Genomic DNA, 50,897 nt, shown 5'->3' with positions numbered 1-50,897 from the left:
GGCGGGAATGGATAATAATTATTTAGTTAAAATTTTAGACTCTGCCAGCTAACGCTCGAAAACTAAAACTGATTCCCCATCTAAATTGATTCACTTTTGAGAATTTAGAAGTTCTTAAAGCTCGATTTTAACTGCGTTAATTGCATCAGATTTAAGAGTTTTAAGAATGGTTTTCTCAGAGACTAGCTCATGCACAAATATGATTTTTTTCAACTTAATTTAGATGCGTTTACCCTGGGTGCGGCAATTGCTCAAATTGCTCCCGCTAATGCTGCGATTGTCGTCAAAGCTCGCGTCGCCGCTCCCGATATTGGTAAAATTGCGATCGGTCAAACATCTATCCTGGAGATTTCTGCCTATCCCTATCCCGACTACGGCGTACTAGAAGCGAAAGTTAGCGCGATCGCACCCGATGCCATTGCTGGTGAAAATAACAGTGCGCCTTACTATGAAGTGACTGTTATGGCCCAAAAAACTTATTTAGTCAAGCGCGATCGGGCGATTAGCTTATCGTCGGCTAACGAACAGTGCTGTCAGTATCATATTCAAGCAGGAATGGAAGTTACAGCCGACATTATTTCTCGACAAGAAACCGTACTTACATTTATTCTCAGAAAACCCAGGATGTTCGCCGATGTTTGACGAACTTTACATCACCCATTAGTATATTTGATTATCTAATTCGCCGCGACGTTCTTATGGCAAGTTATTTATGCCTTGACACTTTTTTTTGAGTTATTTTTTTATTTTTACAATAAAATATACAGACCTTAACATACAAAATAAAATTATGCAAGTCACTCGATTATGTGACTTGTAACTAATCGCTAGTGACTGTTATTAGTTAGTAATTACTTAAGAAAAGCAACTTAAATCAGGGACTCTCAAAAAATCTCAGAGTGCATTTCTACAGTTGTAGACCTCAACAACAGTGAAATGAGCGAGATACCCGCACCGCAAGGGTATCTACTTTCGCCATGTTCACCGTATATGCCAATGGAGATATTTCCCATGAATTCACAGAAACACAGGCGTCAGCGCGCAGTTATTTTGACATCTCAAGATTTTGATCGACTCCAAGCACCAAAAGCTGAGGCCGAAAGTTACGAAATTTTCTACCAAGATTGTATTATCAAAGTCGAGAGCGATCGGACAGACAAGCAGCCAGATAATTTCATTAAGGGATTAGTCAAGCAAATTTTGGATCGCGTAGGGGCGATAGTTGTGGAGATTGCAGGCGAAGTGCAATTCATGACTCAACGGGCAGAAGAACTTTTAAGCCAGTATTTTTTATACCACATTCCCTACTCATTGCCAGAATCCTTACAACATTGGTTCCAGGAGCAGATTGCGCGAATCGCATTCAACCACAATGTTCCCTCTCGCTGTTTGCCCTTGCACATTCAACAAGCAGGAAAACAGTTGATAGTCCGGCTGATTCCCGATCCCATCAAAGAGCAATATGTCTTGCTATTGGAGGAAGAAGAACTGCAATCTTTCTCTATTTCTGCTCTGGAATTGCTAGGACTCACCAAACGCGAGGCGGAGGTTTTATTCTGGATTGCCAAAGATAAAAGTAATGCAGGAATAGCTAAAGCGATCGGTTGCAGTGAAGGAACAGTGCGAAAACATCTGGAACATCTTTACGGGAAACTAAGCGTACAAACCCGGACGGCTGCTGTGATGGTTGCTCTGGAAAAGTTGGGGTTATTCAAAGCAGACTTTGTTGCAATATCTTCATAATTCTATACGCGGATCGTCGTATTGTTCCCCAAGTTTATTTGGAAGACTATTAGATCAAACGCTGTTATCCAGCGTTCGATCGCAGCTCAAAAAAAGAGCAAAAAATACGCAAACTCACGAGCGATTTTAGTTTGAGTCAAACCTACTTTATGTTTTAAGGAGATGACATGGATTCCATTAAATTGCAAGCAGCAATCGAGCTAGCCGGTGCCTCCTGGCAAGCTGGCGAAACGAGCATGACTCAGCTTTCAGATGCCGAAAAGCAACTGCGGCTCGGTTATACGCCTGGGCCTAACGAACCGTCCTTTGAAGAACAAGAGCAAATCGCCAAGATCAATCAGGAAGTCTTTAAGTCGGCACAGATTAAAGGCGAGACAGCAGGCTATCCCGCCAGCTTCGATATGCGGACAGGTGGATTTGTGACAGCAGTCAAAGATCAAGGTTCTTGCGGTTCTTGTGTTGCGTTTGGCACTGTGGCAACGATCGAAACCACCATTCGCCGCATTCGCAACAATCCGGCGCTGGCGATCGATTTATCCGAAGCTCACTTGTTCTACTGCTATGCCCGCGCCCTAGGACGTAACTGCGGGAACGGTTGGTGGGTGCCACCCTCAATGGATTCAGCGAAAACAGGACTCGCCATCGAAGCTTCTTACCCTTACACCGCAGCCGATCAAAATTGCAGCAACCTTGCCAGTAACTGGCAAAGTAGCGCCGTTAAAATTAGCGGGTGGCATGAGATTAAATCGATCGCAGATATGAAGGAATGGCTTTCCACTCGCGGCGCGTTGGTAGCTTGCTTCACTGTCTACACAGATTTCTTCGCTTACAAAAGTGGCATTTATCGCCAGGTTAGCGGCAAGGTTGAGGGTGGTCACTGTGTCTCGATCGTGGGTTACAACGACACCGAAGGCTATTGGATTGCCAAAAATAGCTGGGGACAGAACTTTGGTGAGAATGGCTTTTTCCGCATCGCTTACGGGCAGTGCGGGATTGACTCCAGTATGTTCGCGGTGGATGGCATCGTTGAAACCGGCTGGTTGTCAAATGTGAAAATTCTCGGACTCTGGACAAATAATGCCGATCGCAATGCTTATGTCTATGTCAGCGAAGGCATCGGCTGGAGAAAACTCTCTGATGCTAGCGATGAAACAAACCTCGATATGTTGATTCAGCTTGCTGCGTCTAAAGCGGCCGATCGTCCAGTCAGCCTCTATCAAGAAAACGCGATCATCAAAGAAATTTACGCCTGGTAAAAAACAGCGGACTTGAGACGATCGTCCAAAATCCCAAGTCCAACAATTAACGATTCGCTTCTAGAGATTAAGGAACGACCATGACTTATTCCAGCAATCCAGCCGGTTCACCTGATGAAGTTTGTCTGCCTTGTCAGGCGATCGCACAACCCTTCAACCCCAATACTAAGGAGATAAAAATGGAAGCCTACCCCACCCAAGAACCTCCCGTTCAAGCTGCGAAGCAAACCGCAAGTCAAGAAGAGCGTCCCACCTTCGATCCCCCCGCTCAAAATGCTGTTAGTCAAGGCAACACAGCTTGGCAAACTGATAAAAAGGTACTGGGACTGTGGACAAACAGCTCAACTCGTAACGCTTATATGTATGTGGATCAGATTGGTTGGCGGAAATTTGCCGATAATTCTGACTCTGCGATCGTTGCCTTCAACGTCATCGCAGCCCATGCTAAAGTGTTAGCTAAACCCGTCCAATACTATGAAGAAGCCGACAACAAAGTATCCACCCTTTACGTTTGGTAAAGCTTGATTGTCGCCGACTCTCCAAGTTTATGCCGGGCTGCACTCAAAGATTTTGCATTGAGTATGTTGGCGGTTGATGGTTGAATTTTAAGGTTTACCATCCAACCGTCAACCGCCCACCAGCAAATTGCGATTCTAGCGCGACTAAACTTGGCATGGCTGTTTCTTTTGTACATAAATTATGTTTTTATACCTAATCATTTCGACCTATTTAGTATCTTTTACTCCCTTTTCCCCTAACATTGCTTCACGGACTCGCACAACATTTCCTCCACGGCCGACCGCACACCCGAAACAGCAATATATACAGCCACCTTCATCACCTCCTACCTCACAATCTATGTCTGAATTAACTTTATCTCAAGCCGATAGTGGCACAGTTTTAAACCTCAAGCGCGGACAGACGCTCACACTTCGTTTAGACGAAAATTCAACAACAGGCTACCGCTGGTCTCTGTCCGCCTTAGATACAGAAGTTTTACAATTAAAAAGTGACGACATGAATCTGGGTAGTAATCTTGGGATGGGTGGTGGCGGGCAGCGCGTGTTCACCTTTCAAGCAAACAATCCCGGTCGAGTAAAATTACAACTAAAAAACTTGCGTGAGTGGGTTGGTGAGGAATCAACCATTGAGGAATTTCAAGCCACTGTTCAAGTCTCCGAATAGCAACACTTCTGACAGTTTCATTGCTTACGCATCTGGGGCTAAGCCGCAGCTAGTCGGGAGGTGAGTAGCATTTAGTCGGCTGGACCCGTTTGACTGAGTTTGCCCCCATGAAGCGCACCAAATCTCAAATATCCAGTTTTGCTAACTCCAAATAGCGAATGCCTTCCGGTGTCACCTCAAAGCGACAGGGCACAATCTCTACACCTGCATCGATCGCCTGTCTGAACAACTCTCCGTAAATGCGATCGGCACTATCCCCGGAGCAAAATCAGTACAATCTCCGCGATTAATAAAATCTTGTACCGCTTGATGAGAATTCCGGGTAAAAGAGGAGGATATTTGTCAATCAAGTCAGTCATGGGGCCTTGCTAAATAGACATAATTTTTGTAGGGCGGGTTCACCAACAATACCTGCCAATAATTGACAATATAAAAAACCCGCCCCACCCAACCGTAAATCACTTGTCGAGCAAAATTTAGGGTTTGAAACCAGCTTTCAGAGCGGAATGTTTTTAGGGTGGGGTGTAAACAGCCCTCCTAAAAAAATCACAGGCAACTGTAAAGTTGATTTTTTTCTAATAATTTAAAAACTAATTTTTCTTCGCAAACATATCAAGCATTTTTACAGAAAACTAAGCCTACAAAGCCGAACGACTGGTGTGATGATTGCTCGGTAAAAGTTGGAATTGTTCAAAGCATAATTTGTTGCAATATCTTCATAATCCTATACGCGGATCGTCGTATTGCTCTCAAACTCTATTTTGAGGAATATGAGATTAAACGCTATATGGAGTCTGTAAACTGTGCTAAACAAAAATCCACTACGGAGGTAAAAATGGAAACCAATAATGTAGATGCAACGGTCGATTTTGTCGATTTCGGTGTTCAGAAACAGGATTCGGCAGCTCGCGAAGGTCAATCTGATGCTAAACCAGGCATCGAAAATGAAACCTTGCTTCACACTCTACGCGGATCATCAATGTTCTCTGTGGAAAACAAAGAAGTTTTACCTCAAAAAAGCCAAGAAGATGCAACAGTCGATTTTGTGGATGTCAGTGCAATAAAACAAGATTCGGTAGCTCGCGAAGGTCAATCTGATGCTAAACCGGGCATCGAAAATCAAACATTCCTTCACACACTACGTGCATCATCAATGTTCTCTGTTGAAAACAAAGAAGTTTTACCTGAATGTACCCGTTCCAACACAGGGACATAGAACCGTATTCATTGGCAATTACTCATTGTACGAGGTGGAATATGCTCACAATTTGCAACAAATATACATCTGGTGTTTGGGTAGCTATTATGTACTATCGCCCCAACTGTCCAGATGGTGGAAATTGGGCAAAAAAAGGTTGGTGGCGGCTCAATCCTGGCGAATGCAAAGTGGTATATGGGGGTAGTTTGCGTAGTCTGAATCGCTACTACTGCTACTATGCTGAGGCTGATAACGGAGCAAATTGGTCAGGGCCTTACGTGAGGCCTGTCCCTCCACAAGCCTTTGACTGGTGTGAGTGGACAAGCAGCACTCAAGCAACTAATGTAGGCTTCCGGTTGCTTGATATTAACAGTTACGACAATTTCACGCTGAATTTGACAGCATAAATCTGAGTGGAGTTGTCAAGTTAAATTTTTATTCTAAATTTAACTTGACAACTTAATCTACATAGGAGCGGAATTAATCGACTGTTAACTCGAATTTACTCAATATTATTGCACGGGCTCCCATTTATGGGATTTTTTTTACTTGCTATAACAGAAAAGGAGCAACATCTCTTGATAAAAGTTGCGGTTATTCAAATGGAGTTTTGTTGCAATATCTTCATAATCCTATACGCGTATCGTCGTATTGCTCTTCAAGTTTATTTTGAGGACTATTAGATCAAAAGCTGTTATGCAGTTTTGAAACTCAGCTTAAATAACTCTCATGACCAAGGTTGTCTTCTCTAGCTATTGAACAACTTTAAGGTGGAGTTTGTTTGCTGAAAACTACTCAAGAAAGAGGTTAAGTATGTTACGGATTACTGCCGATATATTTTCTGGAAGACCCGCTCCCGAGTGGATTATTACAGACGAGGAAGAAGCTCGAACTACACTCAAAGAGATTGCTAACAATCGTAGCATTGTAGCCGAAGCAGCTTCTGCTGATGCTGGATTAGGGTTTCGCGGTTTCACCATTGAACCCCTATCTGACGAGCTTGCCCAAGACTTTGAACTACCCGCTAGTATGTATATGGCTGCAGGTGCGAGTGCCGCTAGCGATAAAGCAAACGAGATTGCTGAGCGTTTGATCGGCTTAATGAGCAGTGCAGAATCATCTCCAGAAGCATCGGCTTTCGGAGAAGAACTACCTTTAGATGAAATGTTGCAGAATTTTCTGCGACAACAACTGGAAACCAGCAGCAGACTTTCAGTATCTGATGTTGAAGACTTACCAAACATGGCGGTAGACACCTCAAGTGAAGTGGCTGCTACCTGCTTTTATGATACTTCGCCCTATAACCCCGGCTTCTGGAACAACAACCCCGTAATCCGGCAGAACAACAACTGCTATAACTATGCGAGCAACAAGCGGACAGATACTTTTGCCCAACCAGGAAAAGGATGCGGACATCAGTACACCGCAATTAATTGCGTAGAAGTTACCAAAGCTTCCCTGTGTGATGGATTGCACAAACGCTACGATTGTTTCCCCGCCTCACAAGCCCCTCGCTATTTAGTAGCACTGGTTATTGCCCCTGGTCCGGGCTTTGTTGATTTCCACTGGTATCGCAAAATGCGAGAAGGATTTTGGGGTCACAAACCGGGTTCGACAGCGGCTCGGAATACAGATAACAGTGGCGTAGTCATCACTAACCCAGCTACCTGTAACCGTGGGCCTTACACCATATTTTGTGGCTATTTTTACACTTGTAAGAGCCAAAAGATTAAATAGAATCTATAGCAATCCTTGCAGGAGTGATAAATTTTTTACCCCACCCCAACCCTCCCTTTACCAAGAGGAGGGAGTAAGAAATTTACAAATGATTTAGGATTGCTATATAGCACTGCGGAATGTGGGTTCCCCACACTGGAGAAGAAGACCATGCAACGGGCTTATTCATTCACAACATATCTAGAAAGGATAATTGGCTTGGGTTTTTTAATGTTTTTGGTGACTTTGCTTGGGTGTTCGGTCACAGCTTTAGGAGACAAAAAGATGCAAGTAGAAGTGGATATGTTTAGTGGCAGACCAAACCCACATTGGGAATTGACAGTGCAAGAATCTCAGCAGTTTACACAACGACTTCAATCATTGTCTACACATCAAGGAGAAGGAGCTGTTAATGAAGGATTGGGGTATCGTGGTTTGATTGTCCGAGAAAGTGGTGAAGAGGTAGAGGGCTATCGGGAAATTGTGATTTCTAATGGATTTATCGTGGCTAGAAGCAATGGTAAATCCCAAGAATTTACCGATAAAAACCGTACTTTAGAAAAATGGCTAATCCAGACAGGAGAAGGACGGTTAGATGACGAACTTTACCATCAAATTAGCAAATTAGCCGAGTAAACAGCACAGGAGTTACGCACAAAGTGTATCTGTAGGGCGCAGCACACCGCACCTTACCCGACGACAAACAATGTAAAAATTGCTCTTTGGCGTAAGTCATAAATAAGTCGAGTCAGTAGCAAAAAAAGTAGAAATTCAGGTCAGAAAAACTGTCATGGATTTCTAATAACTCTCAATAAGAGGTATTTATGTCTGAACAACCTAGTTTTCCCATCCCAGAAACTGCCCAAGCTGATGAAACAACAGGGCGTTACATTATTACTTTCCGCGATGATGCGGTGATAGAAGGGTTAGATCTTCTGAACGACCAAACTGGCATCAGAGGACTGGCAAATGCTGCCGATTTCCCGGACTCTGCTCTAGACTTGAGCCAAATTGAAGCAGCAGGGGGAGCGGTGTTTCCCACTCTCGGCGTGGCCGTCGTTTCGTTAGACGAAGGGGGTTTCAGCAGCATCATGACCTCTGCGGGAGAGGATTCGGCTATTCTGGCGATCGAACCGGAGCGCACTTTCTACGCCATTGGTGATGGGTTGTCGGCAGACTATTTGCGGGGTTATCGCGATGCGGTGAATAACCTGTACGACAAAGCCACTACTACAGAAGCAGCAGAAATCGAGAAACAAGAATGTTTTTCCGATGATAGCGACTCTACTTGGGGTTTGAAGGCAACGAAGGCGATCGACTCTCTGTTGACTGGTAGTGGAATGAAAGTTGCTGTGCTGGATACGGGGATGGATCTCCAACATCCCGACTTCGCAGGTCGATCGATTGTATCGCAGTCCTTCGTACCAGGGGAGGACGTACAAGATGGCAACAGTCATGGCACGCACTGCATCGGGACAGCCTGCGGGTTCAAGGATCTTAACGGCCGCAGGTACGGGATCGCTTACGAATCGACCATTTATGTCGGTAAAGTGTTGAGTAATGCCGGTAGTGGCGCTAGTGGCTGGATTCTGGCTGGGATGGAATGGGCGATCGCCAATGGGTGTCAAGTGATCTCGATGTCATTAGGAAACACCAATCCAAAGCCCTCTACGACCTACGAAACAGTCGGTCGTCGGGCACTGCAAAATGGGTGTCTGATCGTGGCGGCCGCCGGCAACCACGGACCAACCAAAACCGTTGGACAACCAGCGAATAGTCCCTCGATTATGGCTGTTGCAGCCGTTGATAACTGCGTCCAAGTGCCTGACTTCTCGGCTACCTCTGACCTCATTCAAGGAACTAAAGTCGATATCGCCGCTCCAGGAGTGAAAGTATACTCATCAGTGCCTATGAATAAAGGGCGTTATGCTGCTTACAATGGCACTAGCATGGCTACACCGCACGTGGCTGGGCTCGCGGCCTTGTATGCCGAATCGACTGGTAAACGAGGTGCTGAACTTTGGCAATTGCTGACTGCCTATGCTATGGCGCTACCGTTGCCAAATACTCGTGTTGGAAGCGGTTTAGTACAAGCTCCGTAATGCAGAATACCCAAGTCCCTGCAGCACTTTAAGCCTGCGGGGATCTAACAGAAGACAATTTACAATAGCGCAATGGATGTACTCCAAAGGATGCTAAATATGTCTGACGAACAAGTACAGCGCATCATAGTGGCTGTTGACGACCAAAACATATCGGTAATTCAATCGGTTGTCACTGCCTTAGAATCGGCGGGAATGAAAGTGGATGAGGTGCTGCCTGTGATTGGTATCGTTACTGGAGAAGTTGCTGAGTCGAAGCTAGAAGAACTAAAGAGCGTACCGGGCGTGGCTAGTGTTGAGATCGATCGAGAAATGCAGGCAATTTAAACTAATCATTTAGGGTTAGTAGATCTAGTTTTGCTAACCCCAAATAGCGAATCCCTTCCGGTGTCACATCAAAGCGACAGGGCAAAATCTCTACACCTTCACCGATCGCCTGTCTGAACAATTCTCCGTAAATGCGATCGGCACTATCCCCCGGAGCAAAATCAGTACAATCCCCGCGATTAATAAAATACAGCATTACAGCCCTCGAACCCTGCCGCACCACTTCTATCAATTCTCTCAAATGCTTCTGTCCCCTCTCCGTCACTGTATCGGGAAATAGAGCCAACTCCTCTTTTACCCAAGTTGTATTTTTCACTTCCAGAAAAATCGGTTTTTCCTCACCAGTTAGCCAAAAATCCACTCTACTTTTTTTATCAGTGCCGTAAACAACCTCCGGTTGAATTAAACTGTAATTGCCCAACTCTGGAAACAATTTCAATTCCAAAGCTAATTTAACTACTCGATTTGGCAGCCCAGTATTAACTCCCACCCAAGTTGGCACAGTGTCGCAAACTTTAATTAATTCCCAAGTATAAGCTAACTTGCGTTTAGGATTGTCGCTGGGAGATACTAGCACTGGATTGCCCGGAATGTAAACACCAGTCATCGGGCCAGTATTCGGACAGTGCGCGGTGATTATTTCTCCCGAATCTAGTTCTATTTCGGCAAAAAATCGCTTGTAACGTTTGATGAGAATTCCGGGTAAAAGAGGAGGATATTGGTAAATTAAGCCAGTCATTCGATTTTAGATTTTAGATTTTAGATTCTCGATTGTAGATTTTACCTATAACGGAATACCTGGCTCCGCACTTTTGAAAGAAGTCTGGGAGCTAACACAATCGATCGTAAGTTATGAACTATCTGCTTTTATCAACTCATTTATTTAATCATTTTTAAATGGTAGATTTTAGATTGTAGATTTTAGATTGACGCATCATAGCACGAAACGGCGGTTTGTAGTTAGGACGAATAGTCCCAATCGATTATTGAATTTCCGCAAGTCAGTAATAGCGATAAAATTGGTACAAGCGCAATTCCCCCTAGAAGTTTTATGAGTTCGTGATATGATTCTCCCGGTTCGCGATTAAAATAAGTGAATCCTTTTAGCATTAGCGTTTGTAACCATTTGTGTCCCAATTACAGAAGCCCTCTCGTTCCCTCGCAGGGATTGCCGGCATTGTCGCAGTCGCCACTCTAATTAGCAAAGTCTTTGGATTAGTGCGCCAAATTGCGATCGCCGCAGCCTTTGGAGTCGGTGTCGCCGTCGATGCCTACAACTACGCCTACGTCATCCCTGGTTTCTTATTTATTTTGCTCGGAGGGATTAACGGGCCATTTCACAGCGCCATCGTCAGTGTTTTAGCCCGCCGGGATAAAAAAGAAGCAGCACCCTTAGTCGAGACTATCACCACCTTAGTCGGGGGCTTGTTGCTGTTAGTGACGATCGCTTTAATTATTTTTGCCGATCCGCTGATCGATTTGGTGGCACCGGGATTAAATAGAACAGCAGAAGGTTTACAAATTAAAGCAATTGCCGTCCAGCAATTTCGGATTATGGCGCCGATGGCCTTACTTTCAGGCTTGATCGGCATTGGTTTCGGCACTCTCAATGCTGCCGATATGTACTGGTTGCCTTCGATTAGTCCTTTATTTTCCAGCGTTGCACTTGTCGGCGGTTTGGGGCTTCTCGCAATGCAACTCGGAGACAAAATTATTCAGCCAGAATCCGCACTAATTGGTGGCTTAGTGTTAGCTTGGGGAACGTTAGCGGGTGCAGTTTTGCAGTGGTTGGTGCAACTGGTGGCGCAGTGGCGCGCGGGGTTGGGAACATTGCGTTTGCGGTTTAATTTTAAACGGCCGGGAGTGCAAGAAGTCATCAAGGTTATGGTTCCTGCTACCTTATCATCAGGAATGCTGCAAATTAATGTCTATACAGACCTCTTTTTTGCATCCTACATCCCTCAAGCTGCCTCTGCGTTGGGTTACAGTGGCTTGTTAGTTATGACGCCTTTAGGCATCATTTCTAATGTAATTTTAGTGCCATTTCTACCGATATTTTCTCGCCTCACCGATCCGAGAGATTGGCCGGAATTAAAAGATCGAATTCGTCAATCTTTAGTTTTGACCGCCCTTACGATGCTGCCCCTGAGCGCTTTAATGGTAACGCTGGCTGGGCCTATCGTCCGCATTGTTTACGAACGCTATGCTTTTGATAGAGAGGCCTCGCTGTTTGTTACGCCGATATTGATGGCTTACAGTATTGGAATGTTTGTGTATTTGGGACGCGACGTTGTGGTACGGGTATTTTACGCTTTGGGAGACGGGGAAACCCCTTTTCGCATCAGTATTATCAATATCTTTTTAAACGCTCTTTTGGATTATTTGTTGGTTGGAGCCTTTGGGGCGCCCGGATTAGTTTTGGCGACGGTGGGAGTGAATCTTCTTTCGATGATTATGCTTTTGTACTGTTTAGATCAAAAGCTGGGTGGCCTGCCTTGGGGGCAGTGGAGTTTGCCTTTTCTGGGGTTAACTTCTGGCAGTTGTCTAACTGCTTTCGTTACCTTGGCTACTCTGCAAGCGTGTCAAAGAGTTTTGGGTACTGAAGGTTTGGTAATTCAATTAGTGCAGTTGAGTGTGGCAAGTTTTGTAGGGTTAGGAGTTTTTGCCCTGTTTGTCAGTCAGATGAAGTTGCCGGAAGTTGATATGTTTGTAGATCGCATTCGGGGGCGTTTTCGCAAATAAAATTGTCGGGGCGGGTTAAAGGCGAATACTAGACACAACGCCCACAATCTGCGTACAAAACCCGCCCTTTACTTTACATTTTTCGCTGAAATTCCTCAATAACATCCATCAATTGAACTTGACACTGCATCGGAATTAAATCTGCCAGTGGCACTTCCCGCTTGCCGCCGCCCAACTTGACTGGAATTCCTTGCAAAACTTGTCCAACTTTGTCAGCATCTAAATTACCATCTTCCAGCATGGAATAAAGTTGTTCGGCAACAACAGTATGCAGGTGAGCATCTCTCAGATACAAATGCCATTTGGCAATGTCAATGTAGACATTTTCGCCGATTTCGGCTGCTAAGGATTCGATCGCCTGTGTAGTATTAGCCATATCAAAAAAGCCGAAAGTTATTTGTTATCAATCAAAAGACTTAACAAATCGCCGCCAACTGCCTTCAGCCAGAATCTTTGGTGAGGGGCGAATAATCGGCGATCGCAAAATGGTAAATCGCGTGGGCCAAAACTACTAGAGCCCATCCACCCGTTACCGAAATTGCCCAAGGCCAATCAGCCTTTTGCAAATTGTGAACAAACCACAAACCTGAATTGGTAGCAGAAAAAAGACCGACGTGGATAGCAAAATTCATCCGGTCATCTAAGCGGCGGTACTCTGGATCATTGCGATCGGGTTTGCGGGGCCAACGAGGAGGCATAGTTTTTCACTTGATATTAGTAGTTCTGTGCCTATTTTAATCATAAGTGCAGCTTTTTGAATGCTGCATCCCTCTTTCGGTAGGAAACTTATGCCTCTACATTTTCATAGTCTCCAGACTTGCCGCCACTTTTACTCACCAAGCGAATTGACTCAATGGCGATCGACTTTTCCAATCCTTTCGCCATATCGTACAAAGTCAGCGCCGCCACCGAAACCGCCGTCAGCGCCTCCATTTCCACCCCTGTTTCCGCCTTAATTTTCACCGTCGCCCGAATTTGATACCCCGGCAACCCAGCATCCGGCATCACCTGCACCTCCACGCTACTCAGCGGCAGAGGGTGACACAGAGGAATCAAATGTGCAGTCTGTTTGGCCGCCATAATTCCAGCCAGCCTTGCAGTGCCCAACACATCACCTTTCGGCGCATTCCCCGCTTCAATCGCCGCAAAAGTCTCCGGCAACATCCGCACCCGGCCAGCAGCCACAGCTTGTCGCACAGTCGGCACCTTCGCTGAAACGTCCACCATTTGGGCTTCCCCGCTGTTGTCGAGGTGAGTTAGCTGTGCCACATCGGGCAATTCAGAAAAAGTTTGCGAAAGGTCTTGCATTATTTTGGTAATGGTGTTACTGTTAGATTCTGTGAGAAAAGAACTTAATCAATTTTAGATTAAATCTAAACTCAACAGGGGCTTGTAGCTTAGTTGGATAGAGTGCATGGCTACGAACCATGAGGTCGGGGGTTCGAATCCCTCCAAGCCCACTACTAAAAGTTATGAATTTTGAGTTTTTAGTTTTGAATTAATAAATTAATTCAATTCACGACTTAAAACTCATAACTTTTTTAATTTTGTGCGTTTACTAGACCTCTTGCAAAAATATCTAGGACCCTGCTCAAAGCCCATCCCACAAAAATCATTTTTTCGGGTGGGGTGGGCTTCTAGCCCGCCCCAAAAATTGATTAAAAGGACTTTGGCAATTCAACTCTACTGATTCAAAGCATAAATATCTTTGCCTCGACCGATCGCAAATTTCATCGAATTAGATAAGCCCTTGCTAGACTGAGTAATAAAAATCAGCAAAGCAAAGCCAGCGAGACCAGCCGCAAAACCAAACATATTTCTGTAGCCAACTTGTTCAGCAACAAAGCCTAAAGTCGGCCCCGCAACCGCAATTCCCAAATCAAATCCGCCAATACAAAGCGAAAACAAGCGGCCCCTTTCATAAGGTTCGCACCTGTCCGACATCAGCGTTACCATCATCGGCAAAACCGTACCACCCGCGCAACCTTCAATCAAAGCTGCTATTAAAAAAGCACTGCTGTTGTTAGCAAAATACAACAATAACATAGATACGGCATAACAGATTAAGCCACCAGAAATAAACAAGCCGCGACCGTATTTGTCCGAAGCCCGTCCCGTGAGCAACCGTATACCAAAACTGGCGATAGCCGCCGTCGAATAAAATAATCCTGGATTCAAATTAGTCTTAGTTTCTTGGATAAACAAAGGCATAAAAGTGCTCAAAGTTCCAAATACTAAACCAACCACCAATAACACTAAAGCCGGAATCCGCACTCTAGGATTCCAGAGCATTTGCCAGTATTTTTGGCTGTTTTTATCCTCAGATAGCGAGTCCGATTTTGTTAAATCTGCAAAATTAGGTTCCGCAACTTTGCAGGTAAAAAATACAGCCATTGCAGCGAAAGCCGCCGACATCGCAAACAAAGGAGTATAACCAACCCAAGCTTGTACAAATCCACCAATAGCAGGCCCAACTGCTAAACCAATAGGATTAACCAAGCTCATGTAACCGATTAATTCGCCCCGCTTTCCTGGCGGCGATAAATCTGTTACCAAAGCGCTGTAAGCTGTAGTAAAAGCGGCGATACTAATGCCGTGAAAAATGCGAATAAGTAACAGTAAGGGGATAGATTGAGCTAACAGGTAGCCAAAAGGGGCGATCGCAGCGACTGTCGCGCCTAGCAGCAAAACTTGTTTTCGCCCCCTGCTGTCGGCTATTTTACCCAACGGTGGCCTCGATAGCAAAAGTCCGATCGCAAATGCACCCATCACAAAGCCAATTTGCTGTTTTGTGCCGCCCACAAATTGAACGTACAGCGGCAAAGTTGGCAGCAGCGAAGCCAAACTTGACCAGAATAGCAGCCCTGCGGTGAATAAAGTCAGCAAGCTGCGTCTGGGTTGGGGATCGATGTCCCTAAAAATATTCAAGATGCTAATTCCCTTTAAATCTTCTGAGTGCGCTCAAGCTGAGGTCGAGTGTATATATATCATTGTGTTACAATTTCTTAATATTGGCAACAAAAAAACTTGATATTCTACTCACCCTCAACAGTCAGCATTCTTACCAATCAACCTCAGCCCTTTCCTCCACCACCCGTTCATAAACCCACTCGGTTTCTATCGCCAACTTAGGCCAACTAAACCGGCGTTCCAAATCCTGATAAGCATTGTCAACCAACCACTGCGCGTAACCCGGATTTTTCAGCACCTCCAAAATTCCCCAGGCCAAAGAATCCCGATTGTTTGCCTCAGTAACAACGCCCGTTTTAGTGTGCTGCACCACCTCTGGAAGTCCGCCCGCATCCGAAACCACCACAGGCACTCTTGCAGCAAAGCTTTCTAAGGCAACAATCCCAAAAGGTTCGTAAAGACTGGGAAAAACCGCGCAGTCAGCCACCGTCTGAAATTTGTCAAGATGTTCCTCAAACATGAACCCAGTAAAATAACACTTATTCCAAATTCCTAAATGCCAAGCTAAATGTTTGAGATGGTCTGTATTGCCACCACCAACAATTACAATTTTTGCTTTACCCCCCATTTCCCAAATTACTTTAGGTGCCGCCTGCAAAAATACATTAATGCCTTTTTCATAGCTAATTCTTCCTACATAATAGACAATTTTCTCATCATCAGCAGCAAACCTGCGGCGGAAATCCATCGCATCAAATTCGTGCCACCTGGGCTTTTTATCTGGTCTAATTCCGTTGTAAATTACCTCTATTTTGTTCCACGGAGTGGATAGTACCCGTTCGGCTTCCCGCCGCATATAATCGCTGCAAACAATTACCCGCCAAGCGTTGTAAGCGAGGTCGTTCTCCTTGGTGTTAATGTAGCGCTGCCCCTCATTGTGGATGCCATTGAAACGCCCGTATTCGGTGGCGTGGATGGTGGCAATTAGCGGTACTTTAAAGGTATGCTTGAGGGCGATCGCCGCATCTCCCACCAACCAATCGTGAGCGTGGATGATATCAAAGGAGCCTTCCTCCAGCATCAGTTTTCCGCCTTGGTGGCCCATGCTTTGGTTGAGATTCGCCACCCAGTGAAAAAAGTCCCTGGCGTGCCCGACCACCACCCGATGCACACGTATTCCTTCCACCACTTCGTACATCGGCGCGTGGCCGAACTCTACTGTAATTAAGTGTATTTCGTGACCCAGCTTTACCAATTCAGGATACAGTTCCGATACGTGGCGGGCGATACCGCCTACGATTCTGGGAGGAAACTCCCATGCCAATACCAAAATTTTCATCTTTTTTCCTCCAAATAATTTATATAACTTAATGTTTAGGATTAACAGATTTATTGTAAAATGATCGGCCTCAAATTTGAGTCGATCGTAAGTTGATGCCCAATGCCTGACTTTTGGCAGCAACAAAGACAGAAAATCATGCCTAAACGTGGTTTTTGCATGAAATTGCTGGATCGCCATTACCTGAAAAAAACAGGTTTCCTCAAGATTTGAGCCACTGAAGGAAGCAATGGCGATCGCGCCTACCCGCTTACCGTTTCTTCAAAATCGGCTCCAATTCGCCGCGAAAACGGGTCCAAGCAGCAGCAGATGCAGAATTAGAAACAGCACCCTGACGCATCAAAATCGCGCCGTCTTCAAAGCCAACAATGCCGTAATCTCCCGATTTGGACATTCGATCGATCGCCGGTACGATCTCCCGCAACTGTCCCCGTTCCCCGCGAAACGCAGCCTGATACTGCTGCAACTGCCAGATATCGGCAATTACATATTGCATCTTCACTGCCTTCCCCGCATCATTGCGGAGTTCAAACATCGGAAACCTGAGAATTTCCCGCCTGCTTGACAAAATCGGCACAATAGTATTCGTCGCTGCCACGCTAGCATCAGCAGGAATTTGAGCCAACAGCGGCCGCACTTGCAAAACGTGCTGCCATTGTCTGACAAGAGGAACCTGCACCCAAGGATCGATCGCATCGGGCAAAATCCAAGAAAAAGTCCGATTTGGGTTAGAAGTGAAGGTAAAAAATAGCGACAAACAGATACAAAACGCCCAAAAGCGGCGAAACTTTGAAGACGAAGGCAGAGGAAATAAAGCAGAAGGAAAACGCAAAAACATTCTTTCCTCTCTCACCATTCTATCTTCTTCCTTTTGACGCTGGGCCCACCACAGAATAGCCCCGTAAAAAAGCCCTGGAACCACAGTCATCGCATAGCGAATATTAATCGCCAGCACCGACTCTCCTTTCGCTAAAAATAGCTTCAGCAGCGGAAATCCAGCTATCATCCAAGATGCAGGCGCGAAAGCAGGAACCAAAGCTAATGGCAACCACTGGCCAAGCAGGTATCTAATCTTACCAAAAAACGGCGTAAATAACTGAGCCACCAACCGCCAGGGATTGCTCAGCATTCCCCAAATAATTTCTAGAGTAGAAGCTTCATCTCCATCGGCATATTGACCGAAGCGCTCCATCATAAACCGCTGGGATATGTCAGCAGAAAACAAAGGCATAATCAGATTAGTTAGGACGATCATATAACCAAAACTGAGTATGCAGACGGCTAAACCAGTCCGAGGGTAGCGCCGACTCAAAATCAGGTAAACTCCGACGCCAAATAAAACAACTCCCCCATCTTCTCGCACGGCCAAAATTAAAGTTGCCAGAATCCCAAACAAGGGCCACCAGCGCTTCTCCATCGCCAGCAGCAAGCCAAAGACATACAGCGGCATTTGACAAATATCGTGAAAATTACCCAAAGTCGGACCGATGACCGCGTTAGCGCAGTAATAGCTCACAACAATTGTCGCCGACAGCCTCGGTTCCAGATAGTGTCTGGCGAGAGCATAGAGCACTCCTCCCGCCGCCGTAATTAAAGTCACCTGCAACACCGTCAAAGTGACGGGCGAGGGAAACAGCGAGTAAATTGGCAGCCACAGCATCAGCGCCGGGGTGAAATGCTGCCCCAACCGGTAGTAAGATACTTCCGGGAGCTGATTTTGGTGCACCACATTAGTGGACAACGCCGAAGAGAGGGAACTCTCAAACAAGTGACCCCGAGTGCCGTTCCAAAAAAGTTGATTGAAAATGCCTTGGTCGTAAGTAGCGTAAAAGCTGTAGTAGCGGTGCAGCGTCAGCAACAGGCACAGCACAAAAAAGGCAGCCGCCACTTGAACCACCACCCGCAGCGACTCATTTTTCTTCCATCTCAAAAATATCATCTGCCCGCCTGTAATGAAATTATCGGACAATAGCATAAATCTAAAGTAAGTATTAAATTAAAGTAGAAGTGAAATAACTCGGCTCGGCAATGCTCAATTATTTTCACCCGATCGAAAAGCTCAACAGCGTCCATCCCACACCCGGCACCAGCGGCACTGACTGTTCTCCCGAACAGCCGGTAAATTCCGCACCGCTTTTACAGCTTTTGCTGTTTGTAGACAAGCGTTCCTCTTCCCGGGAACAGACCAGACACATCCGCAAGTCCCTAAAGGATTTGAAAGCAGACTGCGACTTTGAGCTTCAAATCATTGACGTAGGAGAACAGCCCGATTTAGCCGAACACTTTAAACTTGTAGCCACTCCCTCGCTGCTCAAAATTCATCCCGATCCGCGACAAACTCTCGCCGGCAGCAATTTAATCGCCCAACTCGAACACTGGTGGCCCCGCTGGAAGCGTTCTGTAGAAGAATACGCAGCTCAGCAGCAGTCAGCCCCAGCACTTGCTGAAAGCCTGACTAACTCAAAACCACTCTATTCCGTTGCTTGCGCCGCCGAAATTGTGCAGCTTTCTGATGAAGTTTTTCGCCTCAAACAGGAAAAAGAACACCTGCAAGAGCAGTTGCAGTTGAAAGACCGGATTATTGCGATGCTAGCTCACGACTTGCGTAATCCCTTAACGGCAGCATCTTTGGCTTTGGAGACTTTGGAGTCAAGTCAGAAGGTGAAAGAGGGGGAAAAGTCGCGTTTGACACCGAGTCTGGCGGCTCATTTGATGAAACAAGCCCGCCGCCAAATCCAAATTGTCGATCGTATGATTACAGATATCCTGCAAGCAGCCCGGGGTACAAACGCTCAACTCCACATTGAACCAAAAAGAATCGAACTAGGGGCGATTTGTCAAGATGTAATCTTGCAATTTCAAGACAAATTTCAGGCGAAAAGTCTGAACTTAGAAACAGACATTCCCGCAGATTTGCCTTTGGTTTATGCCGATCCCGATCGCATCAAACAAGTCATGATCAACCTGCTTGACAACGCCAGCAAGTACACCCCAGACCGAGGAACCGTTAATCTTTCAATTCTCCACCGCACCGCTTACAAAGTTCAAGTCAGCATTTGCAACAGCGGCCCGGGAATTCCTGAAGAAGATTGCGCGAGCATTTTTGAAGACAGTTTTCGCTTGCAGCGAGATAAATCAACAGATGGTTACGGCATTGGACTGTCTCTATGTCAAGGCATCATTCGCGCCCACTACGGTCAAATTTGGGTAGACTCTGTACCCGATAGAGGCAGTTGTTTTCACTTTACTCTGCCCGTCCAAAAATAAAACTTAGCTGTAGATTTTTCACTTGTCAGTAGCAACCGAGTTTGATATTACAGCTCAACTTTTCCGCAGTGCAGCAATAATCTGTGCGTTTGCCTTGGGAAAAGTAAATTGGTCAATTTCGTCGAGTGTCACCCAGCGAATTTCATCGCATTCAATCGTTTGCGGTTCCCCGCTGACGTGGCGGCAGTGGTGCACGTATAGTCTAACTGTAAATTTAGTGTAGTCGTGGTCAATTGTAATCAAGCGATCGCCAACTTCTACAACAATCCCCAACTCCTCCATTATTTCCCGTTTTATGCAAGCTTCGATTGTTTCCCCAGGCTCTATTTTTCCGCCCGGAAACTCCCAGAAACCCCCGTGCAGTCCATGTTGTCGGCGCTTGTCAATCAAAATTTGTTGGCGATTGTTCCAGATTGCAGCAACGCCGATAACTTTGTGGGCAAAAGGAGGAAGAGACATATTAATTAGGAATGGGGAATGGGGAATGGGGAATGGGGAATGGGGAATTTAAGAATAATATCAATAATTATTCAATTATTATTTAATCTAAAACCTAAAATCTAAAACCTAAAATCTAAAACCTAAAACCTAAAATCTAAAACCTAAAATCTAAAATCTAAAATCTAAAATATTAAGCCCCCATCTTGCGAGGGGGGGCTTGACACTTGGATCACTTAAATGTTAAGAATCTACTAATCGTCCGAGCCATGTCTCTCACTGGCTTGTATGGACTTTTCAAAAGTCATTCGCTGTTCGGCATTTTTGAGAAAATAACCGCTAATCATAGCTGAGGCGAGCAATCTACCCAAATGTTCGCGACTGGTAGTCACTGTCACCCCGAAGTGTTCCGAAGGCAAATTCCCCAATAGTCCAACAATATTTCGCTCCATTACTTGAAACACTTCGTGAGAAGTCGGCTTAGACAACTGAGAAACTGTGTCGGGAGCCATAGACTGCACGTATTGCCATAATAAGTTGGTATTTTCTCCGTCTTCTTCAAAGAATTCTGGGGATTTATTAGATGAGTTGCTCACGAGTACCTCCGTTTCAGAGACAGCTTGTTATGTTAGACGCGGGCGGTTAAATTAAATAACCCTTATCTGATGGCTGCTGATCTTTATTACTAAGTAATTACTAATGTAGCAGGACAGTCATAGCAACGAAGTGGGCACAACCGAATTAAAAGCGGCGGTTTTTACGATTTTAGATTGGGGATTGCAAGGGGGGAGACCCGATCGCCAATCCCCAATCTACCTAGCTGGCTAGATAATCGTTGATATCTTGCTTGCGTTTGCGGAGTTTGGTCAAAGCTTCCCGTTCTATTTGCCGAACTCGTTCCCGACTGATGTTGAGACGATCGCCTATTTTTGCCAAAGTTAGGGTTTGCCCGTCTTCTAAACCGAACCGCAAGGCGAGCACTTCTCGCTGTTGCTGAGTCAGTTCCGCCATTAGGTGGTCTAAGTCAGTCCGTAGGGAAGATTGCAAGGCAAAATCTTCCGGGGTAGTACCCGTATCTTCCAACAAATCGCCCAACTCTGTATCTTGATTGTCTCCCACGCGCAAGTCCAGGGAAAGTGGCAGGCGCGCGCGATCAAGATATTCGCGAATCTGTTTGGGAGTCAATTCGAGCTCTGATGCCAATTCAGCAGCCGTGGCCGCGCGACCAAGCTGTTGAGCAAGTTGGCGCTGAGCTTTTTTAATTTTGTTGAGCTTTTCGGTAATGTGGATCGGTAAGCGGATGGTGCGGCCTTTTTCGGCGATCGCCCGAGTAATTGCCTGACGAATCCACCAATAAGCATAAGTAGAAAATCTGTAGCCCTTAGTCGGGTCAAATTTTTCTACTCCCCGCTGCATCCCGATCGTGCCTTCCTGAATTAGATCCAGTAAATCTACGTTGCGCTTGATATATTTCTTGGCAACAGACACTACCAGGCGGAGATTCGCTTCCACCATTTGGCGCTTTGCCCTTTCCCCGTTTTCGATCGTCCGCTGCAACTGTGCCTCAGACAGCCCAACTGCCTGTGCCCATTCAGCCGCCGTCGGGTCGCGGCCTAACTCTTCGGCTAAAATATTTTTCTCCTGATGCAGTGCGGTTGAGCGCTGTACCTGTTTCCCGTAGAGTATTTCTTGCTCATGGGTCAACAAGGGAACGCGGCCGATTTCCCGCAAGTAAGCGCGAACAGAATCTGTATCTGAGGACTTAAGAGTTTTCATGAGCTTTTCCCGCTGAGGATCTGTGCCTCTAAAGGTTTGCGGTAGTCGCAAACCCCTAGCTTTAGCTGGGAAGGAAAGCGGGCGGGGACTTGCGCTTTCCTTCCATTTAAAGAGGCTTAATTTTATGGTAGCTAGCTACTACTCCCAGTCAGCACCGTCTCAGGTTAGGTTTTGGTTGGGGCGTGCACAATACTACGTTATGTTAAGAATCTTAACATTTGTGAGAGCACTTGGCTACACTTCTTCATATTTATTTCATGCCAGCCTGGACTGTTGATACGAAAGTATCCGCTTTCCTGGCTTTACAGTTTGCATCAAGATAAACAAAATCCGCCACATCTCAGAGGGGTAGATGGGGAGATGGGGTGAGGGGGAGATGGGGAGATGGGGAGGTTGACCGAAGAACGAGACCTGCGCCAGGGGCGATCAACTAGGGGAAAAGTCGGTAGCGGTTTCAACCACCTTGAATATTTCTTTACAGATACTTTACATAGTGAGTCAAAAGCTGATGTTATGATCCAAAAGATCAAGTAAGAATAACCATCTACGTGTTGAAACGCCCGGCGTTGCCAAGTAATTCCGGCAACGGACTGATCCGACGCAAGATTCGGAATAGTTAAAGGGCAAATAATAACAGGAGGTAGAGCTTAAGCTGTTACACATTTAAACTATTAACGATCCAGGTAAGGTGGGTCAGAAGCGAATACTTACTATACTTGGGAAACGCTTATTTACGCTCCGCACCCTACTATCCTCTTTTAAATGCCGAACAGCTTACAAGGTAAACACTTCTTTACGCTCCGCACCATACTATCGTCTTTTAAATGCCGAACAGCTTACCAGATATTTTGCGTAGTGATGGACTCGCGATCGCGCAAAAAACCAAAGTATACGCAATATTTGAAGAAATTCAAGCTGAGTGAGTAGTGGCGACAAGATAGCCAAAAGTGAAAATCCGAATCTGGCTTCCTCAAGAATTCCCTCGCCTTTTCAGGCTAGGGAGTATCAAGAAGCCTATACATTTGTAGACAATAAGAATAAAAATACTTATTGTTCATGTACAAAATTAGTGAGTTTGCTGCAAAAGTAGGTGTTTGGGTCAAAACAATTCAGGGGTGGGACAACTCCAGTAAATTACCAGCACGCTTAGATCGGTTGCGGGCGATCGGTACAAGAGAACGCATTTGACATCTATTCCTGTAATCGCAAGCCTAATACCCTAGAAAGATTTCACATTCTGGATTATAATTTATGGCGGTTTTTTTTGTGTTTGTATGCGGGAGCGATCGCCCTCCCCGCTGATTCGCCCCATCCCGATAGGCCACTATCTAGGTTAGAGGCGATCGCCGCTTCTTCCCAAGCCAGGTTAGTTTTTTTAAACACCCTGTCCGACTTTTCAAACACCCTCTTAGGTTTAGCGAGTGATTTCTTCCTTCTCCTATTGCCCCGGTTTATAGGATAATTTATCGCTCATCTCGACTAACATACATAAGAGATAAAAATAGCTACTTTTTGCAAATAGTCAGGTGGAGAATAAGTGACATTTAACTCAATTGAATTCCTAGTCTTTTTTCTAGTTACCTATATCTTGTACCGCATCCTTCCTTTCCGCAGTCAAAACTTGGTGTTGCTGATTGGTAGCTATGTATTCTACGGCTGGTGGAATGTTAATTTCCTGTTTTTAATGCTTCTTTCCACCGCAATTGACTTCTACTGCGGGGCAATGATTGATACTGGTCGATTAGAATCTTCTAACCGCAGGATTGTTTCTTTGTCAGTTGTATTAGGGGCGTTGTTATTTAATACAGTTCAATGGAATGCCCTTCAGGTAAGTATAGCACCCATAGCGGTGTCAGTACAATGGACACAACTATTACCTGCTTCTTTTTCCGGCTGGTTGATATTAATGGCGGCCCTGGTAGTTGTAGCAATTGCTAACCTGCTGTATCCCCAATTCACCGCTCTTGAGGAAAAACAGCGCCGCCATTTGTTCCTGTGGCTCTGTGTAGGCAGTAACTTGGCACTTTTAGGCTTCTTTAAATACTTCAATTTCTTTATTACCAGTGCTGAAAGAGTAATTCATACCCTGGGGATTCATAGCAACTTATTGCATTTAAACATCATTCTGCCTCTAGGCATCTCGTTTTACACTTTTAAAGCCATCAGCTACGCTTGCGACATTTATCGAGGCAAACTGAAAGCATCACACCAATTTTTAGACTTTGCTCTCTTCTTGGCTTATTTTCCCCCATTGTTTGCTGGCCCTATAGATCGAGCTTCACAGTTACTTCCTCAAATTTCAAATCCGCGAAAGATCAGTTTTGAGCAATCTGTTCAAGGTTTGTTTCTGATATTATTTGGCTTGGTGAAGAAAGTAGCGATCGCGGATGGATTAGCTGGTTCAGTCAATGCAATTTATGGGACTAAGGGAAATGTTTCTTGGATTGATATCATTTTAGCAACTTTCCTCTACGCCATTCAAATCTATTGCGATTTTAGTGGTTATTCAGACATCGCTAGAGGTGTATCCAAATTGTTGGGTATAGAACTAATACTCAATTTCAATCTGCCCTATTTTTCTAAAGATCCCAGCGAGTTTTGGCGTCGCTGGCACATTAGCCTCTCTACTTGGCTACGGGATTACGTATATATACCACTTGGGGGAAACCGTCAAGGCGAGCGCCAAACTTATCAAAATCTGATGGCAACAATGGTACTGGGCGGACTTTGGCATGGGGCAGCATGGAACTTTATCCTGTGGGGATTTTATCAGGGGATGCTTTTGTCTGTGTATCGAGCTTTTACCCCTAAGACTACTAACAAACAACTACCGAGCAAAAATAAGTTCAAACTTCTAGAAGGATTAGTCGCAACTCTATTCTTTTTTATGCTGACTTGCTATGGATGGCTGTTGTTTAAAGCCACTTCCCTGAGTCAGATTATCTCCTTTACAAAAATTCTGTTTGGAGATTTCGGAAACTTGGCGCTCAGTCTGCCTACACCCCCATTACCTGCTATCTTGGGCATTCCACTACTGATCGGCTATGAATTGTGGGCTTACCAAACTGATAATCCCGATTTTTACCGTCGTTATCCAACCCCAGCCCGTGCAGCTTTTTATGCAGCACTCATTATTATTTTATTGATGGGAGAAAGCAATGCCCCTGCACAGTTCATCTATTCTCAATTTTAAACCAGCTATCAGCAATGCCATGCGTAAAAAATTCGTCACCGGACTGTGGATCATTTTCTTCCTATTGATGTTCGATTTTTCGATCAATTTTATGTTTCCATATCCGTCAGATCCTTTAGCAACTTCTCCAGGGCAACTCAATACATATTTTGAATATGGGCGATCTATTGAGGGCAAGCTTTCACGGATGGTCGGTTCTACGGATGAATTAAGTTCACCTATAGCAATTGCTGGCTGGTTAGATCCAGAACTATGGAAGAAGTTAAATATACCCGTTAGCCGAACTTCCGATAAAGATTTGCTAATTGCCATCTACGGTATGTCATTTTCCAATCAGGTCGGCACCGCCATGGAGGAAATGGATTCGAGGCTGATGATTAGAGCGATCGCCGGACCTGCTGCTCCGCCTAATTACTCCTTCGCTGCCTACAATTTAGATCGAGGTAAGCATCAAGCGGATATAGTAATTTTGGGACTGTTAGCTTCTAGCGTTAAAGGACTCAGAACTCTTAACGGCATGACTTGGCAATTTGAAGGACCAGCACCTTACACCTACCCACGATACTTTTTGGAAGATGGAAAGCTGAAGGCGATATCGCCCAATGTCATGTCTTTAGCTCAACTTCGGGCGACCCTCCAAAATAAGCCACAGTGGAACGCATTTGTTAATCAACTTAAAGAACACGATCAATTTTTTAATGGATTTATATTCCAGAAAAAATGGCTGGATAATTCGGTAATTATCCGATTGATTCGCAGAGCTTTAGCACAACGTCATCAGCTCACACTTACAAATCAAATTCATAGTCCAACAGGGTTTAAGGCCGAATCAGAAATTTCAGTTTTAAGGGCAATAGTTAACGATTTCGCAGCCACAGCGAAAGCTGACGGTAAAATGCCAATTGTGCTTATTCTTAATGATCGTGGATATGAAGATCATTTGTTCCAAGCACTCAAACCAACCTTAGAAAAGGGTTCAATTCCCTATGTCAGTAACCATAATATTGTTCCTGCTAATGATCTCAGTAACTTTATTGGTGATGGACACTTTACCCCAAAAGCCAACAAATTAATCGCTCAAGAAGTGCTAAAGTTGCTGAATGAGCATTTTAATAGAGTTCAACTAAACTAGAAGTTAACTGAACAGTAGAATTAGTGACAAAATGCTCACCATTTTTAAGGAGACTTACCGCAGAAACTCCTGAAGTTAATCCCCGACGTATAGGTTTGACTGGAGGATTATCTGCCAGTGCTAAATCAACGGTTGTGATAATTTTAGGAAGGACAATTTTCATTTCAAACTGAGCAAATTGTATCTTCCAGAAGAGGAAAAAAATCAGGAGATAACAAGAAGTGATTAGAGTCAGCATATATGTTTTTTTGAGCGATCGCTAAAAATCTTATCAGATAGCGCGATCGCTTTTACTTTTGCCGATCGGATCAGAGAATGAAACAGCCCTGGTTCAATGTCCCAGATTCCTGACGGCGAGTAAATCTCAAATCGACAGACTTCTTTGCCTTTGAGCTTCGTACAAGATGAGGGCTCCGGCGATCGACACATTTAAAGATTCTACGCCACGACTCAGGGGAATTTGGATTTGTAGATCGGCCAAACTCCTCAATTCTTCCGACAAACCAGAGCCTTCATTCCCCAAAACTATCAGAGTCGGCACTCGCAAATCAACTTCCCAATAACTTAAACTGGCCCCGGCGACGGTTGCTAAAATTTGCATTCCTCGATTTTTATACCCGGAGACTTCGGCGGTTAAATCTGGACTGACTGCCATTGGCAGCTTAAACCAAGCTCCTGCCGAGGCGCGCAGCACTTTGGGATGGTCTAAATCGGCGCTGTCTGCGCTCAGCAGCAAACCGTCGGCATTAGCAGCCGCAGCCGTGCGGACGATCGCCCCCAAGTTGCCGGGATCTTGGATTGTTTCTAAGGCTATTCCTAAAGTTGACAATTTTGCCGATTCTGTTGCAGTGCGGGGTGCGGTGGCGACAATGCCGTCGGGTTGGACTGTAGTGGCGATCGACTCTAACACTTTTGCACTTACTAATTCTGTGCGATCGGCTAAATTACCAACTTGCTCCCAAAGTTCCCCGTGCCGATCCAGCCATTCGGGAGTGCAGCAAACCGTTGCTAGCGGGTATTTGGCAGCGCAAGCTTCCTCCAGCAAGTGCGTCCCTTCGAGTAAAAATAAGTGTTGTTCCCTGCGTCCCTTCGAGCTGTGCAGCTTGCGAATTTCTTTAACTAGGGGGTTTTGAATACTTGTCAGCATTGTTTAATTCAGCAGAGCGAATGGGGTTATTGCCTGTATCGGGTTAACCCCAAACTTCCTTCTGCCTTGGGAATGCGGAACCCGGGACTTGAACCCGGAAGGCTTGCACCACATGAACCTGAATCATGCGCGTCTACCAATTCCGCCAGTTCCGCATCGGTCACGAATTACTACTCTGCCATACCTCCGCGAATCTGTCAAGTGTTTTGGGGAATTTATTTTTTTATGGGCTGCGAGTAATATTTTGCACTAATTACTGTTGGGGTTGAGAAATCCTTGAGTTTCGAGGATTTACTGTTAGCAAAACATCGCAAAACGGTGTGTAGTTGAGTAGGGTGCGTCAGATCGCGTCCGGTTATTAATAATCCCCAAGCTTTGATCTGACGCCCCCTACGGGATTTGCTGAAAAAATGGGCATCTAATCAGCCAAATCTGCGAAAACCTCGCGCAGGGCCGGATGCACCAATCGGTGATTCTGCACGTTCAATCCCTTCGCTAAACTCGGATTCATTTCCAAAGCTTTAATCCCCTTATTTGCCAACTGCAAAACATAAGGCAAAGTGCTGTTATTCAAAGCTTGAGTCGCAGTCCAAGGCACAGCACCGGGCATATTTGGCACGCCGTAATGCACAACTCCTTCCGCAACATAAGTAGGAGTTGTGTGAGAAGTTACCCGCAAAGTTTCGACACAGCCACCTTGGTCAACGGCTACGTCAACTATCACAGAACCGGGGTGCATCTTCGCAACAAATTCGCGAGAAACTAGCACCGGAGCTTTTTTCCCCGGAACCAAAACCGCACCGATTAACAAATCAGCATCGGGAACAACTGCTTCAATTTGCAAAGGACTGCTGTAGAGGTATTCTACTCTGGAACCGAACAGAGTTTCCAAGTAGGCTAGGCGATCGACATTTACGTCCAAAATCTGCACTCTAGCGCCCATTCCTACAGCAATACGCGCCGCTTCTGTGCCGACGATTCCGCCCCCCAAAATCACAACTTTACCCGGTCTTACCCCCGGTACGCCGCCCAAAAGCACTCCTCTGCCACCTTGCTGTCTTTCCAGAAACCGAGCTCCGAACTGCACGGCCAAACGCCCTGCAATAATACTCATCGGCGTCAGCAGTGGCAATTTTCTGTCCGGGAGTTCGACGGTTTCGTAGGCGATGGCCTGGACTCCGCTGCTGATTAAATGCTCGGTTAATGTGCGATCTGCCGCCAAGTGCAAATATGTAAACAGCAACTGCTCTTTTTGAATTAGCGGATACTCAGCAGGCAGCGGTTCTTTAACTTTAACAATTAGTTCGCGCTTCCAGACATCGGAAGCCTTTAAGACAATCTTAGCCCCTGCTTGAACATAGTCCTCGTCCGCAAAACCGGCCCCAGCACCAGCATTCGTTTCTACAAAAACTGTGTGGCCTTTGTCCGAACAAGCCCGGACACTTGTGGGGCTGAGCCCGACTCGAAACTCTAAATCCTTGATTTCCTTGGGGACGCCTATTTCCATCTATAACCTCTAATCTCAGGCATACGTAGATCGAATCTAACCTAAAAACCATCCCCAGCGGGACAATACCATTGTAGATTTTAGATTTGGCAATCCGGCAATCGGGCTAGGAGAATATTTGTTTAATTTTTATCCACTGCGATCGCAATTTCCTAAATTTAGACTTGAATTACATAATTTTTTGATTGAATTTTTTGATTGATAGATCGACCGCAGATGTAGGGCAGATTAACACAGAGTAACGCAGATAATTTCAAGAAGAGTCAATATATTTGATTGATCGCTTATAATTTAACAGGCTTGCAGTCAGCGGGTCTTAAAACAAATGGCACGGATACCTACATTAACATTCGATCGCGGAACTCTATTGCTGCACCCGCCGCCCAAAGGCAGAGACTGGGTGGACTTTGCGACATGGGACGATCGCGTGGAAAAATTCCGCATTCGGGCGATTCACTACCGCCCGCTGGTAGAATCCCTCCAAGCCGAGTGCATTCACTTCACCGACGAAGCTAGGGGATACGAACTACTCGAACTCGTACCCAGCGTGGAAATGCAGCCTTATCCACATCAAGAAGAAGCCCTCCTAGCTTGGCAGGAAGCAGGAAGCCAAGGAGTAGTCGTCCTCCCTACCGCTTCCGGCAAAACTTATCTGGCACAATTAGCCATGCAAGTTACTGGTCGCAGTACATTAATTGTAGTACCAACTCTCGATTTAATGCACCAGTGGTACGCTAATTTAAAAGCAGCTTTTCCCGACATCGAAATCGGATTGTTGGGCGGAGGTTCGCGGGACAAAACGCCAATTTTAGTGGCAACCTACGACAGTGCAAGTATTCATGCAGAAACCTTGGGCAGTAAATACGGCTTGCTGGTTTTTGACGAATGCCACCATTTGCCAACGGATTTTTATCGAGTAATTTCCGAATATGCGATCGCGCCTTTTCGACTCGGACTGACAGCCACACCCGATCGCACCGACGGCCGCCACAGCGATTTGCATTTTCTCATCGGCCCGACAGTATTTAGCAAAAGGCCCGAAGATTTGGCAGGCGATGCTTTAGCCGACCATAAAATAGTTCAAATTATGGTAAAACTGTCACAAGAAGAAGCATCTCGCTACGCCGAATTAATCAACATTCGCAACGACTTCTTAAAACAGTCTAACATCAGAATATCCAGCCTGGATGGTTGGAAACAGTTTATCATGGCAAGCGCGCGATCGCCCTTGGGACGCCGCGCGATGCTAGCCCACCGCCAAGCCAAAGAAATCGCCCTTTGTACCGAAGGAAAACTGCGAATCTTAGCCAAACTACTAGCAGAACACTCTCCCCAGCGCACCCTAATTTTCACAGGTGACAACGCCACAGTTTACCGAATTTCCCAAGAATTTCTCATCCCCACAATTACCCACCAAACCCCAGTCAAAGAACGCCACGAAATCCTCGATCGATTCCGCAGCGGCGAATACAAAACCCTCGTCGCCTCCCACGTTCTCAACGAAGGAGTGGACGTTCCAGACGCCAGAATTGCTATCATATTGTCAGGAACAGGCAGCGAACGCGAATACATTCAGCGATTGGGTCGAGTTCTCCGCAAAAGCAGCGATGTAAATAAGTTAGCAATTCTCTACGAAGTCGTCACCGAAGACACCAGCGAAGAAAGAACTTCTCAGCGTCGCCGAGGAGGAATACAGCCTCACAAACCCCAACCACAAACACAAATAGAACCGCCAAAGCCAGAATATCAGAAGTTAGAAACTGTCAAACCGACACCCATTTACGGAGTCAACCGAGAGACAACCAAAAAAGCAGCAGAATCACCCGCCAAATGGGGAGAAGACAATGATGAAATTCCCTGGTAGTAAGCCTAAATAAGTTAGTTGTGGGATGTGTAGTCTTAGCGAAAAGATGGCTATATAATTAAATCACTCCTAGGTCTATTTAAAAACTACCATCTACAATCGATTTACGGAGTCAACCGAGAGGCGACTAAAAAGCAGCAGAATCACAGCAAAGTGGGTAAAAAATGATGATTTCAAGGAACCTTGAAGGTTGCCTAATTAGTGTATAATCTCAATATTGACTAATTCATAGTACCGGAAAATGCTCGATATCACACAAATAAGTAACTTTAAAGTCTTCCCCCAACATACAGGAGTTTGGGAGGGAACTTGGACAATCCTTAATGCTGATTTCCAAGAAACCCAGCGTTTTACAGCAGTATTAACCCAGAAAATTGTTGATAACCAGTGGAGGCAAACTAACGTTCAAACTTATGCCAATGGCAAGAGTGAAACACAAAATTTTGTGGGTCATGTTGTCGGTGAAGGGCAAGTAGAAATTGAAAGTAATGACTCTATCTTTTCTAGCTACAAGACACTAGCCACAGAAGTTGGAGATAATTTAATCGTTTTTCAAATATGGGACAAAGCAACTGGCATTCTCAGGGCTGTAGAAACCATAAATCTTGTCAGTTGCGATCGGCGAATTCGGACTACCCAAAGCTTGACAGAAGAGGGAAAACTCAGGGGAGTTATGGTGATTGTTGAACGAAGAATTGAGTAAAAGTTTTCACTGCTTATGTTACCAACTGATTTATTAAGTCACCGCCAAAACGGGGAATCAATCATCCCGCTACGCCTAAAGATAGATGCTAAAAACTTAGAAGCAGCTACCGAAACGATAAACTGCTTTCAAGAGTCGATCGGCAAAACCCAAGGCGAGCTCGACGGACGCTTGCTAGAATTAGAAGGCGACAGCCCGGATTATCGGCTGAAACGGGGATTAGCGCACCTGCTGAAAAGCGGTTTCTCCACCTTGGAAGTCATCAGTCCCCTAGAACCCTCAGAGTTGAGACAGCGGGTTTTTGCATTGTCCGCGCGATCGACTCCCAGCCCTCAATCCACCCAATTAACCCTGGAAAAAGTAGCAAGTGAACTCAGCCAAGAGTTAAACAGAGAAGTTTTGCCTCACGAAATCACTACAGGTTTATACGCGGATTTAAACGAAAACAAAATCCTCACTGAGTTTAATGCACCAACTCCCGAAAACTTGCTTCACAAATACAATCTTTCTCAAGTTCAAGGCATATTTTACCGCGCAAGTCAAGTCCAATTAACCGCCCACCGCAACGATCCAGGAGAATACAAACTCTTATTTCGATATCTGAAACTATTTCAATTAATGACTTACATTGAAGGCGATGCAGACCACGGTTTTACACTGACAATAGACGGCCCTACAAGCTTATTCAAACCCAGTACCCGCTACGGCTTAGCCCTGGCGAAAATGCTGCCCGCACTGCTGCACGTCACCAAATGGAGTATGCACTCGACACTGCACACAAAAGATCCTTTTAGTGGCGTTTTGAAAACAGGTAAATTTACCCTAAATTCCGACTGCGGTTTAGTCAGCCACTATCCCCCTGGCAAGCCTTATGATAGTATGTTAGAAGCCGCATTTGCTGAAAGATGGAATTCCACAAAAACCGAGTGGCAACTAGAGCGAGAAGTTGATTTAATTCCCATTTCAGGTAGTGTGATGATTCCCGACTTTCGGTTGGTGCATCCAGACGGGCGAGTGTTTTTATTAGAAATAGTTGGCTATTGGCGGCCGGAGTATTTGCAAAAGAAATTTGCACAAGTACAGAAGTCTGAATGCGATAACTTGATTTTAGCTATTTCCGAACGGCTTAATTTAGAAAAAGCCGGGGTGAATGTAAATGATGTGCCAGCAAAAGTAGTCTGGTTTAAAGATAAATTGTTGCCCAAATCAGTCCTGGAAGTCCTCGAATAATAACCAATCCGCCCATCAGTTGCAAACTTCTTTCTTTCTTTCTCTCTCTCTGCGCCCTCTGCGCCCTCTGCGGTTCAAAAAAATCCTCCTCAAAAAACATCGCACATTCCCAGCTATACTAAAATAGGAATTCACCCAAATCCTTGCCACCGCGTAGTCTCACCCTAAAATCGCTTGAAAAATGCCAGACACAAGTATTGTCGAAAGAATCAAAAAGCTTTTAGCCCTCGCCACCTCATCCAATGAAAACGAATCGACTGCTGCGGCAGAAAAAGCTTCTCTTTTACTGGCACAGTACAATCTCAGCCTCGCGGATTTAGGGCCAAATCACCAAGAAGAGATTGACGAAAACTCAGTTGAAACAACATCCAAATTTGTGACTTGGAAAATGATGCTGCTTTCGGGAATTGCGGACGCTAACGGTTGCACTGCCATGCGAAACACTTATAATGGCAGTATGTTTTTGGTGGGAAGTTCTACAAACCTGATTGTTTGCAAACACCTGTACGAGTATTTGAGTTCGGCGATTGAAAAAAGGGCTAAATACCGCAAAGGAAACGGCAGGGGGTTGGCGTATCTGAATGCTTTTCGGGTTGGATGCGCGACAAGGTTGAGACAAAGATTGTTGGAACAAAAACAGGAGATGGAAGAGTCGGGGATTCCGGGTTCGGGGGATGTGGCGGCGACTCCAGGGATTGTGGTGCGATCGATGTTTGAGAAAAATCAACAGGCGATCGCGGATTATCTAGAGGGCCGAGGGGTTAAAATTAGAACGAGAACAGATTCTCAAGTCAGCAGCGCGGCGGGTTTTAATTCGGGGTATGAAGTGGGCGACAAAATTAGTTTGCACAAGCAAGTGCAGCCGCAAGGGGATATGAAACAACTTAATGAATGTCTTTGAGTTCTCGATAGTAATTGATGGATAATCAAAACAGGGGTAAAATTAAAGCTAATTACAAATTAGGTCAGTGGGCGCACTGAAAAGTTGAGTATCATGCACCTTGATCCTGACTCTTCTTAAGAGTTTTGAAAACTTGCCACAAGATAAATGTAACAATTACGCTGAGAAAAAGTGCAGCCAATCCCCAAATTATCACTGATAGAATAACATAAATTATTCCTATTAAGGCTAAGGCAAATAATAATCCAACAAATATTGGTAGAACTAACCAATGTTTAAAGACAAGTCGAGTTAAAGATTTAAAGAACTGGGAATATCTTTGCTGTTCTAAATACAAAAAAACCAATTTAATCAGTATTAGTATCTCTCGTTTATATTCCCCAAGTTCCTTGGCAATTGGTAATGTCTGCTCGTATAACTCAATAGCTTGTGGTTTGTATCCTAGTTTTAAATTGGTAGAGCCTAAACGAGCCAATGCTACCATTTCCATGTCACGAGTGCCTGTTGTTTGTGCCAATAATATAATCTGCTCGTAACAACTTTTTGCTTTTATGTAATCTTCTTGCTGAGAGTAAATACCTGCCACACTAACCAGAGCAAAAATTTCGGCTTCACTGTTATTGACTTCACTTAGAAGAATTAATATTAGCTGATAATACTCTATAGCTTTAGGATAGCTTTTTAGTTCCTTATAAGCTTCTGCAATACCCAATAATACAGCTATTTCTCCCTGGTTGCCCATCTGTCGCACAATTGGTAAAGCCTGCTGATAGCACTCAATTGCTTTGACATAATCTTTTGAAGCTACATAAGTTGTTCCCAGACCAAACAAGACCAAAAACTCTCCTTCAATGTCGCTTTTTATTTGTCGCACAATGCTCAAACTTGCCTGGTAAAAATTAATGGCTCGATCGTAATCCTCTTGTAGGTAATAAATCCATCCCAAATCTTCTAGTGCCCGTCTCTGACCCAAGGGATCTTGTATTTCTTTTGCTAGTGATAAATGCTGCTCGTGACACTCAACCGCATTGGTATAATCTTTAAGACGGCGGTAAACTGCACCCACATCTCTGAAAGATTTTTCCACACCTTTACTGTATTGAATCTCTTGCATAAGATTCAAGCTCTTCTGCTGGTATTGCATAGCTTTAACATAATCTTTACGACAGCGGTAAACCACACCTAAACTTCCTAATGCTGCTGCTTCAATTTGGCGGTCTGAAATTTCTTGTGCAATGAGTAAGCCTTCCTTTAAATACTGTATTGCCTGAGTATAGTTACCCTGGATATGGTAAAAACCGCCCAAATTTGTTAATGCCGTGCCTTCCATGCGACGGTCTGGGATTTGCCGTGCAATAGCTAAACTATCTTGATAGCACTTCATTGTTTTAGAAAACTTTCTTTGAGATAAATAAGTATTTCCTAGATTTCCCAAAACAATCCCTTCTAGACTGCGGTCTTGAGTTTCCTGTGCAATAATCAAAACTTTCTCATGGTATTCAATCGCTATTTCATACTTGCCTAAAGCTTGATTCGCATTCCCCAAACCATTTAAAAAACTAGAAGTGCGTGTCGCGACTTTATGTAAAATACGGCTATAAATTTCAATTTGTTCTAAATAGTATCCCCAATGACCCAGTTGATTGTGTAAAGCTTGATTTGTTGGTGTTTTTAAATGAGTAAAAAGGATTTGACTTGCTCTTTCCCAGTCTTCCACTTCGCAGAGATGGTGAAATGCTTCCAAGTATCCCCGAACTTTCTCAAGATTGGAAGCATCCCGCTTCGGTTTGTACTTCGTCAGCCAATTTTTAACCGCTTTGTACTGAGCGCGTTTACAAGGGAGCAGTTCCCTAAACTCCGGTGCTGCTAGATCGATTCCTAGATTAGCCAGCATCCACTCTCCCGGTGGCGTGATGTCAATATCCAAACCATTTGGACTTTTAAAATCAAATTCAGCAAAATCACTGTTCATATTGTCCACTACCTCGCTGTCAAATTTTTCAAATGCTCTAATGCTACACTGCGAATTAAATTGTGTTGTCGCAAGTGTACCCCATCGTCAATTAATTCTTCTTCTACCAAAAAGCGATCGCGCAACGCATCCAACGCTAACTCTTGCTTCTCCTCATCGCAATCCCAATCTTCCAAATGACTCAGCCAAAACTCTTCCGGTACTGCACAGCGATACACAGAAGCTTCGCAAAGCAATCGATAGGCATTCAAAATATCTTTTTTCAATCTCTCAAACGTCTTTTCCAGCCGAAAGCGCACATTTTTTCGCAGTTCGCGAGTATATCGATCCAGTTGCCACTCGTCATCTGCTGATGCCGTTATTCCTTTGGCCTTAGCTTCCTCAATTGCCTTCTCCACTTCTTCAATTTCATGCCCGTATTTATTCCAATAACCCGCCACGTTGCCATAAAAAGGCTGACTGCCAATTTCCCCAGCAATCACCCGCAAAGCCAATGGATGCCCTTCATAAGCAGCCCCGATTCGTTCTAAATAAGGTTTGTTTGGTGAATCTATTTCAGCCTCTAGTCCAGTTTTCTCGAACAAGTCTAACTGTTCTGATGCTGCCAGTCCCCTCAATTCTTGGCAATACCAAAAATTTTTATAACGGGCCGGAATTTGCTCTGGCAAATCCTGCGATGTTACGATGATACGACTTTGGCAAGATTCTACTGCCAAAAAAGTTTCAAAAAATTTTGCCCACAACTCATCCTGAAAACCATTCCAGCCTGTTTCTTCATTTCCTTTTAAAATCAGTTCCAGAGAATCTATCACCACCAAATACCGATTTTCTCGCAATCGCTTGACCAATCTATTCAACAACCGCTGTGTATCTTTGCGGTCATCTGGCGTAATGCGTTCTCCCCACTTTTCCAACCATCGAATCGCCACACTAGCAAAATCAGAAGCTTGCTGTTGATTTTCTAAATTCTCCTGATGAAACTTACGACCGTCGTCTTGCAACTCCACCGCCAATCTTTCAGCTAAAGCCGTTTTACCAATTCCCGCGATGCCCAGAAGAATTAACAGGCGACACGAACCCTGAACCTTTTGGGCGAGTTGACTAATCAGGTCTTTTCGACCAACCCAAGCATCGTCACAAGCAAAAAACTCTGCTCTCGAATCTGTCTGAGACAAGGGACTATTATCAACAATCTCTTCCCAGCTATCCAATTCTACAGCCTTGCAAATATTGATAAAAACCTCCTGCCCAATAGGAATCCGCCGCCAAAATCGCTTTAAAGTTGCGACTGAAGTTTTGGCCTCTCCGCACCAGCTAGAAGCTTGTTTTTCCAAGCCTTTCTTTCGCCTTGCGCGATCGACTATTTTCAACCCAGATTCAGATGCTCTTAGACTAGCTGCCATGCTAATTTTTTAACCTTCAGTAACCATATTTAACTTATAACATCTGCCAATTTGTGGCGCGGCTCAATTTTGGCTCACTTTTGGATACAGCGCCAGAGGTGCGTTGAAATAGAGCCGTCAAGCCTTTGCTGTTCAAGGAATATAGAGATGGGAAGCAAGTTAGGCGATATCGCTGATTTCCCAGTTCAAAAAATCACTTCTTTATCAGGAGTAAGACTATGCAAGCACAAAATTTCGTTCAACTGGAACTACCAGGCGTTTTACCTAAAAAAAACGACACCCTCAAACAAATAGAAGAAGCAATGCAAGGAATACTAGACCTAACATGGAAAACTGTGCTACTTCACATATCACCACGCAGCGCTAAAGAACTGATGCGACAGCACGGTAAACTTATTGCTATCCATAATGGCGAAGCCCGGATTAAAGTTTCCTCAACACCACTTTTGCTAATGGCAATTCAAAAACTTCCCGATGTTGAATCAGCTTTCAGAAAAGCTTTCGGCACTACAGTCAAAATCCGTCTCGAAGTGTAAGTGATATCGTTTCCCGTGACAGCGTATTATTCAATGCTTTGCCCGCGTGCGGTGCCTGACAGTCAATAGTCCCACCGCCGCGAGTTAAAGTTTTCCCGTTGTCACGCACCCTACCACTGATATCTTGTACAGAGTACGATCGCCCTGAATCAATCAATCAATCAATTCCGCTTCTTCAAAAATCTGTCTAGTCGTCAACTCCAAACCAGGCAGCAACTCATCCACAATCGGTGTCTTGTCCGTATAAACTTGACTAGAACCATCGGGGAAAAAACTTTTAATTAAAATAGCCTCTGGATCTATCACCCAAACTCGCGGAACGCCCGCCGCCAAATAATCTTTCGCCTTCTCTTCAAATTCCTTCATACTTTGATCCGGTGATATAATCTCAATCACCAGTTCAGGAATTGCGGGACAAGCTTCATTTCGCCGCCAACTTTTCGGCAGACTTTCATAAGAAATGTACGTTAAATCGGGAACAGGTACCCAATCTTTATCCTGACGTTTTAACAAAATTGCCCATTCTGGAAGCACTCGCCCGCGTCCTTTACACCATACACGAATCAGGCGACACAAAGCTCCCTGTAAACTGGAATGAAAAAATTTTGGAGACACTTTAGGAACTGCTTCACCATCTACAAACTCACAATATATATCTCCGTGAGGCAAAGCTAGAAATTCTGCTAAAGTGACTTGGGTTCCGATGCCTACCATGACTCCGAGCCCTCTCGCTAATTAATTCAAATATCAATTATACAAAATTTCTCAACTTTCCTAAAAGTACGATCGCCCCTGGACCTCTATTCCAAAAACAGAATAACAAAATCCCCGACTTCTTTAAGAAATCGGGGATTTAAGTGCGATCGCATTTTAGGTTAGGCGTTTCGCCTGTTTTTATGCCAAAACAGGCACGGGCTGCGGCCAACGTCCCATGACTTTACCAATCACCGCCAATTCTTCCATCAACTTGTCGAACTGATCCGGTGTTAAAGATTGCGGCCCGTCAGACAAAGCTTTTTTCGGATTCGGGTGCACTTCAATCATCAGCGAATCTGTACCAGAGGCGATCGAAGCAAACGCCATTGACGGTACAAACTGCGCCCAACCGGTGCCGTGACTCGGGTCAACCATCACCGGTAAGTGAGTCAGAGTCCGCAATACTGGCACCGCCGACAAATCAAGCGTATTGCGCGTATATTGCCTGTCATACCCGCGAATTCCGCGCTCGCACAAAATCACGTTCGGATTGCCAGAAGCCATGATATACTCAGCAGCCATCAACCATTCTTCAATGGTGGCGGAGATGCCGCGCTTCAGCAAAACAGGTTTGTCTTGAGCTCCGACTTTCTTCAACAGTGAGAAATTCTGCATATTTCTCGCCCCGACTTGGATCACGTCGGCTACTTCCACGATCGCACTTAAGTCTGCCGCATCCATAACTTCGGTGATAATTCCCAAACCGCTAGCTTCCCGGGCCGCAGCTAGCAATCCCAAAGCACTCTCGCCGTGGCCTTGGAAAGCATAGGGGGAAGTTCTCGGTTTGTACGCGCCACCACGGAGAAAATGAGCTCCAGCAGCTTTGACGCGCATTGCCGTTTCGACAATCATTTCTTCGTTTTCGACCGAGCAAGGGCCTGCTACGATCGCGATCGGGTGATGCAAGCCGATCGTTACAGTTCCTAAAGGAGTAGCAACCGCTACTTCGCTGGCTTCTCCTTGGCGGTACTCCAGGGAAGCGCGTTTGTAGGGTTTTTCGACGCGCAGCACTTCTTCAATCCAGGTGCTCATTTCGCGCAGTTGCATCGGTTCGAGCTCAACGGTGTCGCCCACCAAACCCATGACGGTTTTGTAACGGCCGACGATTTTTTCTGGTATCAAACCCCAGCTAGTGCGGAGCTCTTCGTCGATGCGATCGATCTCGGCTTCTGGAGTGCCGGCTTTCATTACAATAATCATATTTTTTTTGCCTTTTCTGTTGGGCTAAACTACGGATGATGACTCTGATGCACTGAGAAAAATAGATGCAATGGCGATCGAGAATCTATTTATATCAGTATTATTAGCATTGTTGTGGGGCGGGTTCTTATTCCCTCCCCAAATACAAACTCTAGATGGTTAACAGCTTAGTTTTTAGCTAATGACTAATGACTAATAACTCATGACTAATGATTAACTTTTTGGCTTCGCGGCGCGCCACGCTTCTCGCATCCGTCCAAAATTGGTATTAAATTCTTCCCACCCCAGAGTGCTTCCTGAAACTTCTTCATCCCAGGAAGCTGAGAGGACTCCGTAGCTTAATCCCAGAACGCCTAGACCAAAACAGCCCATGCTTACCAGCAATACTGCTGTGTTGGGCAGATCGAACAAGCCGTTGCTGACTACCAAATAGCTGACAAAAAATGTGGAAATTCCCAATAGAGTAGGTATGCCGCAGAATACCCCTATCCGAGATATCATGCGTTGGCTGACTGCTTCTGGGATGGATTGCGCCTGTTTTCCGGTTTTGTTAGCTTTAGGCTGCTTGTCGGCAGAATCCGACTCTAAGGCTACGCTTGCTTGGGGTTCTGGGGGCTTTTTAGGCGTTTTTTTACGATTCGTTGCCGGTTCAAAGGGCAAGCGCTTGCGGGGTGGTTCGGAGGACATATTTTATCTCTAACCTGAAATCTCGAACATTTTTCAATAAGTCTTGGTGTTTGCCCAAGATTAAAGAATATTGTCGCAAATTTTGGCTTTGGTGTTTAGCCGCGAATGCCTAGACGGGCAATCAATGCTTTGTAGCGATCGACATTTTCCCTTTGGATGTATGCCAGCAGGCGCTTGCGGCGGCTGATCATCATCATCAAACCGCGCCGGGAGGCGAAGTCTTTTTGGTTGATTTTCAGGTGGGCGCTGAGTTTTGTGATGCGATCGGTCAGCATGGCGACTTGGACATCTGCTGAACCGGTATCGGTTTCATGGGTTTGGAAGTCGCCCATGATTTCTTGTTTGCGCTGTTGTGTAAGAGCCATGAATTGATTTTAGTTTTTTTTGTACGATTGTCACAATCTCCAATGTTATCACAGGGGAAGCATAATAACGATAAAATTTTTGCCAGGGATGGGTTTGTTGACCCGACCGAATTTTGGTTTTTATTCCCGGTTTTTGGATGTTGTAGGGGATTATCGGCTCAAATAGGCGATCGCCTCACGTATCCAATCATCCGCGTTACCTTTGGCGGACAAAGTGCTGTCTTGACTGAGGGTTTGCAGCGCTTGCAAGACTTCAGCCGCAGTGTATCCCATCGCCAGCAGGATCATCTCGACTTCTTCTTGAATAGCTGGGGGGACTCCGGCGGCGACTGAAGTTGTCAAACCAGCTTGCTGTCGCCATTCCGAGAGTTTGCTTTTGAGTTCCAGGGCGAGACGTTCTGCGGTTTTTGTTCCCACGCCCGGAGTTTTGGCGAGGATACGGGTGTTACCGCCGACGATCGCCTGGACTAAATCTTGCAATCCTAAAGTATCGAGAAGTGCGATCGCTAGTTGAGCACCGACACCGCTGACACTCGTCAACTGCCGAAACAAATCGCGTTCGGCCGCGCTGCCAAAACCGTACAATACGATTTGGTCTTCTTTAACTTGCTGGTGGGTAAAAATTTGGGCGACTTCGCCGGAGGCTGGCAATTGACCGGTCACGCGGGGCAAAATTTGGATTTCATAGCCGATTTGATTGACTTCGAGAGTCAATATGACGCGGTTGCTGCCTTTGGCGATATCGGCTACTGTGCCTTTGAGATAGCTAATCATAGAGTTAATAATACACCGCTATGGGCTTTCATCAAAGTCGGCGATGATATTGCGGATTTCGTTGAGGCTAATATCTGTTCGATTCCCTTCGGGATAGCTTCGCTTCACGGATTTTGAGTAAATGGTTAACAAAAGATACGATCGACGCTGATTCTACTCGATCGATAATGCGATATGCTGCACTTTTCCCTTTTTGGTTATGCTGTTTTGCACCCGGACTTTTAAGATGATATAATCATCGGCCATTCCGGAAATGCGATCGCCAATAAAATTGCCAGCCTGTATTTGTTCAATTACGGGCTGGACATCATTGCGGATACTGCGATATCTTTTCGCGAGGGCATACAAATTTGCTTCAAAGTCATCCGCAAATCCGATCGTGATTGCTTCGGCTTCATTCGGCATCGATTCTCTCCCACAGTTCAGAGATTGGTCGAGTTTGTCCGGCTTTGGCTTGCTGCAACGCTCTTCTGAGACTAGCTTTTACTTCTTCAACTCGAGTATCGTCGGGGTCGTATTCAGCTTCATTTCTAGGTTCCTGAAACAGGACGATAATTCTCACGGGACCCGGAGTGTCTAGTATTAAAGGTCGATCGAGAATTAATTGACCTTTTTCGTCGATCGTTCCTGTGACTTCAAAGGCTTTCCTGTGTTTTACCTAATTTTTTTTGAATTAATACTATCATTATATAATGCACCCCGCTCCATTTTCTTGTTGTCAATTCAAAATAAGCTGCTGTTTGACCCAAGACAAATCCGTCTTACCAAAATTCACAACCAAAGCCACATTGAAATTTTCCAACGATTTGACAAACCACATAATTTCATTAGAAGTTTTACCTTCATAGTGATTAAACAAAATAGAAAATCGCTTTTCCAACTCTGGTTTGACTTTTCCCGAAAGCAGTACAATTTTCAGCAGTAAACCCATTGTCCTGCTGGCGCCAAGATTGTACACCAAGTCGTAAAAAACGTAGTGGCTGGGATGTTGAGAATTTTCCACTACTAAGAAGTTGAACAACTGGTGGCAAGTCCGAACTAACAATAAATTATTGAATTTCACCGAATCATTTTCTCGCAATGTATTTTTGATTTGTTTGTACAAACGGTCATTAAATTGACGCCCGCCGTATTCTGGCTCGATCGACGATATTAAATATTCATATAAATTTACTTTAAATGAGGCGTAAGATGGAGTTTGTCTGGAATCTCTCAGGAAAAATTGAGCCGCTTCTTTGTAGCTGCGATCGCCTGCTACTTTTCCAGCAAATTCCCTGACCGCTAAGTGCAGTTCTGCATCGTTCAAAAGTGTGGGATTAGCTGCCCGCTCCACAATTCCTATTTCTGTATTTCTCGGCTCAACCAAATAATTTAAATATTGAGACAAATGGGTTTCAAATTGTCGCTGTCTTTGAAATGCCAGTTTTTGAATGGTTTGTTGGTCTTCCTCAATGCTGCCCTTGCTCAGTAGAGAATAGCCGTACAAATAAGGATACCGACAGATCAATTCGCCCAAAGGAGAATCTGTATCTTGTGTCTGCGGTTCCGCCTCTCTATCTAAGGCTTTTACTAAGCGCTCTATGGTCTGAAATTCTTCACTTTTAGTAAAGAAAGCTATTTGTTCTTGCAAGCGCTTGACTATGTAAAATTCCGTCCCAAATCGGGGAGAAGCCTGCTTGAATAAAGCTACCAACTTGGCGATCGCGAACTGGTTGTGTGATTGCAATTGCCAGCGGTTGATCGGGATGTAGCAGCAGCGGTGGAGGATATATTTAAAGTGCTGATCCAATCGCTTGACGGAGACTATACTGTACAAAGTTGCTTCAATCTCTCGATCGGGATAGCCCATGCCGTCGATAAATAGCTTTCGGAACCGCTCGATCACCTGTGCGGGGGATTCTGTTTCCACGCAGGAGACGATGTGATCGTACAATCTCTGTTCGTTGCTGCCAGTTGGAACACTATCTGAGGGCGGGGTGAGGATGCTGCTGTCTGCATCTGTGTCTACGCTGCTGTCTGCAACTGGTGCGACAACCACTGTCGGTTTTTCCTCAAAAGTTCGATCGGGATTCAAGAACCAATAGTGTTCTTGGCTTAATTGTTTGTTCGCAGCCCAATCCAAAGCTGACTGCAAACTTTCTCCTGTCAATAACAGCGATTCATCTTCGCGGTCTGAAGCCAGCCATGCTGCTAGCGCGGAGTGGTATGGAGCCAATTTTCCCAGCTCTTTTTCCACCCAGAATCTATTAAAAACTGACTGATAAATTAGGTTAGAAACTATTAATTTACCGTGAGACTTAACCACCAGTCCTGACAGTTGCAATTCAATTTTTTCGGGAGAGTAATCTGCTGGTACTCCCTGCGATTCCCCCGGTTTCGTTGCCTTGAGCGGTTGCAAAGCTTGCTGGTACAGCGTTAACAGCCGCGTGAGGTCGCAGTGGCTATGGAAAATGCGATCGCGAATTGGTATTAAATGTTGGGGTTCGTCTTCTTCTTCCCAATTTTTAATAATTCTGTGTTTGACCAGTTTTTCAACCTGATGAGCTTCGGCATTTCTGCCAATAAAAGGTCCGTATTCAAGTACCAAGTGGCAAATTTTTTGAGTTAAAAACGGTTGACCACCCGTCCAAGCTAATATTTCTTGGAGCACTTTTTGGGGGCGAAAAGCTTTGAGAGCCAATCCTTTTGCTAGCGGCAAACTTTCGTGCAGTTGGAATCGACTTAAATGAATCTGCCGTCCAATATTAAAAGGGTTGCATCTTGGATCTCGGATCAATTCTGAGGGGGCTGCTACTCCCATGACAGCAAAAGTCAGGCGATCGTATTCCGGTTGCTCTGCCCGCTTGGAGTAACAAGCTCGGATCAAGGCAAAAAAATCGCTGGTATTGAAATTTAGGCTGCTGATGCTGTCAATGTCATCTATGAAAATTACCAGATTTTGCTGAAGTGACTTGAGCAAAACTTTTTCGAGAAATATCTCCAATCGCTGCACCGGCGATAGGAGTTCGCGATCGTTCCACCACTTGATGGCATCAAACCTGTTTGTGATGTGTAAACTGCTTGCCATGCGGTACATGATTGCGCCATACCACTTTTGGGGGGAGATATCAGGGCTGCTGATGCTTCTCAAGTTGACGGCGGCAAAAACTGTACCTTCGGCTTGCAATCTTTTGGCCGTTTGCACTAGCAGGCTGGACTTTCCCATTTGCGGCGCACTCAACACGTAGCAGAAATCTCCGGCTTTGAGTCCTTCGTAGAGCTCGCTGTCGGCCGATCGCCTGACATAGGTGGGCGCACCGGCAGGCAAATATCCTCCGACTTGATAGTGGTACGTTGAGTTGAGTTCTGCTGTCATCTGGGAATTCATCAAGATTTTACACCCCTATGCTGTGCGATCGAAAGGTTACAAATTGGAAGTATTGCCCGCTTATAGGATTTTAGATTTTAGATTTTAGATTGGGGAATGACTTATTCAATAAGAGTTGGGAGTTTGCCTGTTGCATTTGCATTGTTTTTTTTGAATCGGCCTTACTACGGTGGAAAATTTTTGTTCCTCTTTCTCTATTGTCTACTAGCTCAGCTTTTTCCTTGTCAATCTTTACCGTATCTTTGCAAGCGTTTGTCCCAAATCCTACGATCGGCTGAATCCTACCTCGACCCTTGATTTTTTACACTCGTTCACATAATTAGATGAATTTTCACTCTCCTCGGATTGAAAACGCTCAAACGCCCTTTTTTTCACATTTTTTTACAATAATACTTTAAATTTCACCCGGTGGTATGATGTGGGCAGGGAAACTCCTAACCAGAGCTCCGTCAACCTTCTGCCTTCAAATCCGCTTGCCGGATGCCGGAGAAAAACGCGCTCGCAATGGCTGCCAATAAAAAACCCCAGCGTTTTGCTGAGGACTGCTTGAGTGGGAGATATCGTTAATCTGCGTTTTTTTAGTTGACTTAGATTGCATGGAATTCCATGCTGCTGACATTCCCCGGGCTTTCGCGTTCGGGGATTCCTAAGAACAAACTTTTCAGGATGCATCCACAAAAAGTTTAATTCTTAAAGGCTTTGTCAGTACCAGGCTAACCACTTACTCAACTATAAAAGTTAAGTCGGTGGCTAATTGTAGAAGATGCGCCCTGATGGCTTAACTACCCGATGGATTAGCACCCTGATGGCATAACTCCCTGATGGATCGACGCCCTGATGGCTTTCGCTCCACTACCCAAAAAATTCGGGTTGATGGATGATCGTGGACATTAGTAACACGTCACTTCCGGCGTTTCCGATCGCAAGCGGGTGTGCCTGTCTGAATTGATTATGGCAGGCAGATTTATCAGAAGACAAGTGGGCTATTGCATCAACCCATTTCTGACAGATCGGGTTAGCCAAAAAGTGTCAATCTACGCAAATCAGGGTCATCGAACATGAAAAACAGCATCTTAGTATTAGGGGTAATTGCCTCGGCTGGCTTCGGCTTTTTCCAGGCAGGCAGCACCAGCGCTTTAGCGATCGCCCCACAACATTCATCAGCCAGCAGTTTGACGGCTTGGGAGAGTCGTCCCGACTTTAACTACACTGGAACGAATGAGGATGGGGAGCAAGAAGAGGTAAAAACGCGTAAAGGCAGGAAATAGGCGCTATTGTGTCGTTCGCTCTGATGCGGTTGTGGTTGTAGTTGTGGTGCTTGTTGTCCCAACCGCCTCTGATCGAGGTAGTTAAAACTCGATCCCAAGATCGGTCTACCTAATCCCAGGGGTGGGGATCGGTTTCAGAGAACGGTGGATGGGAAAATAAATAGGTAAGGCGAGTCTGTCGGTGGAGTTTCCCCGCCTATCAACTTCCTTACCTTCTGATGTTCGGGATTTGGATCTGGCACAATCGTATTTCATCTCGTAAAAACCCAATGGAAAATACTCTCGAAACTACCCGCAGACAGCGCGTATTGACAAGAACCCAGGAACGGCGTCAGGCAACACCCAAAGAAAAACAGTTAATTCATCTGCTAGCCAATATGGCTTGCAGTTTGATTAAATACGACTACAAACACGCAGCGGGCAAGGGTACTCTCCCGCCTTCGGAAAGCAAGCGTTTAGCGGAATGGCACTACCTGCGAGTTCAGCAAATTCGCCGGATCGAACGCTCATTGGAACCCGTAGCGACCCTCAAGCGCGTGTACTACAAGAGCATCCTCAGTCCGAGAGATCTGAAGTCTTTGAAACTTCTGTGGCTGGAGGAGGACAAAAACCGTGTCAAACGGGTCGATCCTGAGTTGGACGACATCCTTAGCGAAGCTTTGGATCGGGGAGATACTTTAAAACAGCTATTTCATTCGATCGAAGTCAAAGAACGCACCTTTTCTGCAACTCCTCGCCCCGGCGCCGTGCCGCTATGGGTCAAAGAGTGGGAAGACTCTGAATATGACATAAACTTTTTTCCGCCTTCGTTCTCTGCATGGGTTTCGATCGTGGACGACTAGGTTCAAGAAAAACTCTTTGACATGGCATCAATCGTAAAATTCAGATGGTAGACGGATTTGCTATTGCTGCCATTGGTGAAGAGGGTGGGGGCGTGAGGCAAAACTAGGTGGCGTTGCGCGCAGGCATGCGAGTACAGAGAAGTGAATCGGAGTCAGTACCATTGTACAATGGGGGAAAACCAGGGCTTCAGCTAATCGCTGATAGCTGATAGCTGATAGCTGATAGTTTCTCATGACTGACTCGATTTCTACTTCTCCTCTAGACTCGGCGGCCGATACAGCCGAACTCCGCTCTCAGTTGAGGTCGGGTTCGGAAAAAACTCAACTGCAACTGCTACAACAACAAATAGCAGATTCCGGTTGGGATGTATTGATGGAATTTTTATTAGAGCGCAAGTCAGAGGAACCGACTGCGGTAATGGGTAAGGCTTACCAAATTCTTTACAGTGCTAATTCTCCGAGAGCGGCGGAGTTTTTGCAAGCGAATTTTCCGACTGGGGTTGTGCCGCTGCGATCGGACTCTAACGTTGATTACACTCCGCTGCAACAATTATTGGCGTTACAGGAATTTCAAGAAGCCGATCGCTTGACTTTAGACAAGCTTTGTGAATTGGCGGGTGATACAGCTTCCGTGAGAAAGTGGCTGTATTTTACGCAAGTTGAGAGTTTGCCCGTGGCGGATTTGCAAACAATTAATACCCTGTGGAAAGTTCATTCCGAAGGCAAATTTGGATTTTCAGTGCAGCGGGAAATTTGGCTAAGTTCTGGCAAGAATTGGGATAAATTGTGGCCGATAATTGGCTGGAAGAAGGGGAATAATTGGACGCGGTATCCGCAAGAGTTTATTTGGGATTTGAGCGCGCCGAGAGGGCATTTGCCGCTGTCGAATCAGTTGCGGGGAGTACAGCCTTTTGCAGCTTTGATGGCTCACCCTGCCTGGTTGAAGTGAATGGTTTTGGGGCTTTTGGAGAATGTGGGGCGGGCTGGATGTTCTGCCCGCAATTTGTTGGTGTGGGTTCTGACGGTAACACCCGTGAGAACATAGATAGGGCTTGCTGAGGCGTTGCACAATTAAAGGATGATATTGAGGTTATATCAGGTTCGGGTAATTACTTATAATACTTGAAGGCGGACGCTCGAACTTGAAGGCGGGCGCTCGAACTTGAAGGCAGGCGCTCAAACTTGAAGGCGGGCGTGAAACCGCAGAGCGACGAGCTGCTCCCGGTGAGCACCTCGAACTCAAGTAATTGTTAACGGTCGGCGAGTACGAGGCCACCAATGAAACCCACATTCCGCAGGCTTTCAGGGGTAGGTTTTTAATTATGACACCGGATTGGATAGTATAGAAACAGTGAGTTTTACACAGCTCCGGAGCTATTCTCAACCTGAGCCAACCCCATGAGTACACCAAAGAGTTTAAAAAATTGGGTGGGATTTGTCGCCCGGAAACTTCCTCATTTAAGCAAGCCGCAAGCAAAAGTTCTAGCTATGTGGAGCTTTGGTATGGCAATGGTGCAATCTTGTGGCCTAACTACTGTAGCCGCTTTTTTGGCGAATTTGTTAGAGACAAAAGAGAACACTATGCGGCAGCGATTGAGAGAATGGTATTGGGGAAAAAAAGATAAAACGGGAAAATGTCGCCAAGAATTGGACGTTACACAAAGCTTTGTCCCTCTGTTGCAGTGGATTTTAAGCCTGTGGCAAGACACTGAGAATAAGCAGCTTTTCTTGGCGATGGATGCAACCACATTGGGGCAACGGTTCACCGTTTTGGCCAAAGCGTGTTTTGTATCGAGGTTGTGCGATTCCGGTAGCTTGGAAAATTGTGGAAGCTACTGCTAAAGGGGCTTGGCAGCCTTACTGGCTGCAATTATTGGACGTTTTTATGGGTTGTATTCCCTCAAATTGGAAAGTCATTGTAGCGGCTGACCGGGGACTCTATGCTGACTGGTTATAGGACAAAATTGTCTTATTAGGATGGCATCCTTATTTACGAGTGAATCTAGGCGGTCAATTTCGTCCCGAAGGCCAATCGGATTTTCTTCCTTTAAAAACAGCCGCTCCCGAGCCGGGAAGTCAGCCTTGGTGTAAGCGTGTGACTTGCTTCAAAAACAATCCGATTAAATGTACCTTAATAGCCCGTTGGGATGTCGGTTATGCTGACCCCTGGTTGATTGTGACGGATTTGCCTCCTGAGATGGCTACAAGTTGTTGGTATCGAATGCGAGCTTGGATTGAGTGTGGTTTTAAAGATACTAAACGCGGTGGTTGGCAATGGCATCAGACGAAAATGACTGACCCAGCTCGCGCTGAGCGGTTGTGGTTAGCGATTGCTGTAGCTACTCTCTGGTTAGTCAGTGTTGGGGGCGAAGTTGACAGCAATTTGCCTAAAAATGATTTGCAGTCTTTGTCGCCTCACCATGTAGCTAGATTGCCAACCGCCACGCCAAAAACTTCCCCCCGTCTTTTAAGTTGCTTCCGGCGCGGTTTTTTAGTGATTTTAGTGGCTTTGCTGTTGGGAAAACCTTTACCGATTGGTAGCTTTATTCCTGAACCTTGGCCAAGCCGTTCCCACTTTTCTACGGCTTGAATTTTAAAAACCTACCCCTGAAAGCATTCCGCAGGTAGATCAGGAAAGGAGATAATATTTACGGCAAGGAGCACCAAAGAACTGGAGAATCCATAATCGCTCTGATGTGAGATTGGTAATGTGTTTGGTACTCTCAACCGTCAACAAATGAATCGACATGAAACATTGAAATACCCAGCGCAGAGTGGGTTTAGCAGTAGGTTTGCCAACTTGATTGTCAATCGTCTGTTTAGCCGTCTCCAAAGCCTGACGGAGTGACCGTTGACCTAAACTATAAACTAACAAACACAAACCCATCACCATTGCCAGAGCCGCCACTGGCTCAGGGGTATTGAGAAAAACACTCGAAGTAAAGAACAAGGGATCTTTGAGAAACTGAAAACCGCGCTCCGTCGATTGCTGTGCCTTGTACTCTTTCAGGATTTGGTCATCAGTCAACACCTGCTCATCCAAGACATTGGTAGCCAACAGAAACAATCCAGCACGTTGCCGTTCGGCATCAATGACAGTAGCGTTCGGAACAAGTGTGGCAGAGATCTGGGGGGGTGACAAGATGGCTAAGAGCTAGACTGAATCTGACTTATATAGCAATCCTAAATGGTTTTCTCTGTATAAGTATATTGACGTATTTTGGGGAAATCAAATTTATGTTCGTTAGTAAAAAACTCAAACAAAAACTTGACTATCTTAAAAGACCTACATAAATACCAATACTTTCTTAAAAAAATTTAAGCTTGTAACCAAATATCTTCAACGGGATTCTGTTGGGCAGGGTAAGAGCAGCTCAATCAAGCTTGACAAAAGGAGTTGAGAACAGTCATCATATAATCATTATTCATAGAAGCCTGTTTGATTTTTTGACGAAGACTACGCTGCAATGTTTTCTCCTGATTAAGAGCGTTAAGTGCCATCCGTCTCAGGATGGCAAAATTACTCTTGACTATGACCTGAACGAATCCGACATTGATCCTCATGGAACGTGACTTCTATTGTCCAATGAACTTGGTTTTCAATAGTCCAATGTTGACGAATGGCACGACCAAGATGTTGAGCATCCGCAGGCAGAGAAGTCAGATAAAATTGGACTTCATGAGTCGTTTTGTTCCAAAGATGGCGGATTCTTTCAATAATGACAATGGTTTGCAGTCCCGACCACTGGTTTGTTGATAAAGACCACCGAAAGCCTCTAAAGGAACAGCCCAAACATAACGTTTTTCAGTGCGATGGTGTCCCTTTTCAATCTGTTGGTTATAACTAACGTTAAGGCCTGACGGGGTGACAACACTGTCTAAACCCCTAGCTGACGGGGTTTAGACCGATTTATGGTAAAAAAAGATGGGGTCAGTATTGTTAAGAAGCCCCATCTGTTAAAAATGTTACCTCTATTTTACCAAATTTGTTTCCAACGGCAGCTCAAAAACGCCGAATACTTGACTCTGACAATTTTAGTTTTTCTGCTCC

50 protein-coding genes, 2 tRNA genes and 3 pseudogenes are annotated in these 50,897 nt (G+C 45.2%); 27 read left to right on the top strand and 28 right to left on the bottom strand.

Features of this window, described 5'->3' with window-relative positions:
- Positions 1-189 precede the first annotated feature (189 nt).
- The 5 genes from QUA45_RS13225 (at position 190) to QUA45_RS13205 (ending at position 4,184) form a co-directional block, all read left to right on the top strand.
- Entirely contained in the window at positions 190-642 is a 453-nt protein-coding gene (locus QUA45_RS13225; protein ID WP_333221019.1) for an HlyD family efflux transporter periplasmic adaptor subunit, read from the top strand.
- A 369-nt stretch (positions 643-1,011) separates the two neighbouring features.
- Positions 1,012-1,743 (top strand): helix-turn-helix transcriptional regulator, encoded by a 732-nt coding sequence (locus tag QUA45_RS13220; RefSeq protein WP_333221017.1) that lies wholly within the window; start codon positions 1,012-1,014, stop codon positions 1,741-1,743.
- A gap of 167 nt (positions 1,744-1,910) precedes the next feature.
- Entirely contained in the window at positions 1,911-2,999 is a 1,089-nt protein-coding gene (locus QUA45_RS13215) for a C1 family peptidase (protein ID WP_333221015.1), read from the top strand.
- A gap of 80 nt (positions 3,000-3,079) precedes the next feature.
- Complete coding sequence (locus QUA45_RS13210; RefSeq protein WP_333066353.1) at positions 3,080-3,517, top strand: hypothetical protein; 438 nt, start codon at positions 3,080-3,082, stop codon at positions 3,515-3,517.
- A 340-nt stretch (positions 3,518-3,857) separates the two neighbouring features.
- Entirely contained in the window at positions 3,858-4,184 is a 327-nt protein-coding gene (locus QUA45_RS13205) for a protease inhibitor I42 family protein (protein WP_333097362.1), read from the top strand.
- Positions 4,185-4,308: 124 nt separating this feature from the next.
- Here QUA45_RS13205 and QUA45_RS13200 read toward each other — a convergent pair.
- Positions 4,309-4,478, bottom strand: a pseudogene (locus QUA45_RS13200) (DNA/RNA nuclease SfsA); the annotation flags it as partial.
- A 541-nt stretch (positions 4,479-5,019) separates the two neighbouring features.
- Here QUA45_RS13200 and QUA45_RS13195 point away from each other — a divergent pair.
- From QUA45_RS13195 to QUA45_RS13170, 6 genes are all read left to right on the top strand, one after another.
- Positions 5,020-5,400, top strand: a complete 381-nt coding sequence (locus tag QUA45_RS13195; protein WP_333221013.1) for a hypothetical protein — start codon at positions 5,020-5,022, stop codon at positions 5,398-5,400.
- Positions 5,401-5,441: 41 nt separating this feature from the next.
- Entirely contained in the window at positions 5,442-5,789 is a 348-nt protein-coding gene (locus tag QUA45_RS13190) for a DUF1036 domain-containing protein (protein WP_333097360.1), read from the top strand.
- 406 nt (positions 5,790-6,195) lie between these two features.
- A complete protein-coding gene (locus QUA45_RS13185) occupies positions 6,196-7,119 on the top strand; it encodes a hypothetical protein (protein WP_333097359.1) in 924 nt (307 codons plus the stop codon).
- Positions 7,120-7,269: 150 nt separating this feature from the next.
- Positions 7,270-7,734, top strand: coding sequence for a hypothetical protein (locus QUA45_RS13180; protein WP_333097358.1), 465 nt, complete (start codon positions 7,270-7,272; stop codon positions 7,732-7,734).
- A gap of 188 nt (positions 7,735-7,922) precedes the next feature.
- Positions 7,923-9,200, top strand: coding sequence for a S8 family serine peptidase (locus QUA45_RS13175; protein WP_333221011.1), 1,278 nt, complete (start codon positions 7,923-7,925; stop codon positions 9,198-9,200).
- A gap of 99 nt (positions 9,201-9,299) precedes the next feature.
- Positions 9,300-9,527 carry a hypothetical protein gene (locus tag QUA45_RS13170; protein WP_333097356.1) on the top strand — a complete coding sequence of 76 codons (228 nt, stop codon included), beginning with the start codon at positions 9,300-9,302 and terminating at the stop codon, positions 9,525-9,527.
- Between the two features lies 1 nt (position 9,528).
- On the opposite strand, the gene sfsA is transcribed toward QUA45_RS13170, so the two are convergent.
- On the bottom strand, positions 9,529-10,266 hold the full coding sequence (gene sfsA, locus QUA45_RS13165) for a DNA/RNA nuclease SfsA (RefSeq protein ID WP_333097355.1): 738 nt from the start codon (positions 10,264-10,266) through the stop codon (positions 9,529-9,531).
- A gap of 389 nt (positions 10,267-10,655) precedes the next feature.
- On the opposite strand from sfsA, the gene murJ reads away from it, so the two are divergent.
- Complete coding sequence (murJ, locus tag QUA45_RS13160) at positions 10,656-12,269, top strand: murein biosynthesis integral membrane protein MurJ (protein ID WP_333221009.1); 1,614 nt, start codon at positions 10,656-10,658, stop codon at positions 12,267-12,269.
- 73 nt (positions 12,270-12,342) lie between these two features.
- Here the strand turns inward: murJ and QUA45_RS13155 are convergent, their stop codons facing one another.
- From QUA45_RS13155 to moaC, 3 genes are all read right to left on the bottom strand, one after another.
- The gene (locus tag QUA45_RS13155) at positions 12,343-12,645 is read right to left on the bottom strand and encodes a DUF3181 family protein (RefSeq protein ID WP_333221008.1); all 303 of its coding nucleotides are present in this window, start codon (positions 12,643-12,645) and stop codon (positions 12,343-12,345) included.
- Between the two features lie 64 nt (positions 12,646-12,709).
- Positions 12,710-12,967 (bottom strand): 2TM domain-containing protein, encoded by a 258-nt coding sequence (locus QUA45_RS13150; protein WP_006633890.1) that lies wholly within the window; start codon positions 12,965-12,967, stop codon positions 12,710-12,712.
- 88 nt (positions 12,968-13,055) lie between these two features.
- Positions 13,056-13,577, bottom strand: a complete 522-nt coding sequence (gene moaC / locus QUA45_RS13145; RefSeq protein ID WP_333097353.1) for a cyclic pyranopterin monophosphate synthase MoaC — start codon at positions 13,575-13,577, stop codon at positions 13,056-13,058.
- A gap of 78 nt (positions 13,578-13,655) precedes the next feature.
- Between moaC and QUA45_RS13140 the strand changes: the two genes are divergently transcribed.
- A tRNA-Arg gene (locus QUA45_RS13140) sits at positions 13,656-13,729 on the top strand.
- A 223-nt stretch (positions 13,730-13,952) separates the two neighbouring features.
- Here the strand turns inward: QUA45_RS13140 and QUA45_RS13135 are convergent.
- The 3 genes from QUA45_RS13135 to QUA45_RS13125 all read right to left on the bottom strand — a co-directional run bounded on the left by QUA45_RS13135 (position 13,953) and on the right by QUA45_RS13125 (position 18,493).
- The gene (locus QUA45_RS13135; protein ID WP_333097352.1) at positions 13,953-15,197 is read right to left on the bottom strand and encodes an MFS transporter; all 1,245 of its coding nucleotides are present in this window, start codon (positions 15,195-15,197) and stop codon (positions 13,953-13,955) included.
- A gap of 133 nt (positions 15,198-15,330) precedes the next feature.
- Positions 15,331-16,518 (bottom strand): glycosyltransferase family 4 protein, encoded by a 1,188-nt coding sequence (locus tag QUA45_RS13130; protein ID WP_333097351.1) that lies wholly within the window; start codon positions 16,516-16,518, stop codon positions 15,331-15,333.
- 250 nt (positions 16,519-16,768) lie between these two features.
- Entirely contained in the window at positions 16,769-18,493 is a 1,725-nt protein-coding gene (locus tag QUA45_RS13125; protein WP_333097350.1) for a DUF2079 domain-containing protein, read from the bottom strand.
- Positions 18,494-18,546: 53 nt separating this feature from the next.
- Here QUA45_RS13125 and QUA45_RS13120 point away from each other — a divergent pair, with 53 nt between their 5' ends.
- Positions 18,547-19,785 carry a histidine kinase gene (locus tag QUA45_RS13120; protein ID WP_333097349.1) on the top strand — a complete coding sequence of 413 codons (1,239 nt, stop codon included), beginning with the start codon at positions 18,547-18,549 and terminating at the stop codon, positions 19,783-19,785.
- Between the two features lie 54 nt (positions 19,786-19,839).
- On the opposite strand, the gene mutT is transcribed toward QUA45_RS13120, so the two are convergent.
- The 3 genes from mutT to QUA45_RS13105 all read right to left on the bottom strand — a co-directional run bounded on the left by mutT (position 19,840) and on the right by QUA45_RS13105 (position 21,999).
- Positions 19,840-20,244 (bottom strand): 8-oxo-dGTP diphosphatase MutT, encoded by a 405-nt coding sequence (mutT, locus tag QUA45_RS13115; RefSeq protein WP_333097348.1) that lies wholly within the window; start codon positions 20,242-20,244, stop codon positions 19,840-19,842.
- Between the two features lie 233 nt (positions 20,245-20,477).
- Positions 20,478-20,819, bottom strand: coding sequence for a DUF760 domain-containing protein (locus QUA45_RS13110; protein ID WP_015174476.1), 342 nt, complete (start codon positions 20,817-20,819; stop codon positions 20,478-20,480).
- A gap of 220 nt (positions 20,820-21,039) precedes the next feature.
- Positions 21,040-21,999, bottom strand: a complete 960-nt coding sequence (locus QUA45_RS13105; RefSeq protein WP_333097347.1) for an RNA polymerase sigma factor, RpoD/SigA family — start codon at positions 21,997-21,999, stop codon at positions 21,040-21,042.
- 1,056 nt (positions 22,000-23,055) lie between these two features.
- Here QUA45_RS13105 and QUA45_RS13100 point away from each other — a divergent pair.
- Positions 23,056-23,187 carry a hypothetical protein gene (locus QUA45_RS13100; RefSeq protein WP_333097346.1) on the top strand — a complete coding sequence of 44 codons (132 nt, stop codon included), beginning with the start codon at positions 23,056-23,058 and terminating at the stop codon, positions 23,185-23,187.
- A gap of 54 nt (positions 23,188-23,241) precedes the next feature.
- On the opposite strand, the gene QUA45_RS13095 is transcribed toward QUA45_RS13100, so the two are convergent.
- Entirely contained in the window at positions 23,242-23,382 is a 141-nt protein-coding gene (locus QUA45_RS13095) for a hypothetical protein (RefSeq protein ID WP_333097345.1), read from the bottom strand.
- Positions 23,383-23,536: 154 nt separating this feature from the next.
- Here QUA45_RS13095 and QUA45_RS13090 point away from each other — a divergent pair, with 154 nt between their 5' ends.
- On the top strand, positions 23,537-25,192 hold the full coding sequence (locus QUA45_RS13090; protein ID WP_333097343.1) for an MBOAT family O-acyltransferase: 1,656 nt from the start codon (positions 23,537-23,539) through the stop codon (positions 25,190-25,192).
- On the top strand, positions 25,158-26,324 hold the full coding sequence (locus tag QUA45_RS13085) for a hypothetical protein (protein ID WP_333221006.1): 1,167 nt from the start codon (positions 25,158-25,160) through the stop codon (positions 26,322-26,324). The genes QUA45_RS13090 and QUA45_RS13085 overlap by 35 nt, the downstream gene beginning before the upstream one ends.
- Here QUA45_RS13085 and QUA45_RS13080 read toward each other — a convergent pair.
- From QUA45_RS13080 to ald, 4 genes are all read right to left on the bottom strand, one after another.
- The gene (locus tag QUA45_RS13080) at positions 26,302-26,562 is read right to left on the bottom strand and encodes a hypothetical protein (protein WP_333097341.1); all 261 of its coding nucleotides are present in this window, start codon (positions 26,560-26,562) and stop codon (positions 26,302-26,304) included. The genes QUA45_RS13085 and QUA45_RS13080 overlap by 23 nt on opposite strands.
- 126 nt (positions 26,563-26,688) lie before the next feature.
- Positions 26,689-27,471, bottom strand: coding sequence for an RNA methyltransferase (locus QUA45_RS13075; protein WP_333221004.1), 783 nt, complete (start codon positions 27,469-27,471; stop codon positions 26,689-26,691).
- A gap of 73 nt (positions 27,472-27,544) precedes the next feature.
- Positions 27,545-27,626, bottom strand: a tRNA-Leu gene (locus QUA45_RS13070).
- 263 nt (positions 27,627-27,889) lie between these two features.
- Positions 27,890-28,978 (bottom strand): alanine dehydrogenase, encoded by a 1,089-nt coding sequence (gene ald / locus QUA45_RS13065; RefSeq protein ID WP_333097337.1) that lies wholly within the window; start codon positions 28,976-28,978, stop codon positions 27,890-27,892.
- 325 nt (positions 28,979-29,303) lie between these two features.
- Here ald and QUA45_RS13060 point away from each other — a divergent pair, with 325 nt between their 5' ends.
- From QUA45_RS13060 to QUA45_RS13045, 4 genes are all read left to right on the top strand, one after another.
- Positions 29,304-30,842: a DEAD/DEAH box helicase family protein gene (locus QUA45_RS13060; protein ID WP_333097335.1), complete on the top strand. Its 1,539-nt coding sequence runs from the start codon at positions 29,304-29,306 to the stop codon at positions 30,840-30,842.
- A gap of 241 nt (positions 30,843-31,083) precedes the next feature.
- Positions 31,084-31,545 (top strand): DUF3598 family protein, encoded by a 462-nt coding sequence (locus QUA45_RS13055; protein WP_333221003.1) that lies wholly within the window; start codon positions 31,084-31,086, stop codon positions 31,543-31,545.
- 15 nt (positions 31,546-31,560) lie between these two features.
- Complete coding sequence (locus QUA45_RS13050) at positions 31,561-32,775, top strand: DUF790 family protein (RefSeq protein WP_333221002.1); 1,215 nt, start codon at positions 31,561-31,563, stop codon at positions 32,773-32,775.
- 181 nt (positions 32,776-32,956) lie between these two features.
- Complete coding sequence (locus QUA45_RS13045) at positions 32,957-33,676, top strand: DUF2786 domain-containing protein (RefSeq protein ID WP_333221000.1); 720 nt, start codon at positions 32,957-32,959, stop codon at positions 33,674-33,676.
- Positions 33,677-33,767: 91 nt separating this feature from the next.
- Here the strand turns inward: QUA45_RS13045 and QUA45_RS13040 are convergent, their stop codons facing one another.
- Both QUA45_RS13040 and QUA45_RS13035 read right to left on the bottom strand, forming a co-directional pair.
- Positions 33,768-35,648, bottom strand: coding sequence for a tetratricopeptide repeat protein (locus tag QUA45_RS13040; protein WP_333220998.1), 1,881 nt, complete (start codon positions 35,646-35,648; stop codon positions 33,768-33,770).
- Positions 35,649-35,656: 8 nt separating this feature from the next.
- Positions 35,657-37,051, bottom strand: a complete 1,395-nt coding sequence (locus tag QUA45_RS13035) for an NB-ARC domain-containing protein (protein ID WP_333220996.1) — start codon at positions 37,049-37,051, stop codon at positions 35,657-35,659.
- A 218-nt stretch (positions 37,052-37,269) separates the two neighbouring features.
- Here QUA45_RS13035 and QUA45_RS13030 point away from each other — a divergent pair, with 218 nt between their 5' ends.
- The gene (locus QUA45_RS13030; protein WP_333220994.1) at positions 37,270-37,587 is read left to right on the top strand and encodes a hypothetical protein; all 318 of its coding nucleotides are present in this window, start codon (positions 37,270-37,272) and stop codon (positions 37,585-37,587) included.
- A 153-nt stretch (positions 37,588-37,740) separates the two neighbouring features.
- Here QUA45_RS13030 and QUA45_RS13025 read toward each other — a convergent pair whose 3' ends face one another.
- The 8 genes from QUA45_RS13025 to QUA45_RS12990 form a co-directional block, all read right to left on the bottom strand.
- Positions 37,741-38,301: a Uma2 family endonuclease gene (locus QUA45_RS13025; protein ID WP_333220992.1), complete on the bottom strand. Its 561-nt coding sequence runs from the start codon at positions 38,299-38,301 to the stop codon at positions 37,741-37,743.
- A gap of 180 nt (positions 38,302-38,481) precedes the next feature.
- Entirely contained in the window at positions 38,482-39,543 is a 1,062-nt protein-coding gene (gene aroF / locus QUA45_RS13020; protein ID WP_333220990.1) for a 3-deoxy-7-phosphoheptulonate synthase, read from the bottom strand.
- Positions 39,544-39,756: 213 nt separating this feature from the next.
- Positions 39,757-40,230 carry a PAM68 family protein gene (locus QUA45_RS13015; protein ID WP_333220988.1) on the bottom strand — a complete coding sequence of 158 codons (474 nt, stop codon included), beginning with the start codon at positions 40,228-40,230 and terminating at the stop codon, positions 39,757-39,759.
- A gap of 95 nt (positions 40,231-40,325) precedes the next feature.
- Entirely contained in the window at positions 40,326-40,595 is a 270-nt protein-coding gene (gene rpsO / locus QUA45_RS13010) for a 30S ribosomal protein S15 (RefSeq protein WP_190661928.1), read from the bottom strand.
- Positions 40,596-40,745: 150 nt separating this feature from the next.
- Positions 40,746-41,369 carry a Holliday junction branch migration protein RuvA gene (ruvA, locus tag QUA45_RS13005; RefSeq protein WP_015174486.1) on the bottom strand — a complete coding sequence of 208 codons (624 nt, stop codon included), beginning with the start codon at positions 41,367-41,369 and terminating at the stop codon, positions 40,746-40,748.
- A 153-nt stretch (positions 41,370-41,522) separates the two neighbouring features.
- The gene (locus tag QUA45_RS13000) at positions 41,523-41,774 is read right to left on the bottom strand and encodes a hypothetical protein (protein ID WP_333097323.1); all 252 of its coding nucleotides are present in this window, start codon (positions 41,772-41,774) and stop codon (positions 41,523-41,525) included.
- Positions 41,764-41,970: a type II toxin-antitoxin system RelN family antitoxin gene (locus QUA45_RS12995; RefSeq protein ID WP_445304943.1), complete on the bottom strand. Its 207-nt coding sequence runs from the start codon at positions 41,968-41,970 to the stop codon at positions 41,764-41,766. Before QUA45_RS12995 ends, QUA45_RS13000 begins: the two co-directional genes overlap by 11 nt.
- Before the next feature lie 117 nt (positions 41,971-42,087).
- Complete coding sequence (locus QUA45_RS12990; RefSeq protein WP_333097438.1) at positions 42,088-44,736, bottom strand: AAA-like domain-containing protein; 2,649 nt, start codon at positions 44,734-44,736, stop codon at positions 42,088-42,090.
- A 1,058-nt stretch (positions 44,737-45,794) separates the two neighbouring features.
- Between QUA45_RS12990 and QUA45_RS12985 the strand changes: the two genes are divergently transcribed.
- From QUA45_RS12985 to QUA45_RS12965, 5 genes are all read left to right on the top strand, one after another.
- Positions 45,795-46,004, top strand: a complete 210-nt coding sequence (locus tag QUA45_RS12985; RefSeq protein WP_333066317.1) for a hypothetical protein — start codon at positions 45,795-45,797, stop codon at positions 46,002-46,004.
- Positions 46,005-46,273: 269 nt separating this feature from the next.
- Positions 46,274-46,846 carry a hypothetical protein gene (locus tag QUA45_RS12980; RefSeq protein ID WP_333066315.1) on the top strand — a complete coding sequence of 191 codons (573 nt, stop codon included), beginning with the start codon at positions 46,274-46,276 and terminating at the stop codon, positions 46,844-46,846.
- A 232-nt stretch (positions 46,847-47,078) separates the two neighbouring features.
- Entirely contained in the window at positions 47,079-47,795 is a 717-nt protein-coding gene (locus QUA45_RS12975) for a GUN4 N-terminal ARM-like repeat domain-containing protein (RefSeq protein WP_333097319.1), read from the top strand.
- A gap of 789 nt (positions 47,796-48,584) precedes the next feature.
- Entirely contained in the window at positions 48,585-48,803 is a 219-nt protein-coding gene (locus tag QUA45_RS12970) for a hypothetical protein (RefSeq protein WP_333220986.1), read from the top strand.
- A 138-nt stretch (positions 48,804-48,941) separates the two neighbouring features.
- Entirely contained in the window at positions 48,942-49,436 is a 495-nt protein-coding gene (locus QUA45_RS12965; protein WP_333097315.1) for a hypothetical protein, read from the top strand.
- A 39-nt stretch (positions 49,437-49,475) separates the two neighbouring features.
- On the opposite strand, the pseudogene QUA45_RS12960 reads toward QUA45_RS12965, so the two are convergent.
- Both QUA45_RS12960 and QUA45_RS12955 read right to left on the bottom strand, forming a co-directional pair.
- Positions 49,476-49,976 (bottom strand): annotated as a pseudogene (locus tag QUA45_RS12960) (IS1634 family transposase); the annotation flags it as partial.
- 248 nt (positions 49,977-50,224) lie between these two features.
- Positions 50,225-50,674, bottom strand: a pseudogene (locus tag QUA45_RS12955) (ISAs1 family transposase); the annotation flags it as partial.
- Positions 50,675-50,897 lie beyond the last annotated feature (223 nt).

It is taken from the genome of Microcoleus sp. Pol12A5, assembly GCF_036701435.1.
In the GTDB taxonomy this organism is placed as follows: Bacteria; Cyanobacteriota; Cyanobacteriia; order Cyanobacteriales; family Microcoleaceae; genus Microcoleus.
The sequence above is the reverse complement of the archived record's forward strand: the minus strand, read 5'-3'. Positions and strand labels throughout refer to the sequence as shown.

Coding starts and splice junctions, on each gene's coding strand:
- rpsO (WP_190661928.1), bottom strand. CDS start 40,595: ATGGCTCTTACACAACAGCGCAAACAAGAAATCATGGGCGACTTCCAA.
- ruvA (WP_015174486.1), bottom strand. CDS start 41,369: ATGATTAGCTATCTCAAAGGCACAGTAGCCGATATCGCCAAAGGCAGC.
- QUA45_RS13150 (WP_006633890.1), bottom strand. CDS start 12,967: ATGCCTCCTCGTTGGCCCCGCAAACCCGATCGCAATGATCCAGAGTAC.
- QUA45_RS13185 (WP_333097359.1), top strand. CDS start 6,196: ATGTTACGGATTACTGCCGATATATTTTCTGGAAGACCCGCTCCCGAG.
- QUA45_RS12975 (WP_333097319.1), top strand. CDS start 47,079: ATGACTGACTCGATTTCTACTTCTCCTCTAGACTCGGCGGCCGATACA.
- QUA45_RS13015 (WP_333220988.1), bottom strand. CDS start 40,230: ATGTCCTCCGAACCACCCCGCAAGCGCTTGCCCTTTGAACCGGCAACG.
- QUA45_RS13100 (WP_333097346.1), top strand. CDS start 23,056: ATGTACAAAATTAGTGAGTTTGCTGCAAAAGTAGGTGTTTGGGTCAAA.
- QUA45_RS12985 (WP_333066317.1), top strand. CDS start 45,795: ATGAAAAACAGCATCTTAGTATTAGGGGTAATTGCCTCGGCTGGCTTC.
- QUA45_RS13085 (WP_333221006.1), top strand. CDS start 25,158: ATGCCCCTGCACAGTTCATCTATTCTCAATTTTAAACCAGCTATCAGC.
- QUA45_RS13130 (WP_333097351.1), bottom strand. CDS start 16,518: ATGAAAATTTTGGTATTGGCATGGGAGTTTCCTCCCAGAATCGTAGGC.
- QUA45_RS13125 (WP_333097350.1), bottom strand. CDS start 18,493: ATGCTATTGTCCGATAATTTCATTACAGGCGGGCAGATGATATTTTTG.
- QUA45_RS13215 (WP_333221015.1), top strand. CDS start 1,911: ATGGATTCCATTAAATTGCAAGCAGCAATCGAGCTAGCCGGTGCCTCC.
- QUA45_RS13220 (WP_333221017.1), top strand. CDS start 1,012: ATGAATTCACAGAAACACAGGCGTCAGCGCGCAGTTATTTTGACATCT.
- QUA45_RS13040 (WP_333220998.1), bottom strand. CDS start 35,648: ATGAACAGTGATTTTGCTGAATTTGATTTTAAAAGTCCAAATGGTTTG.
- QUA45_RS13155 (WP_333221008.1), bottom strand. CDS start 12,645: ATGGCTAATACTACACAGGCGATCGAATCCTTAGCAGCCGAAATCGGC.
- QUA45_RS13030 (WP_333220994.1), top strand. CDS start 37,270: ATGCAAGCACAAAATTTCGTTCAACTGGAACTACCAGGCGTTTTACCT.
- sfsA (WP_333097355.1), bottom strand. CDS start 10,266: ATGACTGGCTTAATTTACCAATATCCTCCTCTTTTACCCGGAATTCTC.
- QUA45_RS12980 (WP_333066315.1), top strand. CDS start 46,274: ATGGAAAATACTCTCGAAACTACCCGCAGACAGCGCGTATTGACAAGA.
- QUA45_RS13175 (WP_333221011.1), top strand. CDS start 7,923: ATGTCTGAACAACCTAGTTTTCCCATCCCAGAAACTGCCCAAGCTGAT.
- ald (WP_333097337.1), bottom strand. CDS start 28,978: ATGGAAATAGGCGTCCCCAAGGAAATCAAGGATTTAGAGTTTCGAGTC.
- QUA45_RS13205 (WP_333097362.1), top strand. CDS start 3,858: ATGTCTGAATTAACTTTATCTCAAGCCGATAGTGGCACAGTTTTAAAC.
- QUA45_RS13050 (WP_333221002.1), top strand. CDS start 31,561: ATGTTACCAACTGATTTATTAAGTCACCGCCAAAACGGGGAATCAATC.
- QUA45_RS13195 (WP_333221013.1), top strand. CDS start 5,020: ATGGAAACCAATAATGTAGATGCAACGGTCGATTTTGTCGATTTCGGT.
- QUA45_RS13190 (WP_333097360.1), top strand. CDS start 5,442: ATGCTCACAATTTGCAACAAATATACATCTGGTGTTTGGGTAGCTATT.
- QUA45_RS13000 (WP_333097323.1), bottom strand. CDS start 41,774: ATGCCGAATGAAGCCGAAGCAATCACGATCGGATTTGCGGATGACTTT.
- QUA45_RS13080 (WP_333097341.1), bottom strand. CDS start 26,562: ATGCTGACTCTAATCACTTCTTGTTATCTCCTGATTTTTTTCCTCTTC.
- QUA45_RS13225 (WP_333221019.1), top strand. CDS start 190: ATGCACAAATATGATTTTTTTCAACTTAATTTAGATGCGTTTACCCTG.
- QUA45_RS13075 (WP_333221004.1), bottom strand. CDS start 27,471: ATGCTGACAAGTATTCAAAACCCCCTAGTTAAAGAAATTCGCAAGCTG.
- QUA45_RS13035 (WP_333220996.1), bottom strand. CDS start 37,051: ATGGCAGCTAGTCTAAGAGCATCTGAATCTGGGTTGAAAATAGTCGAT.
- mutT (WP_333097348.1), bottom strand. CDS start 20,244: ATGTCTCTTCCTCCTTTTGCCCACAAAGTTATCGGCGTTGCTGCAATC.
- QUA45_RS13210 (WP_333066353.1), top strand. CDS start 3,080: ATGACTTATTCCAGCAATCCAGCCGGTTCACCTGATGAAGTTTGTCTG.
- aroF (WP_333220990.1), bottom strand. CDS start 39,543: ATGATTATTGTAATGAAAGCCGGCACTCCAGAAGCCGAGATCGATCGC.
- QUA45_RS12970 (WP_333220986.1), top strand. CDS start 48,585: ATGCAACCACATTGGGGCAACGGTTCACCGTTTTGGCCAAAGCGTGTT.
- QUA45_RS13105 (WP_333097347.1), bottom strand. CDS start 21,999: ATGAAAACTCTTAAGTCCTCAGATACAGATTCTGTTCGCGCTTACTTG.
- QUA45_RS13045 (WP_333221000.1), top strand. CDS start 32,957: ATGCCAGACACAAGTATTGTCGAAAGAATCAAAAAGCTTTTAGCCCTC.
- QUA45_RS13055 (WP_333221003.1), top strand. CDS start 31,084: ATGCTCGATATCACACAAATAAGTAACTTTAAAGTCTTCCCCCAACAT.
- QUA45_RS13120 (WP_333097349.1), top strand. CDS start 18,547: ATGCTCAATTATTTTCACCCGATCGAAAAGCTCAACAGCGTCCATCCC.
- QUA45_RS13170 (WP_333097356.1), top strand. CDS start 9,300: ATGTCTGACGAACAAGTACAGCGCATCATAGTGGCTGTTGACGACCAA.
- QUA45_RS13180 (WP_333097358.1), top strand. CDS start 7,270: ATGCAACGGGCTTATTCATTCACAACATATCTAGAAAGGATAATTGGC.
- moaC (WP_333097353.1), bottom strand. CDS start 13,577: ATGCAAGACCTTTCGCAAACTTTTTCTGAATTGCCCGATGTGGCACAG.
- QUA45_RS13025 (WP_333220992.1), bottom strand. CDS start 38,301: ATGGTAGGCATCGGAACCCAAGTCACTTTAGCAGAATTTCTAGCTTTG.
- QUA45_RS12990 (WP_333097438.1), bottom strand. CDS start 44,736: ATGAATTCCCAGATGACAGCAGAACTCAACTCAACGTACCACTATCAA.
- QUA45_RS13060 (WP_333097335.1), top strand. CDS start 29,304: ATGGCACGGATACCTACATTAACATTCGATCGCGGAACTCTATTGCTG.